Origin of the sequence: Haloactinospora alba (assembly GCF_006717075.1) — a bacterium.
Lineage (GTDB): Bacteria > Actinomycetota > Actinomycetes > Streptosporangiales > Streptosporangiaceae > Haloactinospora > Haloactinospora alba.
On sequence record NZ_VFQC01000003.1, the window covers coordinates 401128 to 444735 of the forward strand.

Sequence of the window (43608 nt, forward strand, 5' to 3'; positions counted from 1 at the left end):
TATCGGTATGACCCTGACCGTGGCCGCCGGTTACGTCACCCCGTCGCTGGTGGGCCTGTTCGGTCTCCTGCTGCTGCTCAACGACCGCATCACCGCGCTGCTGTGGGTCACCATCCTGCTGTTGGCGACGATGCTGCTGCTGATCCGCAACGTCTACGGGGTGGTGTCCGTGGTCGGCACCGGGGCGGTGGTGTTCCTGGTGTCGTGGTTCACCCCCGCCGAGGTGCAGGCGGCCTTCGCCTACGGTTTCACCTGGTTCCTGCTGCTGGCGGGGGTGCGCCCCGTCGCCGAACTGCAGTCGCAGCGCCGCAGCCAACCTTCCCCGCAGTCGGACGCGGACCAGCTGCACCGGCTCACCGGCCTGCCCGGCACGGTGTGGGTGATGCTGTTCGGACTGGTGAACCTGGCCGCGCTGGCGCTGGGTGTGTGGCTGCTGCTGTTCTAGCGGGCCGCGCCGCCGCGCTCACACACCGGGGTCGGGGTGGAGGGGCCGCGGGCCGCCCGCGGCGCGGACGGTGCGCCGGGGTGGTGGGGGTCAGTTCGCGCTGGGTGCCCACGCCGGCGCGGCCAGCGCGGCCTCCACAGTGGGGAAGACGGGGATGCGGGTGTCGACCGCGGTCACCCGCAGGATCTGGGCCACCCGGTCGCTGAGCGCCGCGAGGAAGACGCGGGCGTCGTGTTCGGAGGCGCCCTTGTGCGCCCGGATGAGAGCCCGCAACCCGCTGGAGTCGATGAAGGACAGGCGGGTGCAGTCGAGTACGACCCTGCCGTGCGGGCGGGCGGCGACGGCGTCGAGGACCGCCCGGTGGAACTGCCGCTCGGTGGCCATGTCGATCTCGCCGTCGAGCGCCAGCACGAGGCCGTCCTCGTGCTCGTGGGAGCTGATCGTCAGTGCGGGCATAGCCGCTCCGGGGTGAGCCGGTGCCGCTGCCCGGTTCGGTGGCACAGCATTCCCCGCTCCTCCCTTCCAAGGACGGGCGTTCAACGCGCCGGTGGGCTGTTGAGGAAACACGCCACTGGGACGGAACCGCTGTTTCATCTGCGTGGTACACCCCTCATGCCGATAATGAGGACGCGCCTGGGCACGGGTGATCGTCGCCGTTCGGTCAGAACTGGGGCATCGGCTCGGTCGCCGGGGTCTGGGTAACGTGGCCGGAGCGGACTAGCGGGGTGGTCCGTACAACACAGGCGACGTATCCGCTCATTCCTAAGATGCTTAAAACCAGCATCCCAGATATGACCGTACCACAGGGTCGTAGCTACTTCGTGATCTCATCGAGGCGTGGTTGTTTCCGGATGTTTCTCACATCCGGGTGCCGGAGCCGGTCAGGCGGTGGCGCTCCCGCTGCCGCCGGCGGCAGCGCGCAGGTTCCGGCCGCGCCGGTCGACGGGAACGATGAGCGGCGCGTCGGTCTCCGGGTCCGGTATGACCCGCACCGGCATCTCGAACACCTCCCGTACCAGTGTCTCGGTGATGACCTCGGCGGGCGGCCCCTCGGCGACAACCCGACCGTCCTTCATCGTGATGAGGTGGGTCGCGTAGCGGCACGCGTGGTTGAGGTCGTGCAGCACCGCCACCAGGGTGTGGCCGCGCTCGTGGTGCAGGTCGGCGCACAGGTCCAGCACGTCCATCTGGTGGGCGATGTCGAGGTAGGTGGTGGGCTCGTCCAGCAGCAGCAGCGGTGTCTGCTGGGCCAGCACCATCGCCAGCCACACCCGCTGGCGCTGGCCCCCGGACAGCTCGTCCACCAGCCGGGTGGACAGCTCGGCGACCCCGGTCGCCTCCAGCGCCTCGCTCACCACGCGCTCGTCCGTGGACGACCACTGCTTCAGCAGCTTCTGGTGCGGGTATCGCCCCCGCGCCACCAGGTCCGCCACCGTGATCCCGTCCGGGGCGACCGAGGACTGCGGCAGCAGCCCCAACGTGCGCGCCACCTCCTTGGACGGGTAGGAGCTGATGAGCCGGCCGTCCAGGTACACCGCCCCCTCCGCGGGCTTCAGCATCCGGGACAGTGCCCGCAGCAGGGTCGACTTCCCGCACGCGTTCGGCCCGACGATGACAGTGAACGAGTTGTCCGGGATCGTGATGCCCAGGTCCCGGGAGACGACACTGTTGTCGTAGGCCAGCGTCAGGTTCTCCCCGCGCAGCCGCGGCGGTTCGGACATGTGTGTGCTCCTCGGCGGTTCTCCTGGTCGGGCGCGCCGGTGCGCCGCCCCGGTAGAGGCTACTGGCCACGGGGCGGCGTCCGGAAGGCGGTGTGACCAACCTCGCCGGGGGACCGGTGCCGGGTCACCGCCCCAGGCCGCGCCGGATCGCCTCCTCCACCGGGGAGCGGGGGCCGTTCCCGCCCTGCGGGTCGAACTCCGCTGCGGGGGGCAGCGGCGGCTGGGCCATGAACTTCGGCGCCGAGCCGCGGTGGGGTTGGGCGGAGTGCACCAGGAACGGGTGGCACAGGTACACGTCCCCCGCCCGGCCCGTGGCCGGCGCCGTCGGCCGGTGCGCCGAGGCGGCCTCGGCCGCGGCGCTCAGCTCGAAGAACTCGGCTCCGGCCTCGCCGTAGGGTTCCAGCAGCCGCGCCACGTCCAGGTGGGAGCCCGCCCGGGCGACCGTGGGCGCGTCGTCCTCGCCCGCGTCGGAGAACAGGAACAGCATCAGCAGCGCCCGGCCGTGCGAGCGCACGTTGAGTCGCATGTCACCCTGCTCCCCGGTGAAGCTGGCGTCCACGTGCCAGCCGGTGTCGCCGGGGTCGTCCGGGTGCGGGAACCGCAGCGGGAACGTGCCGAGCCCGCCGAGGGGCTTCCACCCGCCCTCCCCGGCGAGCCGGTCGAACGCGGCCCGCAGCCCGGGGGTGTCGGACGCGGCGGCGAACGGCTCCCGACTGTAGCCGCCCAGCCGGATGACCGGCTGCGTCCAGGTGGCGGGGTCACCGGTGTCCACCCCGGCCTCGCGCGCCAGGGCGTCCCGCCCCTGCTCGGCGAGCTCGCGCGGGAACGCCTCCGGAAGGCGCACGAACCCGCGTTCGACGAACCCCGCTACATCATCCCCGCTGAGTCCAGGGTCTGCCATATCCGGCTCCTCGCGTCCTCGCCGCTGCTCGGGAACGAGGACAGCGTCACACTCCGGACGCGGCAGGCACCAGGGAATTTCCCGCGGAGGTCAGGAGGCGGCCAGCCGCGGCGGGTCGAACGCCCGCACCGGCGGCGGGTCGCCCGGGTAGGCCGCCACCTCCACCAGGATGTGCTGGCCGGTGCAGCCCTGGCTGAGCGCGGAGGTGCCCACGTCCGGCGCCAACGCGTTGGGGTTGCCGTGCGCGCAGGTGACGTCGTCGGCCGAGGGGTCGAACCAGGCACCGGTGGACAGCTGCACCACCCCCGGCCGCAGCCGGTCGCTGACCCGCACGCCGGCCAGGCAGCTGCCCACGTCGTTGGACACGCGCACCACCTCTCCGCCGGACAGCCCGCGGGCGGCGGCGTCGTCGGGGTGCATCCGCAGCGGCGCCCGGCCGGCGACCTTGCCGGAACGGCTGTGCGCCCCCATGTCCTGCTGGCTGTGCAGCTTCCCGCCCGGTTGGTTGGCGATGAGCAGCAGCGGCCACCGTTCGGACCGGGGCGAACCGAGCCGTTCCGTGGACGCCAGCCACACCGGGTGTCCGGGGCAGTCGGGGTAGCCGAACCCGGCGATGTCGGCGGAGTACAGTTCGACCCGCCCGCTGGGGGTGTCCAGCGGGCACCCGTCGGGATCGGCCCGGAAGCCCCCGAACAGGGTGGTGTCCTCCACCCGGCCGGGGATCTCCACCTCGCCGGCCGCCCAGAACGCGTCGAAGTCCGGCAGATGCCCCGGCTGGGCGGCGCGCCACCGTTCGTAGAGGTACCGCAGCCACTCGGCCGAGGTGCGCCCCTGGGTGAAGGCGTGCTCGGCGCCCAGTCGGCGCGCCAGCTCGGTGTAGACGTCATACTCGTCGCGGGCCGTGCCGTGCGGCGGCACGGCCCGCGGCATGGCCCGCAGGGTCGTGTCGCCCTGGCTGGCGGCGTAGTCGTCGCGTTCCAGCGTCGTGGTGGACGGCAGCACGATGTCGGCGTGGCGGGCGGTGGCGGTCCAGTGCGTCTCCGCCACCAGCACCGTGTCGGGCCGGGCGAACGCGCGGCTCAGCCGGGCGAGGTCCTGGTGGTGGTGGAACGGGTTGCCGCCCGACCACGCCACCAGCCTGATGTCGGGGTAGGTGCGGCGCTGGCCGTCGTAGTCGTAGTTCTCGCCCGGGTGCAGCAGCATGTCCGCGACCCGCGCCACCGGGATGAACTCCGACACCGGGTTGGGACCCTGGGACACGCGCGGTAGCCCGCCGGGTGTGGACCCGCCCGCGTAGGACCCCATGGAGCCGTACCCGCAGGCGAACCCGCCGCCGGGAAGCCCGATCTGGCCCAGGCAGGCGGCCAGCGCCACCCCCGCCCACAGCGGCTGTTCCCCGTACTGGGCGCGCTGCACCGACCACCCCACGTTGACGAGGGTGCGGCCGCGGGCCATACGCCGCGCCAGGTCCCGGAGAGTCTCCGCGGGCAGCCCGCACAGCTCGGCCGCCCACTCCGGGGTTTTGGCGACCCCGTCGGTGTCGCCCAGCACGTAGTCGCGCACCGCGTCCGCGCCCACGGTGTAGCGGTCCAGGAAGTCCCGGTCGGCGCGGTCCTCCGCGAAGAGGACGTGCACCAGGGAGAGCAGGATCGCCGCGTCGGTTCCGGGTGAGGCGGGCAGCCACTCGGCGTCCATCTCGTCGATGGTGTCGTCCTGCAGCGGGCTGACGGAGACGGTGCGCACCCCGCTGCGGGCGGCGGCGCGCATGCCGGGTTCGGCGGTGTGGGCGGCGCGTCCGCCCTGGGAGATGTCGTTGTTGGACAGCCGCAGCCCGCCGAACGTCACGATGAGGTCGGTGTGCTCGGCCACCGCCTCCCACGTGGGGGCGTGGTGCAGCAGGTCGTCGGTGCCGCGCTCGCCCACCACGTGCGGCAGCAGCACCTCGATGGCGGCGTGGCTGTAGGTGTCCGCGCGGCTGGTGTGCCCGCCGATGGCGTTGAGGAAGCGGCGCAGCTGGCTCTGGGCGTGGTGGAACCGGCCGGCGCTGGACCACCCGTAGGAGCCGCCGAAGATGGCGGAGTTGCCGTGGCGGGTGCGGACCCGGTCGAGCTCGGCCGCCAGCAGGTCCAGGACGCGTTCCCAGCCGACGGCGACGTACTCGTCGTCTACGGCTCCGCGCCGCTCGTCCGGACCGGGGCCGTTCTCCAGCCAGCGGCGGCGCACGGCGGGCCGGTCCACCCGGGTGGGGTGGTGCTGGGCCTGGGGCACGTTGTCCATCAGCGCCGACGGCGCCGGGTCGCGGGGGTCGGGGCGCACGTCGACGACCCGGTCCCCGGAGACCAGCACCCGGTAGCTGCCCCAATGCGAGCTGGTCGGGTAGGTGACGCCGTCACCCTGCGGTTCCATCGTTCCTCCCTCAACGAATGCTGCCCGGAATGTAGCCTATTCACCGGTTCGGGGCGCGGGTAACGGTCGGGGTGCCACCGGTGGCCGCGCCCGCCGCGCAGAGGCGCCGTCACGGGAAGGGTGCAGGTATGGGGCAGCAGCGCGCACGCCGGTCGGTTCTGGCCGTGCCGGGATCGAACCCCCGGTTCGTGGACAAGGCGCGGGAACTCCCGGTGGACACGTTCTTCCTGGACCTGGAGGACGCGGTGGCGCCGGCGGAGAAGGAGGCGGCCCGCGACACGGTGGTCGCCGCCCTCACCGAGGGCGGCTGGGGAGACCGCACCCGCACCGTGCGGGTGAACGACCTCAGCACCCAGTGGACCTACCGCGACGTGATCACGGTGGTGGAACGCGCGGGGCACGCCCTCGACTGCCTGGTGCTGCCGAAGGTGACCGGGCCGGACCACGTGCGCTGGCTGGACCTGCTGCTCTCCCAGGTCGAACGCGCCACCGGCCTCCAGCCGGGCGGCATCGGGATCGAGGCGCAGATCGAGGACGCGCGCGGGGTGACCGAGGTGGACCGCATCGCCGCCGCCTCGGACCGGCTGGAGAGCCTGGTGTACGGCCCGGCCGACTTCATGGCCTCGGTCAACATGAAGTCGCTGGTGGTGGGGGAGCAGCCGCCGGGCTACGACACCGGCGACGCGTTCCACCACGTGCTGATGCGGATCCTGATGGCGGCGCGCGCCAACGGGCTGCAGGCGGTGGACGGGCCCTACCTGCGGGTGGGCGACGTGGACGCGTTCCGCGCGTCGGCGCGCCGCAGCGCCGCGCTGGGCTTCGACGGGAAGTGGGTACTGCACCCGAGGCAGGTGGAGGCCGCCAACGAGGTGTACACCCCCAGCCAGGAGGACTACGACCACGCGAAGCTGGTGCTGGACGCCTACGCGCACGCGACCGAGGTGCGGCGGCGCGGCGCGGTGGTGCTCGACGGCGAGATGCTGGACGAGGCCTCGCGCAAGATGGCGCTGGTGGTGGCGGGCAAGGGCCGCGCCGCCGGGATGCGCCGGACCCGGTCGTTCGACCCGGACCAGTTGGGATAGCTTCGTTGACCATGGAACCGGAAGACGCCTCCCCGGTGGTGCTGCGCGGATTGCGGCCCGGCGACCTGGGGTGGGTGGTGGAGCGCCACGGCGCGCTGTACGCGGCCGAGCAGGGCTGGGGACAGCCGTTCGAGGTGACGGTGGCCCGCATCGTCGCGGACTACGGCCAGTCGCACGACCCCGCTGCCGAGGGCGCCTGGATCGCCGAGCTGGACGGTGAGCGGGTGGGCAGCGTGTTCTGCTCCCGCGAGGACGCCTCCACCGCGAGACTGCGCCTGCTGCTGGTGGAACCCTCCGCCCGCGGCCACGGCGTGGGCAAGCGGCTGGTGGAGGAGTGCCTCGCCTTCGCGCGCCGGGCCGGCTACCGCAGGATGACGCTGTGGACGCACGACGTCCTGACGGCGGCCCGCGCGATCTACCGCCGGTGCGGGTTCGAGCTGGTCGCCTCCGAGACGCACACCGCCTTCGGGACCGAGGTCGTGGGCGAGACCTGGCAGCGCGGGCTGTGAGGCGGTGAGTCGTACGCCGCCCGGTCCCGCCGCGGGCCGGGCGGCGCCGTGTACGAACCCCGACGTCCCGTGGGGCACGGGACCAGTAGCACGAGGGAGGAAGACGGCCGTGGCCGTAGGCGGCACCGCCCCCGAGCACCGGCGCTCCGGGGACGCGCTGGGAGCCTTCACCGAGGACCTCTTCGCGCACCTGCCCCGGGCCGACCAGCGCCGCTGGGCGCGTACCTACCTGGACGGGCTGCTCGCGACCGACGGGAAGAAGACGGTGCGGCGCATGGCAGCGGCGGTGGGGGAGCCGCCGACCGCCGCCCAGTCGCTGCACCAGTTCGTCAGCGCCAGCCCCTGGGACTGGGCACCGACGCGCGAGAGGCTCAGGCGGTGGATCGAGCGGCGCGGCTCCGGGCGGGCGTGGGTCGTCGGCCGGGCGTTCCTGCCCAAACGCGGTTCCCGCTCGGTGGGGGTGCACCAGCGCTTCGACCCCGCCGCCGGCCGCACCGTGAACGCGCAGGTCGGCATCGGCGCCTTCCTCGCCACGCCGGAGGGCGACCTGCCGGTGGAGTGGCGGCTGTGCCTGCCGGACGACTGGTTGGCCGACCCGGGGACGCGCCGTCGCGCCCGCATTCCCGAGGAGGAGAGCGCCCACCTGCCGCTGTGGCGCCACGCCCTGCGCCTGACCGGGGAACTGGCCGCCTCCCCGCCCCGGGATCCGGCCCCGGTGGTCAGTGACATGAGCGGGGTTCCGGCGGAACACGCCGCAGCCTTCGTCCAGGGGCTGACGGGCCAGGGGCACGGTTTCGCGGTCGCGGTTCCCGGCTCCCTGCCCCTGCACCCGGCTCCGGCCGCTGACGGCGCGACCGAACCGTCGACCCGGACGGTGGAGGCGCGGCGCCTGCTGGTGTGGAACGCCACCCGCAGCCCCGGCTCGGCGAGCCTGCCCGTCGCGGTCCGGGCGCGCGTGGTGTCGGCTCCGGTGCGGTTGCCGCGGCCCTCCAGCGCGCAGCGCGGCGACCGGCTGCGCCTGTTCACCGTGCTCGACGACCACGGCGCCGCGGGACGGACGTGGCTCACCACCCGCACCGGGGACCGCGACGACCGGCTGGCGGCGCTCACCCGCCACCCCGCGGGCATCGACGCGGCGGTGGGCGAGATGAGCGACCGGTACGGCCTCCTCGACTTCGAGGGGCGTTCGTTCCCCGGCTGGCACCACCACATGACGCTGGTGTCCGCCGCCTACGCCTACGCCCGCCTCGTCGCGCCGGAGCGGTGACACGGGGGCGTCCGGGCGCGGTTCACAGCTGGCGCAGCGCGCCGCCGTCCACGGACCACTCCGCGCCGGTCACCTGGCCGGCGAGTGGCGACAGCAGGTAGGCGACGGGGCGGGCGACCTCCTCCGGAGTGCCGATGCGGCCGGTGGGCAGACGGCGCTCGACCCGGACGAAGTGGTCCACGGCCTCGTCGGGTGACATCCCGAAGCGTTCGGCCAGCTGGTCGGCGAACCCGTCCGGCGCGTCGAACAGGGCGGTGCGCGTGGGTCCGGGGGACACCACGTTGGACCGCACCCCGCGGTCGCCGAACTCGGCCGCCAGCGTCTTGGAAACGGACAGCAGGGCGGCCTTCGCCGCGGCGTAGTCGGCGATGGGGCCGTCCGGGAGCCGGGCCGCCTCGCTGGCGACATGGACCATGCTCCCCGCGCCGCTGTCGAGCATGGCGGGGACGGCGGCCCGGGCCAGCCGGACCGCGGAGTGCAGGTTGAGGTCGAGGCTGGACTGCCACTGCGCGTCGGATATGTCCAGGAAGCCGCCGTGCGAGGCCAGCCCTCCGACGTTGTTGACGACGCCGTCCAGGCGGCCGTGGGTCTCCACCGCGGCGGAGACCACGCGCTGGGCGGTCTCGGGGTCGGTGGCGTCGCCGGCCACCGGGGTGACCCCGCTTCCCAGCGCGTCGAGGGCCCCGCGGTTGCGGGCGAGCGCGACGACGCGGGCCCCCTCGGCCCGCAGCAGGTGGACGGTCGCCGCCCCGATGCCGGAGGAGGCGCCGGTGACGATGACGACGTGTCCGTTGAGGTGCAGATCCAATGCGGACTCCAAACGAGGTACGCGGCCGCGGCCGCCGCGGATTCCCGGCGGCCGCGGGGGAGGGAACACGGTCGGGAGAGGGGCCGTGGCCGGGGCCGGGTGACAGGCGCGAGCCGGCTCGCGCCTGTCCCGCCCAGCGGTGCGGTCACGGACGGGAGAGAACGTACGCGCCCGCCGCGGCGCCCGGCCAGGTCACGCTCGCGGCCCGGGGCGAGTTCGCCAACTTCCCGAAGTCGCACTCCTCCCCGGCGCCGTCGGAATCCACCGGACAGGGGTCACCGCGCCACGCCGACCGCGTCGTGGTGGCCGTAGTCCTCGGTGAGTACGCGCAGCGCGGCGTCGGCCAGGTCGGCGCGGGAGACGCTGAGTCCGCCGCGCACGTTCTCGCCGCGGGCGGTGCGGTACCGGCCGGTGCGGGGACCGTTGGTGAGCATGGGCGGTCGCAGCACCGTCCAGTCCAGGTCAGTGCTCTCCAGGTGCCGTTCCATCGCGATCGAGTCGGCGCGGGGGTGGCGGAGTACCCGCCGGAGCAGGGGCTTCACGAGGAAGCGGGTGCCGGGTCCGTCCCCGGCGACGGTCACGGTGGCGGCGCTGACCGCGACGATCCGGCGAACCCCCGCCTCCGCCATGGCGGTGGTGACGCAGCGCGTGGTGTCGGCGCAGACGGTGGTGGGTTCGCGGACGGAGCGGGGCCGATGGCGGTGACCACCGCGTCGCATCCCGACAGGGCGGGGGAGAGGGCGCTGGGGTCGGTGATGTCGGCGGTGACGGTGCGCACCCGGTCGTCGGCGAAGTCCGAGGAGGGGCGGACGACGGCGGTCACGCCGTGCCCCGCCGTCAGGGCGCGGGAGACGACCTCCGTCCCGGTTCTCCCGCTTGCGCCGAACACGGCGATCCGCATGGCTCCCCCTTCTCTGGGTGAGTGAGTGCTTACTTACCTCTAGAGTGGCGAGGGGAAGCCCACACGTCAAGGGGGAGAGCCGTGGCCGACACCCGCGAACGGATCCTGGACGCCGCCGCGCGCGTGCTGCGCGAACAGGGCCTGTCCCGGACCACCACGAAGCGCATCGCGCGCGAGTCCGGATTCTCCGAGGCGAACCTCTACAAGCGGTTCCGGGACAAGAACGAGCTGCTGCTGGCCGTGCTCACCGAGCGCGGGGGGCCGTTCGGCCACATCGTCGCCGGCGCGCGCGACAGGGCGGGGACCGGAACCGTCCGGCGCAACCTGGAGGAGATCGCGGCCGCCGCCCTCGACTTCTACACCGAGGCGGTACCGACGGGCGGCGCCATCTTCGCCGACCCCCAGCTGTTCTCCGCCTTCCGCGACCACCTGGCGGAACGGGGACTGGGGCCGCACGTGCCGCGCGACCTCGTCGCCGCCTACCTGCGCGACGAGCGGGAGCTCGGCCGGCTGCGCGCCGACACGGACGCGCACGCCACCGCCGCCCTGCTGCTCGGCGCCTGTTTCCAGCAGGCGTTCCTGAGCCACTTCACCGCCGAGCCGCGGGCCGCCGACGCCGACCGGGACACCGCCGCAGCCCTGGTGCGCACGCTGCTGGGGCCGCTGCTGCCTCCCGAGTGAGACACGTCCGGCCCCGCGGAACACCGCGGGGCCGGAGAGCGCGCTGCCCTTGCGGGCTCGATCGCCCTGGCGGGCCTAGTTGCGGTAGTGCAGGATGCCCCAGGCGAGGGATCCGGACTTGCCGCCGTTGACCCAGTTGCGCAGGCCGGTCTTCATGTGGTCGATGTAGTCCTGGCTGATCTTCGTGCCGGAGAGTTCGCCCTCGCGCTTCTCCAGCTCGCCCAGGACCCGACCGTAGTGGGCCGGGAGCTGCTCACTGAGGTCGTCGAACTCGACCTTGGTCATTCCCAGACGGCTGGTCTCCCGGTCGTAGAAGCCCGGGGTGCCCAGGGTGTCCAGGTGCAGCCGCTTCAGGATCGGCTGCAGGTCGTCCGGCTTGGCGGTGTCGGTCGCCATCGGGTCGGTGAAGATGAAGTGGCCACCGGTGCGCAGCACACGCGCGGCCTCCTCCATGACCCGCGGCCGGTCACCGCTGTGCAGGAAGGAGTCCTGCGACCACACGATGTCGAACCCGTTGTCCTGCACCGGGATGTCCTCGAAGTCGCCGTCCAGGACCTCGATGAGGTGGTCCAGGCCGGCGGCGCGGTTCATCTCCCGGTTGCGCTCGTTCTCCACCTCGCTGAGGTTGAGGCAGGTCACCTTGCACCCGTAGGTGCGGGCGAGGTAACGGGCAGAGCCACCGTAGCCGGCGCCGATGTCGATCACCTTGGTGTTCTCGGTGATCTGCGTCTTCTCGGCCATGCGCTCCACGGTGCGACGGCTCGCCTCGGCGATGTCGTCGTCGTCCGAACGGTACAGCCCGACGTGGATGTCGGTGCCGCCCCAGATCGTGTGGTAGAAGGTGTCGGCGTCCTCGGAGTTGTAGTACTCCCGTGCCGTCTGCACCGCGCTGGAGTAGGCGTCCTTGCGCTCCTCATCGCGGTGGTAGGCCTTCTCCGCGATGTGGATGTAGAAGTCCGGCTCGGTGTTCTGGTAGGTCTCCTGGAAGTCCCCGTAGGTGTCGATACGGGGGAACCCGACCTCGCGGATGAGCCGCCGCGTGTAGTCCTTGCGCAGCGGGAACATGTTGAGGTAGTACCGCGACTTGTCCGGGAACTCGTAGGCGAACCGGGCCAGACCCTCGTCCACGTGGTCCGGCTCGGCGGAGACCTCTTCGCCGCAGTAGTAGTAGGTGTGCGAGTTCCCGTACTTGCCGTCGAGCAGCGCGTCGTAGTTGCGCTGGTCGAGGATGAGCACACCCTCCGGGTTCAGCATGGCGTAGAATTCGGCGAGCGCCTTGCGGCGGTCACGCTCGGAGAACAGGTGGGTGAACGAGTTGCCCAGGCAGATGATGGCGTCGTAGGTGCCGTGGACATCGCGGTTCAGCCACCGCCAGTCGGCGCACACAACCCGCAGGATGTGGTCGTCGTAGTTCAGACCGTTGGCGAACGCCTTGGCGAGCATCTCCGGGCTGCCGTCGGCGCTGACGGTCTCGAAACCCTCTTCGAGCAGCCGCACCGAGTGGAACCCGGTGCCGGTTGCTACGTCCAGTACCTTGCGGACCCCACGCGACTTGAGCTGCTCAACGAAAAAGGTGCCTTCGCTGGCATAACGGGCCTTCCAGTCGATGAGCTCATCCCACTTATCGACGAAGCCCGTAACGTATTCTTCCTTGTAGTGGTCGGTGTCGCGAACTGCTAGCGGGTCGTCTCCAAAACTTTGCTGATCCTGACCTTTGATAGTTCGACTCCTCACACTCGAAACCCCTCGTCCGCAGCCAGCACACGACGCCGAGGGTAAAACTTCGGGTAAGACCATTGAAAAGCATATACCCCACCAGAATTCAAGCCCGAACCCCCCTCAGGTTAACGTTTTCGCAGGTCATGGCCCGAAAATTCGCTGGGTTACTTCTCCATACCCGTTGAAGTCCCCGGGATAGTAACCCCTGTTCAGCGCCTAAACAGAGATTTATCGCACACACGCCGAATCACATTACGCAACGCATTGCACAGGACGCACCGCGAGAATTAAGGGTCTTTGTAAAAAGAATGTCGGATAGTAATCCGCGAAACTCGTTCTTCTCGGGTCCCCTGTGTCACTGCTTTTTCGTCCGTGTGCCAGGGGGTGCGCGCCCGCCCGGCGCCGCCGTCGCTGCCCGGCGGCGCGTACCTAGCGCGTCAGCGGGATTACATACCGTGACCTGCGGGTATGTGGCAAACGACCGTGTTCCGCGCCGTTGTCGGGGGGATCGGCATGAGTGAGTACGGGAGAGGGAATCGGATCAACGCCGGCTGGATCTGGTCCGGCGGACTGGCAACAGCTCTGGTCGCCGGGCTGGTCATCCTGGTCGGGACGCTCGTGGCGCGCGGAGTGCTGGAGATCCCGGTGCTCGCCCCGGAGGAGGCGGGGTACTTCGGGGACGCCAGTACCGGCGCCTACGCGGCCATGGCGGCCATAGCGGCGCTGCTCGCCACCGCCGTCCTCCACCTGCTGCTGGTGTCCGCACCACGGCCGAGAGCGTTCTTCGGGTGGATCGTCGGCCTGGGGACCGTGGTCGCCGCCGTCGCCCCGTTCTCCCAGGACGCCGGGTGGGCGAGCCAGGCCGCCACCGGAGCCATCAACGCGGCCACCGGCATCGCCATCCTGTCCCTGCTCGGTAGCGTCGCCGCCACAGCCACCGCCGCGGGGGCCCGCACGCGGGGTTACCCCGGCGCCGGGGCCGGTCCGGCGGGCGGGTACGCCAGCGGCTACCGCGACGCGATGCAGCACCGCACCGGCACGCAGGACACCCGCCGCAGCGACACCGAGGAGGACACCACCGCCCAGACCCGTATCGAACGGGAATGACGCCACCCCGGCCCAGCAGCCCGCGGTCCGCCGCGGGGCGGGGCCGGCGTCACTCGCGGGGTTCTCCGTCCACCTCGACCTCGAACTCCACGTCCGACCCGTCGACGCTGGTGGTGGTGACGGTCACCGGGTACGTGTCCCCGTCGTGAGTCACCTCACAGTCGATCGAGGCCTCCACCTCGGCCGGAAGGTCCTCCGCGCACGTCACCTCGTCCGGAGTCCGACCGAGGCGTTCCTGGAGAACCTGACCCGTCCGCTCGGCGACCCGGTCCCGGTCGACGCCCGAACCACCGAATCCCAGCGCCCCGCACCCGGTCGTGGTGAGAGCCAGCACCGCCCCCACCCCCAGGAGCACCGCCCGTGGTGCCGCGACCATCCGCACCGCCTCCTTCGCACACCGTCCGCGGCGCCCGCCCCGCGCGGCCGCCGTCACCCCCCATACTCCCGACGGACGCCGGGACGGACCAGCCCCGCGTCGTAAGCGGCCACGACCGCCTGGGTGCGGTCCCGCACCCCGAGCTTGGCCAGCACGTTGGACACGTGCGTCTTCACCGTCTCCGAGCCCACCACAAGCCGCTCGGCGATCTCGGCGTTGCTCAGCCCGCGGGCTGCGAGCCGCAGCGTGTCGGCCTCCCGCTCGGTCAGCGCGGCCACCGCCCGCACCGCCCGGGGGTCCTCGCGGGAGTGCGCGGCGGCCAGCGACCGGATCGCCTCCGGGAACAGCAGCGCGTCGCCGCCGTGCACCAGCCGGACGGCGGAGACGATGTCCTCGGGGCGGCTGCGTTTCAGCACGAACCCGGAGGCTCCCGCCCGCAGCGCCCCGTACACGTACTCGTCGTTCTCGAACGTCGTCACCACGATCACCCGCGGCGGCGCGTCCAGCGCGGCCAGCAGGGACGAGGTGGCGCGTATCCCGTCCACGCGGGGCATCCGCACGTCCATCAGGACCACGTCCGGACGGGTGCGGCGCACCAGGTCCACCACCCCCGCGCCGTCCTCGCCCTCGCCGACCACGCGCATGTCGGGCTCCGCCCCGAGCAGCGCGCCCAGCCCGGCCCGCACCATGGCCTCGTCGTCGACCAGCGCCACACCGATCACCGGTCGCCTCCCCACGGCAAACGCGCCTCCAACCGCCACGTCCCGTCCTCGGCGCCGGACCGCAGTCCGCCGCCGAGCAGCCGGACCCGCTCCGCCATACCGCGTGTCCCGGAACCGCCACCGGCCCGTCCGCGGACACGGCCGGACCGTACCGGGTTGGTGACGGTCAGCACCAGCGACTCCTCCCCGACACGCACGCCGACCCGCACGGCCACCACCCCGGAGGGGTCCGGGCGGCCGTGCCGCAGCGCGTTGGTGATCCCCTCCTGGCAGACACGGTAGGCCTCCCGGGAGACGACCGCGGGCACGTCCGCCGCGTCGCCCTCGTGGTACAGCTCGACCCGCGCTCCCGCCGCCCGGGCGGACTCCACGAGCCGCGGCAGGTCGTGGAGGGTGTGCTGCGGGGCGGGCGCCGGGGCGTCGTCCCGCAACGCGCCGAGGACGTGGTCGAGTTCGGCGCTGGCGCCGCGCGCCCGCTCGGCGATCGCCGACAGCGCCCGGCGGGCGAACTCGGGGTCGCTGTCCAGCACCCGGCTCGCGGCGCCCGCCTGGAGCGCGACCACGGACAGGGCGTGGCCGACCGAGTCGTGCAGCTCGGTCGCGAGCCGGTTGCGTTCGGCGAGCCGGTCCGCGCGGGCCTGGGCGGCGGCCAGCCGGTCCGCGGGAGAGGGGCCGAGGAACAGCGGAGCCAGCCGGGCCGCGCCCGCCCCCAGCAACGCCGCCAGGTAGACCAGGGCAGCCAGTACCGCCAACCCGGCGGCGGGGCCGAACCAGCGCAATGGCCCCCGCGGCGCCGACCACGCCGGCAGCAGCGGGCTCTGCTGCACCGGTCCGGGAGCGGACACGGGCAGCAGGGCGAGAACCGCCGCCTCCGTCAGCGCGACCATCGTCACCAGGGCGAGCACGAACCCCACCAGGAGGTGCGCGGCCAACCCGGCGGCAGCGCGCAGCCGGTGGGTCGGCAGCGTCCGCGGCTCCTCCGCGAGGCGCCCGCCCACCAGTGCCCGGGTGACCTGCGACTGCGCGTTCGCGACGCCGGGAAGCCACACTGCGGCCGCCCCCAGCAGCGCCGCCGCGGCGGCCGCCACCAGCCCCGCCGGGGCTCCGATGCCCCCGGGCGCGCCCGCGCCGGTTCCGGGGGCCAGCAGGGAGAGCACCACCAGCACCGCCACGTAGAACGGGACGAACAACACCCCGCCCAGCAGCAGGTACACCCACCGGGTGTAGGTGGCGGCGCTGCGCAGCGGTGCGGTGACGCGTCGGACGGTTCCCACGGCAGCATCGTGGCACGCCGCTCCCGGAAGCGGCCTCCCCCGCGCGGGGGAGGCCGGCACGGGATATCCCCCCGTGGCGGGAGGTGTCCGGCCCGGCGCCCCGGCGACGGTGGGGACGTGACAGGAACTCTTCCCAAGCAGAGGGGGCGCGCGATGGTTCCGGACACCGGACAGCGTCCGGCCCACCCCCGGCCGCACCCGCGGCGGGGGTGGCGGGCACGGTGGCCGCTGTGGTCGGCACTGGCCTGGTCGGCGGGGACGGTCGTCCTCGCGCTCGCCTGGGCCAACGGGGTGGTCCCGCACCCCTACGATTCCCTCGCCGACCGCGGTTGGGCGGGATCGGTGCTCACCGCGGCGGGGCCGGCGGCCGGAACCCGGGTCGTGCTGGCGCTGGGACTCGCCGGTGCGGCCTGCGCGGTCCTCGCCCTCCGCGGGCCCAGTCGGCCGGCGGCGCGGCGGGCCGTGCTGGTGTGGGTATGGGCGACGGCGGCGGTGACGTCTGTGCTGCTGGTGCACGGCGCCCTGCTCGCCCTGCTCGGCTACAGCCTGGTGGCACCGGTCCTGGGCGTGTTCGTTCCGGGGATGTGGTCGGCGTATGTGGCCACCGTGGCCACGCCCGGCCACGCTTTCGTCCTGCACTGCGTCCTCGGCGGGCTGCTGTGGGGGTGGGCGGCGCTCACCCGCGGGCGGGAGGTGCGCGGCGCCTGCGTCTCCTGCGGGCGCGGCGCCGACTGGACGCCGTCGCGGGAGCGCGCCACCCGTGGCCGCGCCCTGCGGGCGGGGCGGGTGGCCGTCTCGGTCGCCGCCGCCGGCACGCTGGTCTATCCGGCGCTGCGCCTGCCGTGGGTCGTGGGCCTACCGGTGGCCATGGACGCGTCCGGGTGGGAGACGCTGCGGGCCGAACCGGGGATGATCGCCGTCGGGGTCGGGCTGGGCACGGCCGCGCTCTGCGGCGTGGTGCTCATGCTGGGGCTGGTGCGCGACTGGGGAGTGCGGTTCCCGCGCTGGATGGTGGGGCTGGCGGGCCGGCGGGTTCCGGTGTCGCTGGCGGCCCTGCCGGCCGGAGTCGTCGCGCTGGGGTTCACCGCCCAGGGGCGCGGAGCCTCGATGGCGCTCCTGCTGGGCGAGGTCACCACCCCGGTGGGCGAGGCGTGGGTGCACGTCGCCGCCCTCGCCGCGCTGCTGCCGGGCGGCCTGGCGTTGGGGGCGGCCACCGCCGCCTACGTGGTGCGCCGCCGCGCCGCGTGCCGCGACTGCGGCCGGGGCCTGCCCGAGCAGCTTCCCGGAGCGGGGGTCAGGACGACCTCTTCGCCCGTTCCAGAAGCGCGATGAGAGCCACACACGCGGCTATGACCAGCAGCGGGATCGTGTAGGCTATCGGTGCGTCCGGGCTGCCGAAGAGCAGCCGGAAGGCCCCGCTGTGCTTCCCGTTCAGCATCCACAGCGCCAGCGGGATGACGCCCACGGTGATGCCCGCGATCGCCACCACGCCTTGGAGAGCGTCGAGAGTCCGCATGTTTTTCCTCCCTCTTTTCCAATGCGGTCGCATTGTATGAGGGAGTGCCGGCGATGGCAATGCGGTCGCATTGTTACGCTGGTCCCGTGCCCCGCAAGGTCGACACCGAACAGCAGAAGACCGACATCGCCCGCGCCGTGTGGCGCCTGGCGGAACGCTCCGGACTGGAGTCGGTCAGCCTGCGCGAGGTCGCGGCGGAGGCGCACGTGTCCATGGGCCGCGTGCAGTACTACTTCCGCACCAGGGAGGAGATGCTTCTGCACGGCCTGCGTCTGGCCCAGCAGCGCATGCGGGCGCGCGTCGAGCAGCGGCTGGGGCGCCTGCCCGAACCGGCCGGCGGCGAGGACACCCTGCGCGCCGTGCTCGAGGAGATGACCGGCGAGGACCCCGACACCCGGCAGGCGATACGCGTCAGTGTCGCCTACCACCCGCGCGCCGCCCACGACCCCGAGGTGGCCCGGCTGCTCTTCGGCGACGACGCCGAGCTGCGTTCCTTCGCGGCCGAGACGGTGCGCGCGGCCCAGGCTGAGGGGCGCGCACGCTCGGACCTCGACCCCGAGCACGAGAGCCGCGTCATCTGGTCACTGGCGGAGAGCCTCGGCGTCGAGGTCGCGTTCGGCCGCCTCCCGTTCCGCGACGCCCGGTCCACGCTGCGCTACCACCTCGCGCGCGTCTTCGGAGACGGCGCGGAGTCCCGCTGACGGCGCCGGCCACCGGGCGGTCCCGGTAGGTGCCGCACATCCCGCCGCGCCGCATGCCGCGACCGCGTCGGGCCCCGTCCGGGGAACGTGCACGGCGCTTCCCGCGGCGGGGAAGGGCGTCCTCAATTCCGGTCCCGCACACCGGTGAGGTGGGCGTAGACGACGGTGTTGTCCTCGTAGTGGCCGGTGCCTTCGTCGAAGTCCCCGCCGCAGGTGATCAGGCGCAGTTCCGCTCGGTCGGTCTCCCCGTACACCCGGTCGGTGGGGAAGGAGTCCTTCGGGTGGGTGCCGGTGTCGTGGACCGTGAAAACGGCGGTTGTCCCGTCGCCGCGCTGGACCGTGACGGTGTCGCCGCGCCGCAGCTGTTCCAACCGGTGGAAGACGGCCGGACCCGTGGTGGAGTCGAGGTGTCCCGCGAGGACGGCGGGGCCGCTCTCTCCGGGTGCGGTTCCGTTCCCGTACCACCCGACGGCCTGCCAGTCCTCCGGCGTCTCCAGACGACCCGCCGGTGTGAGACCGAGCCGCACCAGCCGGTCCGTGCGCAGTCCGATCTCCGGGATGGCGAGGGCCACGGGCTCGGACCTGGACAGCGGCCGCGTCCCGCCGTCCCCGCCGGTCCACTGCGTTGTGGGGGGCGATTGGGAGGCGGACACCGCGGTCTCGGCGACACGACGTGGCGGATCGTCCGCGCTGACAGCTCCGGTGAGGAGCGAACCCGCGCCGATAGCCGCGCACGCCGCGGCCGCCGTGACACTGGAGCCACGGCGGCCGCGGCGTGTCCTACGAGACGTCACGGTTCACCCGCTGCGTCCCGGACGCCGTGCCAGGCCGAACGCTCCGGCGACGGCGGTGAGGACGGCAGCCCCCACACCGGCCAGCAGGGCGTTGGCGGCGTTGTCCGAGCCCCCGCCGCCGGTGGCGACGCCTCCTTCCGGTGTGGCGCCGTCCGCGGTGTCCTCGGTGGTCTCCTCCATCCCGTCGCCGTCGGCGGCGCCGTTCTGGTCGGTACCGTCGCCGCCGGACGCCTCCTCGTCGGTCCCGTCCGTGCCGTCGGATCCGTCGCCGGAGTCACCGGTGCCATCGTCCTCACCGTCGGTTCCGGCGCCGCCCTCGGACGTCTCGCATCCGATGCCGTCGTCGTCCGCGTCGAAGTTGTGCGGGTCGCCCTCGCTCACCTCGAAGTTGTCCGAGGTGACATCCGAGCAGTCCAGATCCGGAGGCGGTGGTGAGACCGGCAGGTCCACCGGCTCGTCGGGCCCCTCCTCGTCCTCGAATTCCTCGCATCCGACGCCGTCGCCGTCGGCGTCGAAGTTGTGCGGGTCGCCCTCGCTCACGTCGAAGTTGCGTTGTGAGATGTCCGAGCAGTCCAGGTCCGGTGGCGGTGAGGGTATGCTCTCCGCCGACACCGGGGCGGCTGTTCCCAGCACCAGCACGGCGCTGCACGCCACACCCGCGGCAGTCCGGGCACGAATCATAGTGTCCCCCCGAAGAGTGCGCCGGCCCCTGTCCCGTCGCTCGGCGGACGAGGAACCAGCGCTCGGCGATTCGGGACGTCGGATGGCAAGCACCGACACGCCCCTTATCCACATTGATGGGGCGGCTTGCCTGTGTGTTTCGGGATAAACGGGGAGATGTTCACCCGATTCGCCGGCGTGTCACACCCGAAGGTCGTCTCAGGCGTCGTAGTCCACGGTGACACTGCCGGTCACCGGGCGGGACTGGCAGGTCAGCACGTAGCCCGCGGCCACCTCGTCGGGTTCCAGGGCGTAGTTGCGGGCCATGTCCACCTGCCCCTCGCGCAACCGGGCCCGGCAGGTGCCGCACACCCCGCCGCGGCAACCGAACGGGGCGTCGTCGCGGGCCCGCAGCACCGCGCCCAGCACCCGCGCGTCCGCGTCGGGCGGCATGTCCACGGTGCTGGTGCGGCCGCCGAGGGTGAACGTCACCCGGCGCCCCCCACCCGCGGGTGTCTCCGCCGGGCGGGGGGCGGGGGCGTCGTCGTCGACGCGGAACAGCTCGGTGTGGACGCGGCCGGCCGGAACACCGCGTTCGGCCAGCGCGGCGCGGGCCGTCTCGGCCATTCCCGCCGGCCCGCACAGGTACCAGTGGTCCACGTCGCCGGGCGGGGTGAGGGTGGCGAACAGCTCGGCGAGCTTGTCCGCGTCCACGCGGCCGCTGCACAGCGGCGACTCGCCCGCCTCGCGGCTGAGGACGTGCAGCAGCTGGAACCGGCTCGGGTAGCGGTCCTTGAGGTCCTGCAGCTCCTCCAGCAGCATCGCGTCGCGCGCCCACCGGTTGGCGTACACCAGGGTGAACGTGCTGCGCGGTTCGGCGGCCAGCGTGGTCGCCACCAGGGAGAACACCGGGGTGACGCCGCTGCCGCCGGCCACGGCCACGTGCCTGCGGGCCGACTCCGGTTCCAGCGCGGTGCTGAACCGCCCGGTCGGCGGGAGCACGTCCAGCACGTCGCCCGGCCGCAGCGCCGTGGTGGCGTGCTGGGAGAAGGCCCCGCCGGGGAGCCGTTTCACCCCGATGCGCAGCGGCCCGTCGGGGGCGGGGGAGCAGATGGAGTAGTTCCGGCGCACCTCGCGGCCGTCCAGGACGCACCGCAGGGTGAGGTGCTGCCCCTGGGTGAAGCTGAACGTCTCGGCCAGCTCCGGCGGCACGTCGAACGTCACGGCCACCGAGTCCTCGGTCAGCCGGTCGACGGCTGCCACCGCCAGCGGGTGGAACGTGCCCTGGTGGGCGGCGCCGGTGGTGCGCTCCCCGGTCTCGGCGGTCATGGTCCCCCCGCTACAACGGTTTCACGTGGTCGAACGGTTCGCGGCAGGAGCCGCAGGAGTAGAGGGCCTTGCAGGCGGTGGAGCCGAACCGGCTCACCTCCCGGGTGTCCAGGGAGCCGCAGTGCGGGCAGCGCACGGACAGTTCCACCCCCACCCGGCGGCCGCCGCCGGCGGGGGCCGCGCCCGTGGGCGGCGCGATCCCGTGCTCGGCGAGTTTGCGGCGGCCCTCGGGGGTGATCCGGTCGGTCGACCACGCCGGGGTGAGTTCGGTGCGCACCTCGACGCTGGTGTAGCCGTGCTCGGCCAGCGCGGCGCGGATGTCGTCGCGGATGGCGTCCATGGCGGGGCACCCGGCGTAGGTGGGGGTGACGGTCACCGTGACGGTCCCCGCGGCGTCACACTCCACCCGGCGCAGGATGCCCAGGTCAGCGAGGTTCACCATGGGCAGCTCCGGGTCGCGCACCTCGGCGGCGATGCCGCGCGCCTCCTCCGCGCTGCGGGGATCGGGGACGCGGGTCACCACTGGGCTCCCGGGTGGGAACGGTGCAGGTGCTGCATCTCGGCCAGGAGGTAGCCGAACGGTTCGGTGTGCACCCCGTCGCGGCCGCCCAGCCCGCCCAGGCCGGCGACGGGGGCGACCGCCGGGCGCTGCAGCCCCGCCTCGGCGAGCACCCCGTCCAGGAACGCGTCCCAGGCGGGGCGCAGCCCGGCGGGGTCGGTGCCGAAACCGGTGCCGGAGACCGCGCGGGCCACCCCGTCGGAGGCGAACACCTCGGCGGTGTAGGGCCACAGCGCCTCCAGGGCCCGGGTCATTCGGCGGGCGCTCTCCCCGGTCCCGTCGCCGAGCCGCACGGTCCACCGGGCCGCGTGGTCGCGGTGGTAGGCGGCTTCCTTGACGGCTTTGGCGGCGATGCCGGCGAGCTCACCGTCGGTGGAGCCGCCCAGCGCCGTGTACAGCTCCACGGCGTAGGCGGAGAACAGCAGCTGGCGCGCGACGGTGTGCGCGAAGTCGGTGTTGGGGAACTCCACGAGGCGGCAGTTGACGAACTGGCTCTCGTCGCGCAGGTAGGCCAGCTCGTCCTCGGTGCGCAGCACCCCGGTGAGCTGTTCCTCCAGCCGGCCGGCGTAGCTCAGCAGCAGGCGGGCCTGGCCCAGCAGGTCCAGGGAGATGTTGGACAGCGCCACGTCCTCCTCGAGCTGGGGCGCTCGGGTGACCAGCTCGGCGAGCCGGTGGCTGGCGACGAGGGCGTCGTCGCCCAGCCGCAGCAGGTAGGACACGGCGGCGGTGTCGGCGGTGACGGCGCGTGCCCCGACGCGGTCGGGGGCGTCCTCTGCGTTCACAGGTGCTCGACCCCTTCCGGTACCTCGTAGAAGGTCGGATGCCGGTACACCTTGTCGTCCGCCGGGTCGAAGAAGGACGCCTTGTTCTCCGGCGCGGAGGCGGTGATCCGCGCCGAGGGCACCACCCACACGCTGACTCCCTCGCCCCGGCGGGTGTACAGGTCGCGGGCGTTGTACAGGGCGTGCTCGGCGTCGGCGGCGTGCAGGCTGCCCACGTGTACGTGCGACATTCCCCGCCGGGCGCGTACGAACACCTCCCACAGCGGCCAGTCGCGGGTGTCGTCGTGGCTCCGCTGCCCCGTGTCGTCATCGGTCACGGTGTCGCCTCCTCTCGCGTGCGCGCTGCCCGGTTGGCGGCGTGCGCGCGTGCCGCCTCCCGCACCCAGGCGCCGTCGGCGTGCGCGGCGCGGCGGCGTTCCAGCCGCTGCCGGTTGCACGGGCCGTTGCCCTTGAGGACCTGTTTGAACTCGCTCCAGTCGATCTCGCCGAAGTCGTAGTGGCCCCGCCGCTCGTTCCAGACGAGGTCGGCGTCGGGAAGGGTGAGGCCGAGCGCCTCGGCCTGCGGCACGATCATGTCCACGAACTTCTGCCGCAGCTCGTCGTTGGAGAAGCGTTTGATCCCGTAGGCCATCGAGGTGTCGGAGTGGGCCGACTCGGCGTCGGGCGGTCCGAACATCATCAGGGACGGCCAGTACCACCGGTTCACCGCGTCCTGGGCCATCTCCCGCTGGGCGGGTGTGCCGCGCGCCAGCACGTGCAGGATCTCGAACCCCTGGCGCTGGTGGAAGCTCTCCTCCTTGCAGATGCGCACCATGGCGCGGGCGTAGGGGCCGTAGGAGCAGCGGCACAGCGGCACCTGGTTGGTGATCGCGGCGCCGTCCACGAGCCAGCCGATCACCCCCACGTCGGCCCAGGTGAGGGTGGGGTAGTTGAAGATGGAGGAGTACTTCTGCCGCCCCTCGTGCAGCAGGTCCAGCATCTCGGCGCGGCTGGTGCCCAGGGTCTCGGCGGCGCTGTACAGGTACAGGCCGTGGCCGGCCTCGTCCTGGACCTTGGCGAGGAGGACGGCTTTGCGTTTCAGGCTGGGGGCGCGGGTGATCCAGTTCGCCTCGGGCTGCATCCCGATGATCTCGGAGTGGGCGTGCTGGGCGATCTGGCGCACCAGGGTGTCCCGGTAGTCGTCGGGCATGTCGTCGCGGGGCTCGATGCGCTCGTCGGCGGCGATCATCGCGTCGAAACGCTCGCGCCACCCGCCGTCGCCGGTGTGTTGGGTGTCCTCGGTGATGGTCATGCCGGGCCTCCGGTGCGCGTCCCGCACTTACTTACCGACCGTTCAGTTAGAAAATACTGCGGAGGCGAGGTGGGAGTCAATGCGTGCTCCCGCCGGGGCTCGGTCCCCGCGGGGAGGGGCGGCCGTTGGCCATGTCACGACGGGAGCGGAACCGGTCCTGTCCGGGGCGGAGGGGGCGGATCCGGCTTTGGGTGGGCCTAGAAGCGGCCGGACGGTGCCGTGTCCGCACCCCTGTCGGCGGTACCCTGGCCAGGGTCAACACCAGCACGCTGTTCCCCGTTGCCGCCGGGCGCACCAGGAGTGGCGCTTCCGCCGGAGGCGGCGTGGTTCGGCCCCGCCTCGACGGGTTCCGTGGTTGGCACCGTGCCCGGAAAGCGACGGGCACCCCTGGCTGGGCGCACCCGGGTCCCGCCACCGCACTCGACATACGGCATCCAGGGAGATACGCGTGAGCGACGACGGCCGCGAGCACCTGACCTACGACCTGTTCGGCACCGCCGTGCGCGAGCTGGCGCAGACCATCGCCGACGACGGGTACGAGCCCGAGATCATCCTGTCGATCGCCCGCGGCGGGCTGTTCGTGGCCGGCGGTCTGGGCTACGCGCTGGGAGTGAAGAACCTGAACGTCGTGAACGTGGAGTTCTACACCGGTGTGGGGGAGACGCTGGACATGCCGGTGTTCCTGCCGCCGGTCCCCGACACCGTCGACCTGAGCGAGAAGAAGGTCCTGGTGGCCGACGACGTCGCTGACACCGGCTCCACCCTGAAGCTGGTGCACGACTTCTGCGCCGAGCACGTGGCCGAGGTGCGCACCGCGGTCGTGTACGAGAAGCCGCAGTCCCTGGTCAAGTGCGACTACGTGTGGAAGCGCACCGACCGGTGGATCAACTTCGCCTGGTCGGTGCAGCCACCGGTGGTGCAGCGCGAGGGCCAGGTCCACGACGCGTGAGCGCCGAAGCGGGGTGCCGGCGGGCGCGGAGCGGCGTCGGCACCCGGCGTTGCCGCGTGACACATCCCGGACGCGGGCGGGGCGTTCCGTGGCCGGCGGTGCCGCGCTTCCCGTGCGGGACCCGCCTGGGAAGCGGTGCTAACCGATGATCTCCCCGCCCACGGCGTAGCCGTTCTCGGCGGTCTCGTGGATCTGGACCATCACGAACGAGCGGATGTCCTCCTGTTTCCGCTCGCGGAAGAAGCCGCTGACCGTGTTCGTCAGCCGGTTGGCCGCCGCGTCGCTGAGGGCGGCGGCGCGACAGCGCGCACGCGTTGTCCCGGCCGTCTGTAAAGCGGGTTAAACGTCCTCAGGCATGCTTACCCTGGGTCTCCGGTTCCGAGTTTCGGAACCGGCGAGTGGTCCTCGGCGGAGCTAGGAGAGCCCCGCACGCGGCCAAGGTGAACACGGGGGTCGCCCGGGACGCTCCCCCTCCGACTCCTCACGCACCGGTGCCGGGAGTGTGGCCCTGGCGTGCGGACAGACGCTGCGGGAGGTCAGGATTCCTCTCCTCCGTCGCGTTTCGCCCGTAGCGCGGGGAAGGCGACGTAGAGGCAGCAGCAGAGGACGACGAACACGAGTACGTACAGCGTGTCGCGCATGGCCAGTCCACCGCCCAGTACGGCGAACACCGCTATGGCGAGGAAAGCGAGCAGCCCGACAAGGACGGACCTGATCGTTCGGCCAAGGACGGAGGAGGTTGCTCGTGCTGCCATGCGTTCGTGGTCCTCGCTGTCCGTAGGGGGTGCCGGCGCTGTTCGCCGCGGCGCCAGCCGGTGCGGGGAGTCACATGGTAGCGGGCGCGGTGGGGGCCAATCCCCGCAGTGCGGCGTATCCCGGCGGCGCCGAACTGTGGGAGAGGCATCTCGTCCCCGCTGCTGGTAAGTGACCTCGGCCGAGTTCGGCAATGGTGGAAGGGCCGGAGCACACCCCTTGGTGGTCCTTCCCACAGCAGGCTGTGGGTGAGCGCCAGGACGAGGGTGTTCGGTACCTCGCTGGGCGCACCACTGTCCGGAAGCTCACTCCTGACCGGGACGCCAGGCTGCGGCTGTCCGAGCGGTCACCATTCCCGCCCCCACACCGGCGGCGAGCGCCAGCGCGACCGCACCGACCGTGATACCGGCCAACGTGTCGGGAGGGGTCACCGGCACCTGGCGGCTCTGCTGGATCACCGTGCCCAGCGGCACGCTCAACCCTGACGCCATGACCGCGGCCACCGACATGGGAACGGTGAGAACCGCTACGGCGGTACCGACATGCCACCGTCGCCGTCCGGTGAGCGCGCTCACCGGTGCCATGACGCGCCCCGCCTCCAGGACGTTCGCCCCCGCGCTGACCACCCCGGCGGCGGCGAGCAGTCCCAAGCCATAGGTTCCCAACAGCACCCCCCACTCGGACAGGCGCGCGTTCGCCGCGCTGCGCTCGAACGACGCCAACTCGTCCACCTGGGTGGTGGGACCGAGCACGGGTTGGACAGCGGTGTGCACTCGGGAACGGGACAGGGGCTGTTCGGTAGGGGAGAGCACGACCAGCTGGTCCAATTGGCCACCGTCGGGAACGGTGGAACCGGCACGAACCCGGGCGCTGTCCGTGACCTGCCAGCGCAACAGTTCGGTGACCCGCATGTCTCCCGCGTCGCTGGTGATCGGGGCGGGGTCGGTGGCGCACTCCAACCGCAGTGACCGCAGCACCGAGCACGGCGCGCGCAGAGTCGTTCTCCCACGGTCCTGTGAGGCGGTGACCAACCCGGCCGCACGCGCCCGGTCCGGCAGCTCCCGGACGGCCTCGGACACGCGCCGCTCGTCCAGCTCGTGGGCCGACACCAACAGGGCGGATCCCCCGACGCGCTCGTTGGCCTCGCGTGCCTGCACCGTCATGGGCGTGTCCGACACGGCGAAGTACTGGATGTTGACCACCGTGACCACACCGATCACGACCGGGGCGACCAGTCGGGCGAGCGTGCCGGGACGGTGGTGGTACCAGCGCCCGGCCACGAGCCACGTGGGCCGTCCCGCGCGGGCTCCGCGCCGGGCGATACCGGAACCGAGCCGGGCGAACGCGGCGGCCAGGGCCGACGGCGCCAGAGCCAGCGCGCACAACAGCCCCACGGCGTAGACAGGAATGGTCCACCAGTTCCCCGGCGGCAGGAGGGCGGCACCGGAGGCGAGTGTGGTTCCCAACGCGAAAACCCCGAGTTTCCACGTCGCGACGTGGTCGGACGCGGGGCGCGGCCGGGTCACACCGCGCTGGCTTCGGCGGGCGTGCAGCATGGCGTAACCGAGAACCGCCGTCAGGGCGGATCCGGCCACCGCCGCCGGCACGGCCCACCACACGCGGCGCAGGTCGCCGCCCCGAACGGTGTAGTCGATCCCAGGAACCGCGGTGTCGGTGAGCAGTAGGGGTGCCGCGAACGCGGCGCCCACGGCGGTGCCGGCGAGGACGGCCGGGAGGCAACCGGCCGCGCCGGTGAGGAACTGGTGCCGGGCGTGCGCGCCCAACGCGGTGAGTAGTGCGGCGCGCCGGTCCCGCCCCCGGGCGGCGTACCGGGCGGCGACGACGAACAGCGTCCCCGCCGGCAGCAGCACGAGTGTCACGTACGACGCGACCATGAGCGCGGGCGCGGCCGGGGTGATGGTGATGTTCTCGCCGAAGGGGTAGGAGCCCGGCGGCCCGAAGCCGCGGATGGGATACATCCAGTCCTCGGGGACCGTCGCGCCGTCGGGCAGCCCCACGTAGGCGAGGCGTTCGGTGGGGGACAGCAGCCCCCGCGGTCCGATCGTTCCGGTCGGGTCGCCGTAGCGTTCGCCGATCCCGGGTTCGGCCCGTGCGAGAGCCGGCGACATGTGGACCTCGCCCGGCTCGGGCCACTCGTCCAGACCCGGAGGCGGGTCCGCATCGCGGTCCACAGGGTCCAGGTAGACGACCGAATGCTGCTCCCGCGTGACACTGTCGGGACGCTCGCCCCACCACGCGACGGCCTGCTCGGTCGTGTCCGTGATCCGGGGTTGGCGCTGCGCCTCGCGTAGGTCCCGTCCTTCGAAGGTGGCCAAGATCGCCACCAATCCCAGCACGGTTGCGGTGAGAGCCGCGGTGGCAGCGGCGAGAACAACTACCCGGGTGTGTTCCGTGGGGCCGCGGCCCGTGGCAGAGCTTCCGAGCCGGACGAGGAAACGTGCCAGTCGCGGAGGGGTGGCTCGGCTCATGGGGACACCCGTTCCAGCTGGCCACCGCGCAGCCGGAGCACGGTGTCGCCCCGGGCGGCCATGTCCCGGTCGTGCGTGACGACGACAAGAGCGCAGTCCCGCTGCTGGGGGAGGGAGAAGAGGAGGTCGGCGACCGTGTCGTGCGTGTCGGGGTCGAGGGCGCCGGTGGGTTCGTCCGCGAGGAGGAGGGGCGGGTCGGTGATCAGCGCCCGGGCCACGGCGGTGCGCTGGTACTCACCGCCGGACAGGGAGGTGGTGCTCTCGGCGGTGGTGGCGACCTCCAGCTCGGCCAGCAGTCGGCGGGCCCGTTCGTTGGCGTGGTCCGCGTCGAGTCCCGCCAACAGTCCGGCGAGGACCACGTTCTCCGTCGGGGTGAGTTCCGGGAGGAGCTCCCCGGATTGGAACACCATTCCGATGTCCCGGCCGCGCATGGTGGCCAACCCGCGCCGTCGCATCCGGGTGACCTCGTTGCCGAGTACGCGCACACTCCCGGCATCCGGAGTGCTCAGACCCAGGACGCAGGAGAGCAGCGTGCTCTTGCCCGAACCGCTGGGGCCGGTGATCACGGTCGCCGTTCCCCGCTCCGTTTCCAGGTCCACTCGGTCAAGCAGGCGGCGACCACCCACCGTGTGGCACAGCTGAGCCAGGCGCAGCGGTACCGCCCGCTCTGTCGTGTCCGGTGCGGGCGCGGTCGTGGGGGGCATGGGAGTCCTCCGGGGGAAAAGGAAGCCGCTACAGGGTGGCATGTCCCAGCGGCGCTGATCTCGGCAAAGGACACCTACCGTGAGACGGAGACAGGCGTTCTCCACCGAGGTCAGCGCTGACGGCAGGGCCAGCGCGCCCACCCCTCAGGCCGACTCCCGCTGTACGAGGTGGGTGTCCAGCACCACCGCCGCGGGTTCCGCCGCGGCGGCCCTGCCTGTTCCGGCGAGGCCCTCGGCGAGCAGGCGCGCCATCTCGTGCCCCATGCGTTCGGCGGGCTGGTGCATGGTGGTCAGCGGTGGTTCCGCGTGCATCGCGATCGTGAAGTCGTCGTGGCCCACCACCGCCACGTCCTCGGGGACCCGCCGGTGCTCCTCCCGCAGCACCCGCAGCGCCGCCGACGCCATCAGGTCCGAGGCGACGAACAGCCCGTCCACCTCCGGGCGCGCCGACAGCAGCTCACGCATGGCGCGCTCCCCGCCCTCGTAGCTGAAGTCGCCCACGGCCACCAGGCCCGGGTCGGGTTCCCGACCGGCCTCGCGCAGCGCCTGCTGGTAGCCGTGCAACCGTTCCACCCCGGCCACCATGTCCTGCGGACCGGCGATGGTGCCGATCCGGCCGCACCCCCGGTCCACCAGGTGGCGGGTGGCCATCCGCCCCCCGCCGGTGTTGTCGATGTCGACGTAGCTGGCGCCCTCCCGCCCCAACGGGCGGCCGCCGTGCACGCACGGCATCCCCGCCTCGGTGAGCCACCCCGGAAGCGGGTCGTCGCGGTGCTCCGACAGCAGCAGCACCCCGTCCACGTGCTCGCTCGTCAGGAACTGGCCCGCGCGTTCACGCTCCTGGGCGGAGGCCACCATGGTCAGCAGCAGCTGCAGGTCCCGCTCGCTCAGCGCCGCGCTCACCCCCTTGATGACCTGGGCGAAGAACGGTTCGGCGAAGATGCGTTCGTGCGGCTCGGACACCACCAGCGCGACCATGTCGGTGCGGCGGGTCACCAGGGTGCGCGCCGCGTGGTTGGGGACGTAGCCCAGATCCGCCACCGCCCCCAGCACGGCGTTGCGGGTCAGTTCGCTGACACTGGCGGAACCGTTGATGACGCGGGAGACCGTGCCGCGTCCCACCCCGGCGCGCTTCGCCACCATCTCCAGTGTCGGCCGCTGCTGACCACTCACGAACGCCTCTCCCTCCCGTGGTTCCCCGGGGCGCGAACGAGCGCCGCCCGGGCGTGCGCATCCCCATCATCGTGCACGCCCGGACGGCGCGGTTCCCGGGGGAGTGGCCCCGCCCTCCCCCGGGAGGCGTCACGAGGCGTCGTCGCCGGCCTCCCCGGCGCCGCTGGCCAGGCGGCTGTACCAGATCCCGCTGTCCTTCACGGTCCTGCGCTGGGACGAGAAGTCCACGTGCACCACGCCGAACCGTTCACGGTAGCCGAACGCCCACTCGAAGTTGTCCAGCAGCGACCACACGAAGTACCCGCGCACCGGGGCGCCCGCGTCGACGGCGTCCCGGACGGCGCGCACGTGGCTGGCCAGGTAGGCGGTGCGGTCCGGGTCGCGCACCGCCCCGTCCGCGGCGACTTCGTCCCGGTAGGAGGCGCCGTTCTCCGTCACGTACAGCGCGACCCCCGGGTAGTCCGCGGCAATGCGGGTGAGGATCTCCGTCATCCCGGTCGCGTCCACCTCCCAGTCCTGGTCGGTGCGGGGGAGACCGCTGCTCACCGCGGTGACCCCCTCCCACCCCAGCGGTGCGGGACTGTCCGGCGCCTCCTCCGCAGCCCCCGCCTCCGGGGCGGATGCGACCCGCGCGGGGCTGTAGTAGTTCACCCCGAGGAAGTCGAGCGGGGCGGAGATGGTGGCGAGGTCCCCGTCGCGCACCGTCGCCGGGTCCCACAGGTCACCGAGGTCGGCCAGGACGTCGGCGGGGTAGCTGCCGTAGTACAGCGGGTCGAGGAAGATCCGGTTGCGGGTGCCGTCGACGCGGCGCGCGGCGTCGCGGTCGGCGTCGCTGCCGGTGTGCGGCCGGACGGGTTCGGGGTTGTGCGCGAGCCCCACCGCCAGCGGGTCGGCGGCCGGCCCGCTGTCCTGGTCCCGGATGGCGGCGGTGGTCAACCCGTGGCCGAGCAGGAGGTGGTGCACCGCGGCGGCGGCCGCGGCCGGTTCGCGGCGGCCGGGGGCGTGCTCCCCGGTCACGTGGCCGAGGTTGGCCACCACCCAGGGTTCGTTCACCGTGATCCAGTCACGCACCCGGTCCCCGAGCCGCTGGTGCACCAGGGCGGCGTAGTCGGCGAACCGGTGGGCGGTGTCGCGCCGGGGCCAGCCGCCGGCGTCCTCCAACGCTTGGGGGAGGTCCCAGTGGTACAGGGTCACCCAGGGGCGGATTCCGGAGTCCAGCAGCGCGTCCACCAGCCGGTCGTAGAAGTCCAACCCGGCCGGGTTGGCGGGCCCGGTCCCGTCGGGCTGGATACGGGGCCAGGCGACGGAGAACCGGTAGTGGCCGATGCCCAGCGACCGCAGCAGCGCCACGTCCTCGGCGTAGCGGTGGTAGTGGTCGGCGGCCTCCTCCCCGGTGTCGCCGTCGGCGACGTTGCCGGGGGCGGCGGCGAACGTGTCCCAGATGCTCACGCCGCGCCCCCCGGCCCGGGTGGCACCCTCGATCTGGAACGCCGACGTTCCCGCGCCCCAGGCGAACCCCGGCGGGAACCCGGCAGCCAACCGGTCGGGGGAGTGCGGCTCCGTGGCCGGGGTAGCGGCGAGCGGGGGGAGAGAGTCGTGGGAATTCACCCTTTGATCGCACCTTCCATGATTCCGCCGATGAGATGGCGGCCGAATACGACGAACACCAGCAGCAGGGGAGCGGTGGCGAGGGTCGCCCCGGTGAACATCAGCGAGAAGTCACTGACGTAGCCCTGGTTGAGCTGGTTGATGGACACCTGCACTGTCGGGTTGTCGGGGCCGAGTACCGCGATCGGCCAGATGAACTCGTTCCAGTTCTGCATGAAGGTCAGCAGGCCCAGCACCGCCATCGCGGGGCGCAGCGCCGGGAGCACGACGCTGAAGAACGTGCGGGTCATGGAGCACCCGTCCACGCGGGCGGACTCGATCAGCTCGGTCGGCACGCCCTGCAGGGCGTACTGCCGCATCATGAACACGCCGAAGCCGGTCACCATGAACGGCACGATGACCGCCTGCAGCTGCCCGCGCCAGTCCAGCGTGTCCATCATGATCAGCATCGGGATGACGGCCAGCTGCACCGGCACCATCATGGTCAGCACCACGCCGAGCGTGATCACGTTGCGGCCGGTGAACTGCAGTTTCGCCAGCGCGAAACCCGCCAGGGAGCAGAACAGCACCACCGAGACCGCGGTGATCGAGGCGACGATGGCGGAGTTCAGCAGTCCCAGCGCGAAGTTGGCCTGCGGGTTCTGCAGCGTCTCGGACAGGTTGTCGGCGAAGTTCGTCCCGGGCAGGACCGCCGGCGGGCGCTGGGCTATCGCCGCGTTGCCGCGGGTGGCGATCACGACCATCCAGTACAGCGGGAACACCGAGAGGAGCACCGTCAGCGACAGGGCCACATAGGTCACCGGCCCCGCCTGCCGGGCACCGCCGGTGGCGGGTGCGGCCCGGCGTCGCGCCGTGCGCGTGCGTGCACTCAACAGTTGTCTCCTCTCCTCAGTTCGCGCTGCGGATGCGGCCGACGGACAGCACGTTGACGAGCGCGAACACCACGATCAGCAGGAAGATCACCCAGGCGATCGCGGAGCCGTAGCCGAAGTTCTGGGCACCCATGGCCTCCTCGAACATCAGCATCGCCACGGTCTGGAACTGGCCCTGGGTGCCGCCGCCGTACCCCTGGCCGAAAATGACCGGTTCGGTGAACAGCTGCATCTGGCCGATCGTGGAGATGATGACGGTGAACATGATCGTGGGGCGCACCATCGGGACGGTGATCTGGAAGAACTGCCGCAGGCGGGAGGCGCCGTCGATGGCGGCGGCCTCGAACATGTCCCGCGGGATGGCCTGCATCGCGGCCAGGTAGATCAGGGTGTTGAAGCCCAGCCAGCGCCAGTCGATCATGACGGCGATCGCCGTCCAGGAGGCGAGGCGGTTGTTCTGCCAGTCGATTCCCCCCATGCCGAGGGTTTCCAGGCCGTAGTTGATCAGGCCGAATTCCCGGCCGAACAGCTGGCCGAAAATGATCGCCATCGCCGCGATGGAGGTCACGTAGGGGATGATGATCCCCACGCGGAAGAAGCCGCGCAGCCGGATGCTGCGGTTCAGGGTGTCGGCGAGCAGCAGCGCCAGCATCAGCTGGGGGACGATCGCCAGGAAGAAGATGCCCAGCGTGTTGGCCAGCGCGTTCCAGAACTTCTCGTCGCCGAGCAGGAACGCGTAGTTGTCCAGGCCGACGAACTCCTGCTTTCCGGCGAGCAGTCCCCAGTCGTGCAGCGAGATCCAGAAGGTGAACAGGACGGGGAACAGGCCGAAGACGCCGAACAGCAGGAAGTACGGCGACACGAACAGGTACGGCGACAGTTTCAGGTCGAGTTGGGACCACAGGCGCGAGCGGCGGGCGGCGCGGTCGGGGTCGGGCGGGGGCGCGGAGGCCCCGCGCGCGGGCGGGGCGTTCCCGTCGTCCGGGGCGGCCCCGCGGTTGCGGACTCTCATCGTGGGGATCCTCGCGGTCGTGGGGGCGGGCGGGGTCACGGCGGGGTCCGGTGGCCCGGCCCCTGATCCGGGGCGGGCCACCGGGTGGTGTCAGTTGTTCTCCGCGATCCGTTCGGCGTCCTGCACGGCCTGCTCCCAGGCCTCCTCACGGTCGGCCTGGCCCTGTTCCCAGGACAGCAGCGCCTCGGTGTTCGTGCTCTGCTGGATGGCGAAGTGGCCGATGCCGAAGTGGGTCGGCTCCAGATCCATCGCGCCCTGGGCGTAGATCTCCCCGACCGGGGCGTCGTTGAAGTAGGGGTTGGTGTGGTTCTGCACCTCGTCGCTCTGCAGCGTCTCGGGGGAGGACGGCAGGTTGTTGCGCGCCTCCCAGGCGCCCAGGTGCCCCTCCGGTCCGGTCAGGAACTGGGCCAGCTGGGCGGCCTCCTCGGGGTGGTCGGTCTGTTCGGGCACGGCGAGCCAGGAGCCGCCCCAGTTGCCGCCGTCACCGGGGACCCGGGCGACGTCCCACTTGCCCTCACCTTCCTCGCCGGCGTTCTCCTCGATCTGCCCGAGCATCCAGGAGGGGCAGGGCATGGTGGCGAAGGCACCGGACTGGATGGCGGCGGTCCAGTCGTCGGACCACATCTCCAGCTCCGCGGTGAGGTCCTCCTCGATCATGCGTCCGGCGATGTCCCAGGCGCGCTCGACGGAGTCGCTCTCCTCGATGACGAGCTCGTTTTCCTGGTCGAGGAACATCACGTCGCCCGACTGGCGCATGATGGCGTTGCTGTACTCGGTGGTGGTGTCGGCGAAGGCGGCGTCCACGTCCGACTCGGAGAACTCGACACCGACCTCGACGAAGTCGTCCCAGGTCTGCCAGAGCTCGGAGACCTCCTCGCGGTCGCTGGGCAGGCCGGCCTGCTCGAAGTAGTCGGTGCGGTAGCAGACGGCCATGCCGCCGATGTCGGTGCCCAGGCCGAGGAGCCGGCCGCTGGGGGTGTGGCCCATCTCCCACTTCCAGTCGAGGAAGTGGTCCTCCATCGACCCGGCCCCGTAGTCGTACAGGTCGTGGAAGGAGTCCTGGGACTGCATCACGTCGAGGAGGATGCCCTCCTCGACCGCGACGACGTCGCCGAGGCCGCTTCCCGCGGAGAGGTTCTGGGTGAGCTGCTCGTTCCAGTCCTCGAGCTCTCCGTAGGTGCGTTCCTCGACCGTGATCCCGGTGTCCTCCTCGAACTCCTGCAGCAGCTTCTCGTAGCCGAAGGTGCCGAAGGTCTCGATCACCAGTTCCGGATCGCCGCCGTCGCCGCCGCCGTTGCCGCAGGCGACGGCCGTTAACAGGGCACCGCTGCTGACAGCGGCGGCGACGCTTCGCATGCCGCGCGTGTGTTTCGACATCGCGTCCTCTTCTCGCGTGGGAACAGCACTGCAGCGTCCCGGTTCCCCCCGTTTGGGAGCGCTCCCACAACCCAACTAAGCCACACGCCGCGGAGACAATCCCCGCAAAATTAGTGAAACTTAACTGTTATCCGGGCGGCGAGGCCGCGCTCGGGCTTCCCATCCTGGCCAGCCCCGGTGCGGGAGACCGGCTGAAGGGCATTGGGGCGCGGAGCCGTCGAGACAGGAACGGGGCCCAGTCCCGCTTGTTGGTGGCCGTCGCCCTGCCTGTACTGGGCCTGAGGGGCGGGGACTCGGTGGGAGTGGGCTTGGGCGGCGAAGATCTTGGGCGGAGAAGCATGCGTAGCGTAGGGGAGTTGTGGTCTCCTGGCCTTGCCGCGGCGACGGCTCGCTTTATATACCGTCCTACTGCCTGGTGGCCCGTTTTTTATGCTTTTGCGTTTTAAGTCCAAATATCCACAAGTTGCACACACGGGTATGCGCATGAGATAGAAGACCAGGTCAGAGAGGATGCTCCCCGCGCACGCGGGGATGGACCCCACCGGGTTCGGGCGGCCGATGACGTCGACGTATGCTCCCCGCGCACGCGGGGATGGACCCTCATACTGAGCGCATGAACGAGCTGATGACCAATGCTCCCCGCGCACGCGGGGATGGACCCGGAGTAGCTACCGCTACCGGACGCGAGGGGGAATGCTCCCCGCGCACGCGGGGATGGACCCTGGCCCCCGTCTTCAAAGACTTTTTCAAAACGATGCTCCCCGCGCACGCGGGGATGGACCCCCGCTCGGGTTCCCAGTGGTCGGTAAGCATGGATGCTCCCCGCGCACGCGGGGATGGACCCCGGGAAGTACAAGACTCCCCGCCGCCACCCGCATGCTCCCCGCGCACGCGGGGATGGACCCGTTCAGGTCCTTGGCCAGAACCTTCAGGGTCCATGCTCCCCGCGCACGCGGGGATGGACCCGCCATTGGCCTCAGGCGTGCCCCGAGGCCGACGGGTTGGAGATCGGCCCCGGGGCACGGGCTCTACCGCTGGGACGTTGCCTCAGGCGTGTCGGCGGGATTGGACGAAGCTGAACCGTCCGGCGACGTAGGCGGGGTCGGTGAGTGAGGCGGTTGCCACCGGGTTGGCGCCGGTGCCGTGGTAGTCGCTGAACGCCGCCGACTGGTTCACGAACACCTGCCCGGTGAGGTTCGCGGACAGGTTCACCCCGGCCGCCATCGCGGTCTGCTCGGCTGCCTCCAGTACCCGCTCGGTGGTGGAGTACACGCTCGCGGTGAGCGCCCCGCCCGCGGTGATGGTCTCGCGCATCAGCCGCAGCGAGTCCGGGGTGTCGTCGGTGGTGATCACGAACGACACCGGGCCGAAGCGCTCCCTGGCGTAGGTCTCGCGCTGTTCGGCGTCCACGTTCACGATGGCGGGGGTGCGCACCCGCGCGTCGGCGAACTCCGGGTGGGTGACACTGTGCGGCCGCAGCGCCGCCTCGCCCAGTTTCTCGGCGTGTTCCAGGCGGTGCAGGATGTCCTCGTTGGCGATCGCGCCGAGTACGCCGGTGGCGGTCGCGGGGTCCTCCAGCAGTCGGGACACGGCCTCGGCCAGGTCGGAGCTGACCTCCCCGGGGGTCTTGTGCCCCTCGTCGGTATCGACGCCGCGGCGCGGCACGAAGATGTTCTGCGGGGTGGTGCACATCTGCCCGCTGAACAGCGACAGCGAGAACGCGAGGTTGTCCAGCATGCCCCGGTAGGCGTCGGTGGAGTCCACGACGACCGCGTTCACCCCGGCCTTCTCGGTGTTCACGAACGCCTGCCGGGCGTTGGCCTCCAACCAGTCGCCGAAGGCGGTGGAACCGGTGAAGTCCACGATCCGCACCTCGGGGCGCAGGGCGAGGTCGGCCGCGCGCTTCTCCTCGGGGTGCTCGGTGGCCAGCAGCACCGTGTTCGGGTCGAGGCCCGCCTCGGCCAGCACTTCCCGCGCGATGGCGACCGTGATCGCCAGCGGCAGCACCGCGCCCGGGTGCGGTTTCACGATGACCGGGTTTCCGGTGACCAGGCTGGCGAACAGCCCGGGGTAGGCGTTCCACGTGGGGAAGGTGTTGCACCCGATGAGCAGGGCGGTGCCGCGTCCCACCGCGCGGAACCGCTTGTCCATCACCAGCGGGTCACCCTTGCGCTGCGGTTTCTCCCACCGCACGGTTCCGGCGTAGGAGGTGATCATGTCGTAGCCGTAGGCGACGGCCTCCAGGCCGCGGTCCTGGGCGTGCGTGCCGCCGGCCTGGAACGCCATGACGAACGCCTGCCCGCTGGTGTGCTGCACCGCGTGGGCCATCTCGAAGCTGCGCTCGTTCAGCCGCCGCAGGATCTCCAGGCACACCCCGGCCCGCCCGTCGGGGCCCGCGTCGCGCCAGGACGGCAGGGCGTCGCGGGCGGCGGCCAGCAGACTCTCGGTGTCGGTGCGGGGGTAGCGCACGTCCAGCTTGATTCCGTAGGGGGAGCGCTCGGTGGCGATCCGGTCGCTGGTTCCGGGCTGGTCCAGCGGGAAGTCCGCGCCGAGGTAGCCCTCGAAGGCGGCCTGCCCGGTCGGCGCGGCCTCCTGGCCGTACACCTTGGGGCTGGGCGACTCGGGGTAGGGGGTGTAGAAGTGCCGCCCGTGGATGGCGGCTACTGCGGCGTCGAGGGTGGTGCGGTGCTGTTCGGCGAGTGCCGCGGGGGTCGTGCTGGCTGTGGCCACGATCCGTTCTCCCAACCTGGAGGCTGTGCGCCTATTGACAGGACGCCTGCGGGGAATGCTTCGCTATGCGGTATTACTAACCGACCGTTCGTTCAGTACGCAAGGTCCCTGGGCCGGAGGCGAAAGGACACTCACGATGGCCCACCACACCCCTTCCCGCGACTCCCGCCCCGCCCGGCCGCACGGCATCGGCGCCGCACCCGACCCCGGACCGCTGGACCCGATGGAACGCGCCTCCCGCGACGAGCTGGAGACCCACCAGCTGCGCCACCTCCGGTGGACGCTGCGCCACGCCTACGAGAACCAGCCCTTCTACCGGCGCAAGTGCGACGACGCCGGTGTCACCCCCGACGACCTGCGTGACCTCACCGACCTGACCCGCTTCCCGTTCACCACCAAGCAGGACCTGCGCGACGCCTACCCGTTCGACGCGTTCGCCGTCCCCATGGACCGGGTGGTCCGGGTGCACGCCTCCAGCGGCACCACCGGCGGAGCCTCCGTGGCGGGCTACACCCGCGCCGACGTAGCGACCTGGTCCGAGCTGGTGGCCCGCGCCATCCGCGCCTCGGGCGGGAAACCGGGGGAGAAGGTGCACGTCGCCTACGGGTACGGCCTGTTCACCGGCGGGCTCGGCGCCCACTACGGCGCCGAGCGGCTGGGCTGCACCGTCATCCCCGTCTCCGGCGGCAACACCGCCCGGCAGGCCGACCTGATCGCCGACTTCCGACCGGACACGATCATGGTCACCCCCTCCTACCTGCTCACCATCGCCGACGAGCTGCGCGCCCGGGGCACGGACCCGCGGGCCACCTCGCTGCGCACGGCCATCCTGGGCGCCGAACCGTGGACCGAGGACATGCGCCGGGAGATCGAGGACACGTTCGACCTGCATGCCGTGGACATCTACGGCCTGTCCGAGGTGATGGGGTCCGGCGTGGCCAACGAGTACGTGGAGACCAAGGACGCGCCGCACGTGTTCGAGGACCACTTCCTGCCGGAGATCGTGGACCCGGACAGCGGGCGGCCCGTGCCCGACGGCGGCGCGGGCGAGCTCGTGTTCACCACCCTCACGAAGGAGGCCATGCCGGTGGTGCGCTACCGCACCCGCGACCTGTCCCGCCTCCTGCCGGGTACGGCCCGGCCGGCGTTCCGCCGCATGGCCAAGGTGACCGGCCGCAGCGACGACACGATCATCCTGCGCGGTGTGAACCTCGTCCCCTCCCAGGTGGAGGAGCAGGTGCTGCGCCTCGGCGCGCTCGCGCCGCACTTCCAGCTGGTGCTGCGCCGCCCGGACCGGCTGGACGAGCTCACGGTGCGGGTGGAGCACCGGCCGCAGGCGGGCGAGGCGGCCGCGGCCGCAGAGGAGCAGCTGGCCAGCGCGGTCAAGGAACGGCTCGGAGTGAGCGCCGCTGTGGAGGTGGTGCCGCCCGGGACGCTGCCGCGCTCCTCCGGCAAGACCTCCCGCGTCCGCGACGAGCGCCCCGGGTGACGGTGTGGCGTGCGGCACCGCTGCCCGCCCCGCCCGGGCGGGGCGGGCGACGCCGGCCCGGCAGGGGCGGTAGATTCCCGTACCATGCCTCCTCCACCCGGCGCTGCCGACAAACCCTCCCCGCGCCGTACCGGCCGTCCGGGGTACGACGCGGAGTCCGTGCTGCGCGTCGCCGTGCGGCTGTTCAACGAACAGGGCTACGACGGCACCAGCATGGGTGACCTGGCGCGCGCCCTCGGCGTCACCAAGTCCGCCATCTACCACCACGTCTCCGCCAAGGAGGAGCTGCTGCGCCGGTCCCTGGACCGGGCACTGGACGCCCTGTTCGCTGTCACCCGCGAACCCGCCGCCACCAGCGGGTCGGCGATCGACCGGTTGGACCACGTGTTGCGGGGCAGTGTGCGGGTACTGGTCGCCGAACTGGAACACGTGACGCTGCTGCTGCGGGTGCGCGGCAACACCGAGGTGGAACGCCGCGCCCTGGAGCGGCGCCGCGAGTTCGACCACATCGTCAGCGAGCTGGTCCGCCACGGTGCCGAGGAGGGGGACATCCGACCCGACATCGACCCGGCGCTGGCCAGCAGGCTGATGTTCGGAACGGTGAACTCGATCGTCGAGTGGTACCGCCCGGGCCGCGGCCTGGAGGCCGACGAGCTCGCCGACGCGCTCGCCGCGATGGCGTTCAACGGGTTGCGGGCCTGACCGCGGAAACCCTCGCCGTTTGTTCCCCGCCGGAGGAGACCACCCGGATCCCGTCAGTGGAGAAACAGGATGAACCTGCTGCAGCTGCCGTCCGTACTGGTACACGGGATCGCCGCGTTGCAGCGCGGCCGGCGGGTGGCGACGGCGCGGGAGGAACTCCGGAACCGCACCCCGCGTGAGGTCGGCGAAACCCTGGAACTCCACGGGAACGACCCGCAGCCTCGCCAGCCCCGGCTGTGTTCGGTAACCGGAACCACCCTGCGCGGCGGCGCGGAACCCGAACGGGCGCCGCTGGTGGGGGACGAGTGCGTGTGGTGGGCGCTGCGGGTGCACCCGCGCAGCGCCTGGTACAGCAGAACCATCCACCTGCCCGTGGTGGAGGTGTCGCGCGCGCCCTTCCACCTCACCGACGGCCAGCGCAGCATCCGGGTCGCGCCGGACACCGCGACGACACACGAGCGGGTGCGTGTCACCCGCTATTCCGAGGAGCACCCCCGGGCGTTCGCCGACCGGCGCACCCCGGTCACCAACCGGGTCAACGCCCGCTTCCCGGAGGTCGCCGACTACGTGCGGGGCCTGATCGGTGTCGCGCGCGTCGACTTCACCGAGTGGGCGGTGCCGGAAGGGGTTCGGGTCACGGTGTCGGGGTGGCTCGTCGACGACGGAACCGCGGACGAACCGGTACTCACCGCGTGGCCGGACCCCGACGGAGGGAAGGAGGCCGTACTCACCATCAGTGTCGCGCAGGACGCCGACATCCGGGAGGTGTCCGGCCTGTCTCCCGAGGGGGCCGAAAGCCAAGGTTCCCTGAGCCAGCAGCAGCGCATCCTTCAGGCCGGCGGCGGCTGCCTGGTGGTGTTCTGCGTGGCCGCCGCCCTCGTCGTGGTCGTGGGCGTCGTGGCCGCGCTCGCCGGGTAGGGGGTGGTTGCTGCTGTAACGGGGAGTGCCTCGCGTCTCGGACACCGCGCGTTCGGTCCTGTAGAGACCAGCAGCCCCAAGTGGTGCCATACCTTGTACGAGTTGGAGGTAGCCATGGCGATCACAGCATCCGAGGCCCGAAAGAACCTGTTCCCCTGATCGAGCAGGTCAACAACGACCGCACCTCCGTGGAGATCAACTCCCGACGGGGCGATGCGGTGCTGGTCTCCTGCGAGGACTACGAAGCGTTGGAGGAGACCGCGCACCTGCTGCGTTCTCCCGCGAACGCCCAACGGCTGTTGGAGAGCCTCGCTCAGGCCCGTCGTGGCGAGTACGAAGAACACCCGCTGTCACGATGAGGCTTGTCTTCACCTCCCACGGTTGGGAAGACTACAAATACTGGCTGGCCACGGACCGGGCGACTCTGAAGCGTGTCAACCGGCTCATCGACGACATTCTCCGGGACCCGTTTGAAGGATAGGAAAGCCCGAGCCACTGCGCCATGCCTTCGCTGGCAGTTGGTCCCGGCGCATCAGCGAGGAGCACCGGATCGTCTATCTCGTCGCCGGGGATGACGTCGTGCTCCTGCAGGCCCGTTACCATTACTCGTAACCGGTCGGATCCCAAGGACCGGGACGTTCTTCGCTCACCGGCCGACCCGTTACTGGACCCGACCGAGGGCCACGTATGGGTGCGAGGTACGTGACCTGGCCGACACTGTCGGTCTTACCGAGAGCATGGGAGCCTTACGGCGAGTGTGCGGCAAGAAGAACATCGCTCGTGTGCATTCGGTGATCAGCGACAGGATCTGAGGGAACACATGAACGCGGTCGAGGTGGAGCGCAAGCGTGACCTGGGGAGCAGAGCCGATACAGTGCTCACCCGGCTGGTAGAGCACGGATGGATCCCTTCGACTCCGGTAGCGGAGACCGACGATTACTACTCGCGTCCCGACGTCGACTTCATGGCCACCGTGGAGTGCCTCCGGCTGCGCCAGCGGGACGACTTCGCCGAACTCACCTACAAACCCCCCTCCAACGCGGCGACACACTCGGCCGAGGAGGTGATCTCCAAGACCGAGGTGAACACGGAGCTGGCGCACGGCCAGGCGCAGCAGGCGCAACAGCTCCTCGCCGCCCTGGGTATGGTTCACCTGGTCCAGGTGGCCAAGACACGCACGACGTATCACCACCCCCGAGAGAACGACCTGGTGGTGACGGTCGACGAGGTGGTCGAGGTCGGCACGTTCGCCGAGGTGGAGATCCTCAGCGCTGACACCGGAACAGCGGTAACGAAGTTGACAAGGACGGAGACCGAGCTGGAGCTGTCGGAGCTGCCACCAGTGTCCCTGCCCTACCGGGACCTGGCCATGCGAGCCGGGTCGCCACTCCAACGGACCGGCGGAACGTGAACGGCTCTCGCTTAGTTGCCCCAGCCCTGGGGACGAGGAGATGCACCCCCGTGCGGAACATGGGGAACGACAGGTGGCCCAGGCTCGCGGTTCCGGGGTGGAGAGGCTCCCCGGGGCCGGTAGCAGCGCATTCTTCAGGCCGGCGGCGGCTGCCTGGTGGTGTTCTGCGTGGCCGCGCTCGCCGGGTAGGGGAGGGCTCGGCGGAAAATCCGGGTGACGTGACCGAGTCCGCGTTTCGTGTACTCGGGAACCACCCTGCTCGTCACCGGTTGTGGAACGGCAGCATGGCGTCGCCGAGCCGCCGTCGCTCCATTATGTCGATCACGTAGTTGAGTACGTGGCTGGGAGAGTTGGTTCCGGCGAAAACCATGGGATCCACGCCCAAACGGGGATCGAACTTCGCGGCATGATAGATAACCGGAACCCGAATTCCAGCGCGATGGAATTCGCGCACCATGTCGATGCCGGCACCAGGATCACCGTGCCGTTCTATGTCGCTGATCACCAGGTCGTAGGAATATCGGTAGAGGAGCTCCAACGCCTCCCCCGTTGTGGTGGCCTGGTCCACCCGCATGTCCATCTCGGTGAACAACCTGGTCAGTGCGCTGTTGTTGCTCGGTATGTCGTCAACCCACAGTATCCTGCCGCTCCTGAGGTAAACGGCGGCGTGTTCCAGTCGGTTCACGGCCGAACGCCGCTGCTTCACGGTGTCGGGCTCTGCGGAATGAGACTCCCCGCCGGTAGTGTCCTCGTCCGCTTTCTCGATGAGCTGTTCCGCGTCCTTCAGGGTTATCTCCAGCCCGGGGCCCTTGATCTCCGCAATGTGGGGAACGATCCTGTTGAGCAGCGGCCGGCGTAACGAGAGGAACACGACGGAGGCGAAAACGACCCAGAGCAGGGTGGGAAGCGCACTGGCCAGTTCCACCCACAGGGATTCCGGCATTGGTACTCCTGAACCGCGGCGGTTGCGGACATACGCGGAATCCTAGTAGGGAATTTTCCTCCCGGTGCTGGAGGTGCGGGTGCTATTTCCGGGATTCCGTACGTGCGGCGGTGCCGGGCCGGCGGAACACGCTGGGAAAATGCTCCCCGCGGTGCGATCGTGGCAGTTGATTTCCCCTCATCACCGTGTGACACGTTTTCTTTACCCGAGGAGTCCTGGCGCGGTGGAGGATGCGGTGTTCTCCCGCTGAATCCTCGTGGTGGCACGATTCCGTGTGCTGTGGATGCTGCGCTCTGAAAACAGTCGCCAGGAACGCGCTGTTCGCCGCGTTCTCGCGGCCTCACCACGAGCACCCGCACGGTTCGTTTCGGGGTGCCGCAGCCTCCACGTGGCGCCCGCTCCGCCGCGTCTGTACGCCTACGCCACGGGAGCCCCCATGACACCCCCGCCCCACCTCCGCAACCGCCGAAGGCCGGCATGTCCACCGGCGCCAAGCTCGGCATCGGCTGCGGTGGATGCGCCGGCGCCCTCCTCATCGCCGCAGTGTTCGCGGTCCTCATCCAGACAGTCGTCGGCGACGGCGACAGCAGCCCCAGCCAGGCCGACCAGGACCAAGAGCAGCAGGATGAGGAGGGCCAGGATTCCGGCGATAAGGACGCCGACGAGAACGATCAGGAGGACGACCCCCCGGAGTGGCTGGAGAACGGCTACGTCAGCGAGGCCATGTTCAAGGAGCGAGACCTCACGTGGCCGCTGACCGTGGACGAGGGATCCCTGCGGTGCGAAGCCGATGAGGCCGTCGTCTTCGTCGACCCGGATAACAAGGACTACGCCGTCAACGGCGCCGCGACCGAGGCAGGCTACGACGACATCGACCCGGTGTGGGCCGACGATGAGGGACACCATTGCCGAGCTGGAGGACGCGGA

Annotated in this window: 44 protein-coding genes, 1 pseudogene and 1 CRISPR repeat array (1 of these 46 only partly in view); of the genes and pseudogenes, 16 read left to right on the forward strand and 29 right to left on the reverse strand. The window is 71.5% G+C overall.

Annotated features, from left to right (window positions below; genetic code table 11):
- Nucleotides 1–445, forward strand: partial view of a M50 family metallopeptidase gene (locus FHX37_RS22270; RefSeq protein ID WP_141926243.1) — the 3' portion only. 266 nt of this gene lie to the left of the window's left edge; the window shows 445 of its 711 coding nt (coding positions 267–711); its start codon lies beyond the left edge, outside the window; the stop codon is at nucleotides 443–445.
- 90 nt (nucleotides 446–535) lie between these two features.
- On the opposite strand, the gene FHX37_RS22275 is transcribed toward FHX37_RS22270, so the two are convergent.
- From FHX37_RS22275 to FHX37_RS22290, 4 genes are all read right to left on the reverse strand, one after another.
- Nucleotides 536–901, reverse strand: a complete 366-nt coding sequence (locus FHX37_RS22275; protein ID WP_141926244.1) for an STAS domain-containing protein — start codon at nucleotides 899–901, stop codon at nucleotides 536–538.
- A 425-nt stretch (nucleotides 902–1326) separates the two neighbouring features.
- The gene (locus FHX37_RS22280) at nucleotides 1327–2166 is read right to left on the reverse strand and encodes an ABC transporter ATP-binding protein (protein ID WP_141926245.1); all 840 of its coding nucleotides are present in this window, start codon (nucleotides 2164–2166) and stop codon (nucleotides 1327–1329) included.
- 124 nt (nucleotides 2167–2290) lie between these two features.
- Entirely contained in the window at nucleotides 2291–3067 is a 777-nt protein-coding gene (locus tag FHX37_RS22285; RefSeq protein ID WP_141926246.1) for a phytanoyl-CoA dioxygenase family protein, read from the reverse strand.
- Nucleotides 3068–3157: 90 nt separating this feature from the next.
- Nucleotides 3158–5473, reverse strand: a complete 2316-nt coding sequence (locus tag FHX37_RS22290; protein WP_141926247.1) for a molybdopterin-dependent oxidoreductase — start codon at nucleotides 5471–5473, stop codon at nucleotides 3158–3160.
- Nucleotides 5474–5601: 128 nt separating this feature from the next.
- Here FHX37_RS22290 and FHX37_RS22295 point away from each other — a divergent pair, with 128 nt between their 5' ends.
- From FHX37_RS22295 to FHX37_RS22305, 3 genes are all read left to right on the forward strand, one after another.
- On the forward strand, nucleotides 5602–6555 hold the full coding sequence (locus FHX37_RS22295; protein WP_141926248.1) for an HpcH/HpaI aldolase/citrate lyase family protein: 954 nt from the start codon (nucleotides 5602–5604) through the stop codon (nucleotides 6553–6555).
- Between the two features lie 11 nt (nucleotides 6556–6566).
- Complete coding sequence (locus tag FHX37_RS22300; protein ID WP_141926249.1) at nucleotides 6567–7064, forward strand: GNAT family N-acetyltransferase; 498 nt, start codon at nucleotides 6567–6569, stop codon at nucleotides 7062–7064.
- A gap of 109 nt (nucleotides 7065–7173) precedes the next feature.
- Nucleotides 7174–8331 carry an IS701 family transposase gene (locus tag FHX37_RS22305; RefSeq protein ID WP_211352003.1) on the forward strand — a complete coding sequence of 386 codons (1158 nt, stop codon included), beginning with the start codon at nucleotides 7174–7176 and terminating at the stop codon, nucleotides 8329–8331.
- A gap of 22 nt (nucleotides 8332–8353) precedes the next feature.
- On the opposite strand, the gene FHX37_RS22310 is transcribed toward FHX37_RS22305, so the two are convergent.
- The 3 genes from FHX37_RS22310 to FHX37_RS23955 all read right to left on the reverse strand — a co-directional run bounded on the left by FHX37_RS22310 (nucleotide 8354) and on the right by FHX37_RS23955 (nucleotide 10040).
- Nucleotides 8354–9139, reverse strand: a complete 786-nt coding sequence (locus FHX37_RS22310) for an SDR family NAD(P)-dependent oxidoreductase (RefSeq protein WP_141926300.1) — start codon at nucleotides 9137–9139, stop codon at nucleotides 8354–8356.
- Between the two features lie 275 nt (nucleotides 9140–9414).
- A complete protein-coding gene (locus FHX37_RS23950; protein ID WP_211352004.1) occupies nucleotides 9415–9768 on the reverse strand; it encodes an NAD(P)-dependent oxidoreductase in 354 nt (117 codons plus the stop codon).
- Nucleotides 9717–10040 (reverse strand): NAD(P)H-binding protein, encoded by a 324-nt coding sequence (locus FHX37_RS23955; protein WP_211352005.1) that lies wholly within the window; start codon nucleotides 10038–10040, stop codon nucleotides 9717–9719. Before FHX37_RS23955 ends, FHX37_RS23950 begins: the two co-directional genes overlap by 52 nt.
- Nucleotides 10041–10121: 81 nt before the next feature.
- On the opposite strand from FHX37_RS23955, the gene FHX37_RS22320 reads away from it, so the two are divergent.
- Nucleotides 10122–10721 (forward strand): TetR/AcrR family transcriptional regulator, encoded by a 600-nt coding sequence (locus FHX37_RS22320; protein WP_246062499.1) that lies wholly within the window; start codon nucleotides 10122–10124, stop codon nucleotides 10719–10721.
- Nucleotides 10722–10796: 75 nt separating this feature from the next.
- Here the strand turns inward: FHX37_RS22320 and FHX37_RS22325 are convergent, their stop codons facing one another.
- Nucleotides 10797–12455 (reverse strand): glycine/sarcosine N-methyltransferase, encoded by a 1659-nt coding sequence (locus tag FHX37_RS22325; RefSeq protein WP_246062500.1) that lies wholly within the window; start codon nucleotides 12453–12455, stop codon nucleotides 10797–10799.
- Between the two features lie 498 nt (nucleotides 12456–12953).
- On the opposite strand from FHX37_RS22325, the gene FHX37_RS22330 reads away from it, so the two are divergent.
- Entirely contained in the window at nucleotides 12954–13547 is a 594-nt protein-coding gene (locus tag FHX37_RS22330; protein ID WP_141926252.1) for a DUF6069 family protein, read from the forward strand.
- A 49-nt stretch (nucleotides 13548–13596) separates the two neighbouring features.
- Here the strand turns inward: FHX37_RS22330 and FHX37_RS22335 are convergent, their stop codons facing one another.
- Genes FHX37_RS22335 through FHX37_RS22345 form a run of 3 tightly spaced genes read right to left on the reverse strand, consistent with a single transcriptional unit; the run spans nucleotide 13597 to nucleotide 15919 of the window.
- A complete protein-coding gene (locus FHX37_RS22335; RefSeq protein ID WP_141926253.1) occupies nucleotides 13597–13923 on the reverse strand; it encodes a DUF4333 domain-containing protein in 327 nt (108 codons plus the stop codon).
- A 53-nt stretch (nucleotides 13924–13976) separates the two neighbouring features.
- Nucleotides 13977–14645 (reverse strand): response regulator, encoded by a 669-nt coding sequence (locus tag FHX37_RS22340; RefSeq protein ID WP_141926301.1) that lies wholly within the window; start codon nucleotides 14643–14645, stop codon nucleotides 13977–13979.
- Entirely contained in the window at nucleotides 14642–15919 is a 1278-nt protein-coding gene (locus tag FHX37_RS22345; RefSeq protein ID WP_141926254.1) for a sensor histidine kinase, read from the reverse strand. The genes FHX37_RS22340 and FHX37_RS22345 overlap by 4 nt, the downstream gene beginning before the upstream one ends.
- Nucleotides 15920–16036: 117 nt before the next feature.
- Between FHX37_RS22345 and FHX37_RS22350 the strand changes: the two genes are divergently transcribed.
- Nucleotides 16037–17251 carry a hypothetical protein gene (locus FHX37_RS22350; protein ID WP_141926255.1) on the forward strand — a complete coding sequence of 405 codons (1215 nt, stop codon included), beginning with the start codon at nucleotides 16037–16039 and terminating at the stop codon, nucleotides 17249–17251.
- Here FHX37_RS22350 and FHX37_RS22355 read toward each other — a convergent pair.
- Nucleotides 17214–17435: a hypothetical protein gene (locus FHX37_RS22355; RefSeq protein ID WP_141926256.1), complete on the reverse strand. Its 222-nt coding sequence runs from the start codon at nucleotides 17433–17435 to the stop codon at nucleotides 17214–17216. The two genes, FHX37_RS22350 and FHX37_RS22355, sit on opposite strands and share 38 nt — an antisense overlap.
- Before the next feature lie 86 nt (nucleotides 17436–17521).
- On the opposite strand from FHX37_RS22355, the gene FHX37_RS22360 reads away from it, so the two are divergent.
- Complete coding sequence (locus FHX37_RS22360; protein ID WP_170181682.1) at nucleotides 17522–18136, forward strand: TetR/AcrR family transcriptional regulator; 615 nt, start codon at nucleotides 17522–17524, stop codon at nucleotides 18134–18136.
- A 122-nt stretch (nucleotides 18137–18258) separates the two neighbouring features.
- Here FHX37_RS22360 and FHX37_RS22365 read toward each other — a convergent pair whose 3' ends face one another.
- From FHX37_RS22365 to paaA, 7 genes are all read right to left on the reverse strand, one after another.
- A complete protein-coding gene (locus FHX37_RS22365) occupies nucleotides 18259–18930 on the reverse strand; it encodes a class F sortase (protein ID WP_141926258.1) in 672 nt (223 codons plus the stop codon).
- 3 nt (nucleotides 18931–18933) lie between these two features.
- On the reverse strand, nucleotides 18934–19611 hold the full coding sequence (locus FHX37_RS23350) for a hypothetical protein (protein WP_211352006.1): 678 nt from the start codon (nucleotides 19609–19611) through the stop codon (nucleotides 18934–18936).
- Nucleotides 19612–19809: 198 nt separating this feature from the next.
- Nucleotides 19810–20919 carry a 1,2-phenylacetyl-CoA epoxidase subunit PaaE gene (gene paaE, locus FHX37_RS22375; protein WP_141926259.1) on the reverse strand — a complete coding sequence of 370 codons (1110 nt, stop codon included), beginning with the start codon at nucleotides 20917–20919 and terminating at the stop codon, nucleotides 19810–19812.
- Nucleotides 20920–20929: 10 nt separating this feature from the next.
- Nucleotides 20930–21442, reverse strand: coding sequence for a 1,2-phenylacetyl-CoA epoxidase subunit PaaD (gene paaD, locus FHX37_RS22380; RefSeq protein ID WP_394344531.1), 513 nt, complete (start codon nucleotides 21440–21442; stop codon nucleotides 20930–20932).
- Entirely contained in the window at nucleotides 21436–22260 is an 825-nt protein-coding gene (gene paaC, locus FHX37_RS22385; RefSeq protein ID WP_141926260.1) for a 1,2-phenylacetyl-CoA epoxidase subunit PaaC, read from the reverse strand. Before paaC ends, paaD begins: the two co-directional genes overlap by 7 nt.
- The gene (paaB, locus tag FHX37_RS22390; RefSeq protein WP_141926261.1) at nucleotides 22257–22577 is read right to left on the reverse strand and encodes a 1,2-phenylacetyl-CoA epoxidase subunit PaaB; all 321 of its coding nucleotides are present in this window, start codon (nucleotides 22575–22577) and stop codon (nucleotides 22257–22259) included. Before paaB ends, paaC begins: the two co-directional genes overlap by 4 nt.
- A complete protein-coding gene (gene paaA, locus FHX37_RS22395; protein ID WP_141926262.1) occupies nucleotides 22574–23551 on the reverse strand; it encodes a 1,2-phenylacetyl-CoA epoxidase subunit PaaA in 978 nt (325 codons plus the stop codon). The genes paaB and paaA overlap by 4 nt, the downstream gene beginning before the upstream one ends.
- 448 nt (nucleotides 23552–23999) lie before the next feature.
- Between paaA and FHX37_RS22400 the strand changes: the two genes are divergently transcribed.
- Complete coding sequence (locus FHX37_RS22400) at nucleotides 24000–24500, forward strand: phosphoribosyltransferase (protein WP_141926263.1); 501 nt, start codon at nucleotides 24000–24002, stop codon at nucleotides 24498–24500.
- A 536-nt stretch (nucleotides 24501–25036) separates the two neighbouring features.
- Here the strand turns inward: FHX37_RS22400 and FHX37_RS22405 are convergent.
- From FHX37_RS22405 to paaN, 9 genes are all read right to left on the reverse strand, one after another.
- Nucleotides 25037–25255 (reverse strand): hypothetical protein, encoded by a 219-nt coding sequence (locus FHX37_RS22405; RefSeq protein ID WP_141926264.1) that lies wholly within the window; start codon nucleotides 25253–25255, stop codon nucleotides 25037–25039.
- A 303-nt stretch (nucleotides 25256–25558) separates the two neighbouring features.
- Nucleotides 25559–27742, reverse strand: coding sequence for a hypothetical protein (locus tag FHX37_RS22410; protein WP_141926265.1), 2184 nt, complete (start codon nucleotides 27740–27742; stop codon nucleotides 25559–25561).
- On the reverse strand, nucleotides 27739–28446 hold the full coding sequence (locus tag FHX37_RS22415; protein ID WP_141926266.1) for an ABC transporter ATP-binding protein: 708 nt from the start codon (nucleotides 28444–28446) through the stop codon (nucleotides 27739–27741). Before FHX37_RS22415 ends, FHX37_RS22410 begins: the two co-directional genes overlap by 4 nt.
- Before the next feature lie 144 nt (nucleotides 28447–28590).
- Nucleotides 28591–29619: a LacI family DNA-binding transcriptional regulator gene (locus tag FHX37_RS22420; RefSeq protein ID WP_246062502.1), complete on the reverse strand. Its 1029-nt coding sequence runs from the start codon at nucleotides 29617–29619 to the stop codon at nucleotides 28591–28593.
- A gap of 129 nt (nucleotides 29620–29748) precedes the next feature.
- A complete protein-coding gene (locus FHX37_RS22425) occupies nucleotides 29749–31158 on the reverse strand; it encodes a GH1 family beta-glucosidase (RefSeq protein WP_141926304.1) in 1410 nt (469 codons plus the stop codon).
- Between the two features lie 65 nt (nucleotides 31159–31223).
- The gene (locus FHX37_RS22430; protein ID WP_211352007.1) at nucleotides 31224–32099 is read right to left on the reverse strand and encodes a carbohydrate ABC transporter permease; all 876 of its coding nucleotides are present in this window, start codon (nucleotides 32097–32099) and stop codon (nucleotides 31224–31226) included.
- A 16-nt stretch (nucleotides 32100–32115) separates the two neighbouring features.
- A complete protein-coding gene (locus FHX37_RS22435; protein WP_141926268.1) occupies nucleotides 32116–33111 on the reverse strand; it encodes a carbohydrate ABC transporter permease in 996 nt (331 codons plus the stop codon).
- A gap of 90 nt (nucleotides 33112–33201) precedes the next feature.
- Nucleotides 33202–34488: an ABC transporter substrate-binding protein gene (locus tag FHX37_RS22440; RefSeq protein ID WP_246062503.1), complete on the reverse strand. Its 1287-nt coding sequence runs from the start codon at nucleotides 34486–34488 to the stop codon at nucleotides 33202–33204.
- Between the two features lie 510 nt (nucleotides 34489–34998).
- Nucleotides 34999–35454: direct repeats of the CRISPR family, unit length 29 nt; unit sequence ATGCTCCCCGCGCACGCGGGGATGGACCC.
- A gap of 81 nt (nucleotides 35455–35535) precedes the next feature.
- Nucleotides 35536–37218, reverse strand: a complete 1683-nt coding sequence (gene paaN / locus FHX37_RS22445; protein WP_211352008.1) for a phenylacetic acid degradation protein PaaN — start codon at nucleotides 37216–37218, stop codon at nucleotides 35536–35538.
- A gap of 136 nt (nucleotides 37219–37354) precedes the next feature.
- On the opposite strand from paaN, the gene FHX37_RS22450 reads away from it, so the two are divergent.
- The 6 genes and pseudogenes from FHX37_RS22450 to FHX37_RS22475 all read left to right on the forward strand — a co-directional run bounded on the left by FHX37_RS22450 (nucleotide 37355) and on the right by FHX37_RS22475 (nucleotide 41738).
- Complete coding sequence (locus FHX37_RS22450; protein WP_141921425.1) at nucleotides 37355–38707, forward strand: AMP-binding protein; 1353 nt, start codon at nucleotides 37355–37357, stop codon at nucleotides 38705–38707.
- 84 nt (nucleotides 38708–38791) lie between these two features.
- Complete coding sequence (locus FHX37_RS22455; RefSeq protein ID WP_141921426.1) at nucleotides 38792–39409, forward strand: TetR/AcrR family transcriptional regulator; 618 nt, start codon at nucleotides 38792–38794, stop codon at nucleotides 39407–39409.
- A gap of 69 nt (nucleotides 39410–39478) precedes the next feature.
- Nucleotides 39479–40327: a hypothetical protein gene (locus tag FHX37_RS22460; RefSeq protein WP_141921427.1), complete on the forward strand. Its 849-nt coding sequence runs from the start codon at nucleotides 39479–39481 to the stop codon at nucleotides 40325–40327.
- 188 nt (nucleotides 40328–40515) lie between these two features.
- The gene (locus FHX37_RS22465) at nucleotides 40516–40686 is read left to right on the forward strand and encodes a type II toxin-antitoxin system Phd/YefM family antitoxin (RefSeq protein ID WP_281288254.1); all 171 of its coding nucleotides are present in this window, start codon (nucleotides 40516–40518) and stop codon (nucleotides 40684–40686) included.
- Nucleotides 40683–40939 (forward strand): annotated as a pseudogene (locus FHX37_RS22470) (Txe/YoeB family addiction module toxin). Before FHX37_RS22465 ends, FHX37_RS22470 begins: the two are co-directional and overlap by 4 nt.
- A 208-nt stretch (nucleotides 40940–41147) precedes the next feature.
- On the forward strand, nucleotides 41148–41738 hold the full coding sequence (locus tag FHX37_RS22475) for a CYTH domain-containing protein (RefSeq protein WP_141921428.1): 591 nt from the start codon (nucleotides 41148–41150) through the stop codon (nucleotides 41736–41738).
- A 262-nt stretch (nucleotides 41739–42000) separates the two neighbouring features.
- Here FHX37_RS22475 and FHX37_RS22480 read toward each other — a convergent pair whose 3' ends face one another.
- On the reverse strand, nucleotides 42001–42681 hold the full coding sequence (locus FHX37_RS22480) for a response regulator (RefSeq protein WP_141921429.1): 681 nt from the start codon (nucleotides 42679–42681) through the stop codon (nucleotides 42001–42003).
- Nucleotides 42682–43158: 477 nt separating this feature from the next.
- Here FHX37_RS22480 and FHX37_RS22485 point away from each other — a divergent pair.
- On the forward strand, nucleotides 43159–43608 hold a 450-nt coding region (locus tag FHX37_RS22485; protein WP_141926307.1), incomplete at its 3' end, for a DUF2511 domain-containing protein.

Bases quoted from the DNA above. Each gene is read 5' to 3' on its own strand.
- FHX37_RS22275 (WP_141926244.1), bottom strand. From the start codon at position 901: ATGCCCGCACTGACGATCAGCTCCCACGAGCACGAGGACGGCCTCGTG.
- FHX37_RS22280 (WP_141926245.1), bottom strand. From the start codon at position 2,166: ATGTCCGAACCGCCGCGGCTGCGCGGGGAGAACCTGACGCTGGCCTAC.
- FHX37_RS22285 (WP_141926246.1), bottom strand. From the start codon at position 3,067: ATGGCAGACCCTGGACTCAGCGGGGATGATGTAGCGGGGTTCGTCGAA.
- FHX37_RS22290 (WP_141926247.1), bottom strand. From the start codon at position 5,473: ATGGAACCGCAGGGTGACGGCGTCACCTACCCGACCAGCTCGCATTGG.
- FHX37_RS22295 (WP_141926248.1), top strand. From the start codon at position 5,602: ATGGGGCAGCAGCGCGCACGCCGGTCGGTTCTGGCCGTGCCGGGATCG.
- FHX37_RS22300 (WP_141926249.1), top strand. From the start codon at position 6,567: ATGGAACCGGAAGACGCCTCCCCGGTGGTGCTGCGCGGATTGCGGCCC.
- FHX37_RS23950 (WP_211352004.1), bottom strand. From the start codon at position 9,768: ATGGCGGAGGCGGGGGTTCGCCGGATCGTCGCGGTCAGCGCCGCCACC.
- FHX37_RS23955 (WP_211352005.1), bottom strand. From the start codon at position 10,040: ATGCGGATCGCCGTGTTCGGCGCAAGCGGGAGAACCGGGACGGAGGTC.
- FHX37_RS22330 (WP_141926252.1), top strand. From the start codon at position 12,954: ATGAGTGAGTACGGGAGAGGGAATCGGATCAACGCCGGCTGGATCTGG.
- FHX37_RS22335 (WP_141926253.1), bottom strand. From the start codon at position 13,923: ATGGTCGCGGCACCACGGGCGGTGCTCCTGGGGGTGGGGGCGGTGCTG.
- FHX37_RS22355 (WP_141926256.1), bottom strand. From the start codon at position 17,435: ATGCGGACTCTCGACGCTCTCCAAGGCGTGGTGGCGATCGCGGGCATC.
- FHX37_RS23350 (WP_211352006.1), bottom strand. From the start codon at position 19,611: ATGATTCGTGCCCGGACTGCCGCGGGTGTGGCGTGCAGCGCCGTGCTG.
- paaE (WP_141926259.1), bottom strand. From the start codon at position 20,919: ATGACCGCCGAGACCGGGGAGCGCACCACCGGCGCCGCCCACCAGGGC.
- paaA (WP_141926262.1), bottom strand. From the start codon at position 23,551: ATGACCATCACCGAGGACACCCAACACACCGGCGACGGCGGGTGGCGC.
- FHX37_RS22405 (WP_141926264.1), bottom strand. From the start codon at position 25,255: ATGGCAGCACGAGCAACCTCCTCCGTCCTTGGCCGAACGATCAGGTCC.
- FHX37_RS22410 (WP_141926265.1), bottom strand. From the start codon at position 27,742: ATGAGCCGAGCCACCCCTCCGCGACTGGCACGTTTCCTCGTCCGGCTC.
- FHX37_RS22415 (WP_141926266.1), bottom strand. From the start codon at position 28,446: ATGCCCCCCACGACCGCGCCCGCACCGGACACGACAGAGCGGGCGGTA.
- FHX37_RS22435 (WP_141926268.1), bottom strand. From the start codon at position 33,111: ATGAGAGTCCGCAACCGCGGGGCCGCCCCGGACGACGGGAACGCCCCG.
- FHX37_RS22440 (WP_246062503.1), bottom strand. From the start codon at position 34,488: ATGTCGAAACACACGCGCGGCATGCGAAGCGTCGCCGCCGCTGTCAGC.
- FHX37_RS22450 (WP_141921425.1), top strand. From the start codon at position 37,355: ATGGCCCACCACACCCCTTCCCGCGACTCCCGCCCCGCCCGGCCGCAC.
- FHX37_RS22455 (WP_141921426.1), top strand. From the start codon at position 38,792: ATGCCTCCTCCACCCGGCGCTGCCGACAAACCCTCCCCGCGCCGTACC.
- FHX37_RS22460 (WP_141921427.1), top strand. From the start codon at position 39,479: ATGAACCTGCTGCAGCTGCCGTCCGTACTGGTACACGGGATCGCCGCG.
- FHX37_RS22475 (WP_141921428.1), top strand. From the start codon at position 41,148: ATGAACGCGGTCGAGGTGGAGCGCAAGCGTGACCTGGGGAGCAGAGCC.
- FHX37_RS22480 (WP_141921429.1), bottom strand. From the start codon at position 42,681: ATGCCGGAATCCCTGTGGGTGGAACTGGCCAGTGCGCTTCCCACCCTG.